The organism is Photobacterium sp. (genome assembly GCF_057456235.1).
In genome coordinates this window covers 115,344-173,014 of record NZ_JBVCPH010000003.1, presented here as the reverse complement: position 1 = coordinate 173,014, position 57,671 = coordinate 115,344, and the positions used below count along the sequence as shown (strand labels likewise).

General features: G+C 45.7%; 45 protein-coding genes (1 of these 45 only partly in view). 19 read left to right on the top strand and 26 right to left on the bottom strand.

Annotation, left to right across the window (positions count from 1 at the left end; translation table 11 throughout):
• Positions 1-156 precede the first annotated feature (156 nt).
• From AC2204_RS05190 to AC2204_RS05180, 3 genes are all read left to right on the top strand, one after another.
• Positions 157-837: a DUF3334 family protein gene (locus AC2204_RS05190; RefSeq protein ID WP_318924423.1), complete on the top strand. Its 681-nt coding sequence runs from the start codon at positions 157-159 to the stop codon at positions 835-837.
• A 122-nt stretch (positions 838-959) separates the two neighbouring features.
• Positions 960-2,066: a ParB/Srx family N-terminal domain-containing protein gene (locus AC2204_RS05185; RefSeq protein ID WP_318924422.1), complete on the top strand. Its 1,107-nt coding sequence runs from the start codon at positions 960-962 to the stop codon at positions 2,064-2,066.
• A gap of 90 nt (positions 2,067-2,156) precedes the next feature.
• Positions 2,157-2,528, top strand: coding sequence for a hypothetical protein (locus tag AC2204_RS05180; protein ID WP_318924421.1), 372 nt, complete (start codon positions 2,157-2,159; stop codon positions 2,526-2,528).
• A gap of 98 nt (positions 2,529-2,626) precedes the next feature.
• Here the strand turns inward: AC2204_RS05180 and AC2204_RS05175 are convergent, their stop codons facing one another.
• A complete protein-coding gene (locus AC2204_RS05175) occupies positions 2,627-2,815 on the bottom strand; it encodes a hypothetical protein (protein WP_318924420.1) in 189 nt (62 codons plus the stop codon).
• 389 nt (positions 2,816-3,204) lie between these two features.
• Here AC2204_RS05175 and AC2204_RS05170 point away from each other — a divergent pair, with 389 nt between their 5' ends.
• Positions 3,205-4,401 carry an alpha/beta hydrolase family protein gene (locus AC2204_RS05170; RefSeq protein WP_318924419.1) on the top strand — a complete coding sequence of 399 codons (1,197 nt, stop codon included), beginning with the start codon at positions 3,205-3,207 and terminating at the stop codon, positions 4,399-4,401.
• 278 nt (positions 4,402-4,679) lie between these two features.
• Positions 4,680-5,363, top strand: a complete 684-nt coding sequence (locus AC2204_RS05165) for a pseudouridine synthase (protein WP_318924418.1) — start codon at positions 4,680-4,682, stop codon at positions 5,361-5,363.
• A 128-nt stretch (positions 5,364-5,491) separates the two neighbouring features.
• On the opposite strand, the gene AC2204_RS05160 is transcribed toward AC2204_RS05165, so the two are convergent.
• From AC2204_RS05160 to AC2204_RS05145, 4 genes are all read right to left on the bottom strand, one after another.
• Positions 5,492-5,947 carry a YaiI/YqxD family protein gene (locus AC2204_RS05160; RefSeq protein ID WP_107282706.1) on the bottom strand — a complete coding sequence of 152 codons (456 nt, stop codon included), beginning with the start codon at positions 5,945-5,947 and terminating at the stop codon, positions 5,492-5,494.
• Between the two features lie 163 nt (positions 5,948-6,110).
• Positions 6,111-7,706: an ABC-F family ATPase gene (locus AC2204_RS05155; RefSeq protein ID WP_318924417.1), complete on the bottom strand. Its 1,596-nt coding sequence runs from the start codon at positions 7,704-7,706 to the stop codon at positions 6,111-6,113.
• A 768-nt stretch (positions 7,707-8,474) separates the two neighbouring features.
• A complete protein-coding gene (tdh, locus tag AC2204_RS05150) occupies positions 8,475-9,506 on the bottom strand; it encodes an L-threonine 3-dehydrogenase (protein WP_318924416.1) in 1,032 nt (343 codons plus the stop codon).
• Positions 9,506-10,720, bottom strand: a complete 1,215-nt coding sequence (locus AC2204_RS05145) for a glycine C-acetyltransferase (RefSeq protein ID WP_318924415.1) — start codon at positions 10,718-10,720, stop codon at positions 9,506-9,508. Before AC2204_RS05145 ends, tdh begins: the two co-directional genes overlap by 1 nt.
• 228 nt (positions 10,721-10,948) lie before the next feature.
• On the opposite strand from AC2204_RS05145, the gene AC2204_RS05140 reads away from it, so the two are divergent.
• From AC2204_RS05140 to AC2204_RS05120, 5 genes are all read left to right on the top strand, one after another.
• Positions 10,949-11,860: a LysR family transcriptional regulator gene (locus tag AC2204_RS05140; RefSeq protein ID WP_318924414.1), complete on the top strand. Its 912-nt coding sequence runs from the start codon at positions 10,949-10,951 to the stop codon at positions 11,858-11,860.
• Between the two features lie 265 nt (positions 11,861-12,125).
• Positions 12,126-14,006 carry a maltodextrin glucosidase gene (malZ, locus tag AC2204_RS05135; RefSeq protein ID WP_318924413.1) on the top strand — a complete coding sequence of 627 codons (1,881 nt, stop codon included), beginning with the start codon at positions 12,126-12,128 and terminating at the stop codon, positions 14,004-14,006.
• Between the two features lie 128 nt (positions 14,007-14,134).
• Positions 14,135-15,232, top strand: coding sequence for an anhydro-N-acetylmuramic acid kinase (locus tag AC2204_RS05130; protein ID WP_318924412.1), 1,098 nt, complete (start codon positions 14,135-14,137; stop codon positions 15,230-15,232).
• A gap of 433 nt (positions 15,233-15,665) precedes the next feature.
• Complete coding sequence (locus AC2204_RS05125; RefSeq protein WP_318924411.1) at positions 15,666-17,105, top strand: glyceraldehyde-3-phosphate dehydrogenase; 1,440 nt, start codon at positions 15,666-15,668, stop codon at positions 17,103-17,105.
• A gap of 380 nt (positions 17,106-17,485) precedes the next feature.
• The gene (locus AC2204_RS05120) at positions 17,486-18,772 is read left to right on the top strand and encodes a polysaccharide deacetylase family protein (protein WP_318924410.1); all 1,287 of its coding nucleotides are present in this window, start codon (positions 17,486-17,488) and stop codon (positions 18,770-18,772) included.
• Positions 18,773-18,894: 122 nt separating this feature from the next.
• Here AC2204_RS05120 and ppsA read toward each other — a convergent pair whose 3' ends face one another.
• The gene (gene ppsA, locus AC2204_RS05115; protein ID WP_318924409.1) at positions 18,895-21,267 is read right to left on the bottom strand and encodes a phosphoenolpyruvate synthase; all 2,373 of its coding nucleotides are present in this window, start codon (positions 21,265-21,267) and stop codon (positions 18,895-18,897) included.
• A gap of 185 nt (positions 21,268-21,452) precedes the next feature.
• Here ppsA and ppsR point away from each other — a divergent pair, with 185 nt between their 5' ends.
• Positions 21,453-22,286, top strand: coding sequence for a posphoenolpyruvate synthetase regulatory kinase/phosphorylase PpsR (gene ppsR, locus AC2204_RS05110; protein WP_318924408.1), 834 nt, complete (start codon positions 21,453-21,455; stop codon positions 22,284-22,286).
• Positions 22,287-22,504: 218 nt separating this feature from the next.
• Here the strand turns inward: ppsR and fruA are convergent, their stop codons facing one another.
• The 3 genes from fruA to fruB are packed head-to-tail and all read right to left on the bottom strand — an operon-like array spanning position 22,505 to position 26,403.
• A complete protein-coding gene (gene fruA / locus AC2204_RS05105) occupies positions 22,505-24,244 on the bottom strand; it encodes a PTS fructose transporter subunit IIBC (protein WP_318924407.1) in 1,740 nt (579 codons plus the stop codon).
• A gap of 21 nt (positions 24,245-24,265) precedes the next feature.
• Positions 24,266-25,285 (bottom strand): 1-phosphofructokinase, encoded by a 1,020-nt coding sequence (gene pfkB / locus AC2204_RS05100; RefSeq protein ID WP_318924406.1) that lies wholly within the window; start codon positions 25,283-25,285, stop codon positions 24,266-24,268.
• A complete protein-coding gene (gene fruB / locus AC2204_RS05095) occupies positions 25,285-26,403 on the bottom strand; it encodes a fused PTS fructose transporter subunit IIA/HPr protein (RefSeq protein WP_318924405.1) in 1,119 nt (372 codons plus the stop codon). Before fruB ends, pfkB begins: the two co-directional genes overlap by 1 nt.
• A 298-nt stretch (positions 26,404-26,701) precedes the next feature.
• On the opposite strand from fruB, the gene cra reads away from it, so the two are divergent.
• Positions 26,702-27,685, top strand: coding sequence for a catabolite repressor/activator (cra, locus tag AC2204_RS05090; RefSeq protein ID WP_318924404.1), 984 nt, complete (start codon positions 26,702-26,704; stop codon positions 27,683-27,685).
• 159 nt (positions 27,686-27,844) lie between these two features.
• Here cra and AC2204_RS05085 read toward each other — a convergent pair whose 3' ends face one another.
• The 6 genes from AC2204_RS05085 to AC2204_RS05060 form a co-directional block, all read right to left on the bottom strand.
• Complete coding sequence (locus AC2204_RS05085) at positions 27,845-29,389, bottom strand: GTPase family protein (RefSeq protein ID WP_318924403.1); 1,545 nt, start codon at positions 29,387-29,389, stop codon at positions 27,845-27,847.
• A complete protein-coding gene (locus AC2204_RS05080) occupies positions 29,370-30,536 on the bottom strand; it encodes a YcjF family protein (protein WP_318924402.1) in 1,167 nt (388 codons plus the stop codon). Before AC2204_RS05080 ends, AC2204_RS05085 begins: the two co-directional genes overlap by 20 nt.
• A gap of 95 nt (positions 30,537-30,631) precedes the next feature.
• Entirely contained in the window at positions 30,632-31,936 is a 1,305-nt protein-coding gene (locus tag AC2204_RS05075; protein WP_318924401.1) for an amidohydrolase, read from the bottom strand.
• Between the two features lie 123 nt (positions 31,937-32,059).
• The gene (locus AC2204_RS05070; protein ID WP_318924400.1) at positions 32,060-33,160 is read right to left on the bottom strand and encodes a lipocalin-like domain-containing protein; all 1,101 of its coding nucleotides are present in this window, start codon (positions 33,158-33,160) and stop codon (positions 32,060-32,062) included.
• Between the two features lie 26 nt (positions 33,161-33,186).
• Complete coding sequence (locus AC2204_RS05065) at positions 33,187-35,646, bottom strand: ABC transporter permease (protein ID WP_318924399.1); 2,460 nt, start codon at positions 35,644-35,646, stop codon at positions 33,187-33,189.
• Positions 35,627-36,298, bottom strand: a complete 672-nt coding sequence (locus tag AC2204_RS05060) for an ABC transporter ATP-binding protein (RefSeq protein ID WP_318924398.1) — start codon at positions 36,296-36,298, stop codon at positions 35,627-35,629. Before AC2204_RS05060 ends, AC2204_RS05065 begins: the two co-directional genes overlap by 20 nt.
• Before the next feature lie 628 nt (positions 36,299-36,926).
• Here AC2204_RS05060 and AC2204_RS05055 point away from each other — a divergent pair.
• Positions 36,927-38,387, top strand: coding sequence for an SDR family oxidoreductase (locus AC2204_RS05055; protein ID WP_318924397.1), 1,461 nt, complete (start codon positions 36,927-36,929; stop codon positions 38,385-38,387).
• 55 nt (positions 38,388-38,442) lie between these two features.
• Here AC2204_RS05055 and AC2204_RS05050 read toward each other — a convergent pair whose 3' ends face one another.
• The 4 genes from AC2204_RS05050 to rsuA all read right to left on the bottom strand — a co-directional run bounded on the left by AC2204_RS05050 (position 38,443) and on the right by rsuA (position 43,199).
• The gene (locus AC2204_RS05050; RefSeq protein ID WP_318924396.1) at positions 38,443-40,014 is read right to left on the bottom strand and encodes a BCCT family transporter; all 1,572 of its coding nucleotides are present in this window, start codon (positions 40,012-40,014) and stop codon (positions 38,443-38,445) included.
• 373 nt (positions 40,015-40,387) lie between these two features.
• Complete coding sequence (locus AC2204_RS05045; RefSeq protein ID WP_318924395.1) at positions 40,388-41,050, bottom strand: DUF2913 family protein; 663 nt, start codon at positions 41,048-41,050, stop codon at positions 40,388-40,390.
• A 16-nt stretch (positions 41,051-41,066) separates the two neighbouring features.
• A complete protein-coding gene (locus tag AC2204_RS05040) occupies positions 41,067-42,257 on the bottom strand; it encodes a Bcr/CflA family multidrug efflux MFS transporter (RefSeq protein WP_318924394.1) in 1,191 nt (396 codons plus the stop codon).
• A 246-nt stretch (positions 42,258-42,503) separates the two neighbouring features.
• Positions 42,504-43,199, bottom strand: a complete 696-nt coding sequence (gene rsuA, locus AC2204_RS05035; protein WP_318924393.1) for a 16S rRNA pseudouridine(516) synthase RsuA — start codon at positions 43,197-43,199, stop codon at positions 42,504-42,506.
• A 276-nt stretch (positions 43,200-43,475) separates the two neighbouring features.
• Between rsuA and AC2204_RS05030 the strand changes: the two genes are divergently transcribed.
• The 3 genes from AC2204_RS05030 (at position 43,476) to rplY (ending at position 46,441) form a co-directional block, all read left to right on the top strand.
• Positions 43,476-43,970, top strand: coding sequence for a GNAT family N-acetyltransferase (locus tag AC2204_RS05030; RefSeq protein WP_318924392.1), 495 nt, complete (start codon positions 43,476-43,478; stop codon positions 43,968-43,970).
• Between the two features lie 243 nt (positions 43,971-44,213).
• Positions 44,214-45,956 (top strand): DNA repair helicase RadD, encoded by a 1,743-nt coding sequence (gene radD / locus AC2204_RS05025; protein ID WP_318924391.1) that lies wholly within the window; start codon positions 44,214-44,216, stop codon positions 45,954-45,956.
• A gap of 206 nt (positions 45,957-46,162) precedes the next feature.
• A complete protein-coding gene (gene rplY, locus AC2204_RS05020) occupies positions 46,163-46,441 on the top strand; it encodes a 50S ribosomal protein L25 (protein WP_318924390.1) in 279 nt (92 codons plus the stop codon).
• An 88-nt stretch (positions 46,442-46,529) separates the two neighbouring features.
• On the opposite strand, the gene AC2204_RS05015 is transcribed toward rplY, so the two are convergent.
• The gene (locus AC2204_RS05015) at positions 46,530-46,784 is read right to left on the bottom strand and encodes a DUF1289 domain-containing protein (protein WP_318924389.1); all 255 of its coding nucleotides are present in this window, start codon (positions 46,782-46,784) and stop codon (positions 46,530-46,532) included.
• A 425-nt stretch (positions 46,785-47,209) separates the two neighbouring features.
• On the opposite strand from AC2204_RS05015, the gene AC2204_RS05010 reads away from it, so the two are divergent.
• Complete coding sequence (locus AC2204_RS05010; protein WP_318924388.1) at positions 47,210-48,520, top strand: glycoside hydrolase family 18 protein; 1,311 nt, start codon at positions 47,210-47,212, stop codon at positions 48,518-48,520.
• A 79-nt stretch (positions 48,521-48,599) separates the two neighbouring features.
• Here AC2204_RS05010 and AC2204_RS05005 read toward each other — a convergent pair whose 3' ends face one another.
• Positions 48,600-50,978 (bottom strand): DNA polymerase II, encoded by a 2,379-nt coding sequence (locus AC2204_RS05005; protein ID WP_318924387.1) that lies wholly within the window; start codon positions 50,976-50,978, stop codon positions 48,600-48,602.
• A 93-nt stretch (positions 50,979-51,071) separates the two neighbouring features.
• Complete coding sequence (locus tag AC2204_RS05000; protein ID WP_318924386.1) at positions 51,072-51,842, bottom strand: nucleotidyltransferase domain-containing protein; 771 nt, start codon at positions 51,840-51,842, stop codon at positions 51,072-51,074.
• Positions 51,843-52,164: 322 nt separating this feature from the next.
• Here AC2204_RS05000 and AC2204_RS04995 point away from each other — a divergent pair, with 322 nt between their 5' ends.
• The gene (locus AC2204_RS04995) at positions 52,165-52,491 is read left to right on the top strand and encodes an HI1450 family dsDNA-mimic protein (RefSeq protein WP_107284453.1); all 327 of its coding nucleotides are present in this window, start codon (positions 52,165-52,167) and stop codon (positions 52,489-52,491) included.
• 82 nt (positions 52,492-52,573) lie between these two features.
• Here AC2204_RS04995 and emrD read toward each other — a convergent pair whose 3' ends face one another.
• The 3 genes from emrD to AC2204_RS04980 form a co-directional block, all read right to left on the bottom strand.
• Positions 52,574-53,782, bottom strand: a complete 1,209-nt coding sequence (emrD, locus tag AC2204_RS04990) for a multidrug efflux MFS transporter EmrD (RefSeq protein ID WP_318924385.1) — start codon at positions 53,780-53,782, stop codon at positions 52,574-52,576.
• A 393-nt stretch (positions 53,783-54,175) separates the two neighbouring features.
• Positions 54,176-54,775 (bottom strand): GTP cyclohydrolase II, encoded by a 600-nt coding sequence (locus AC2204_RS04985; RefSeq protein ID WP_318924384.1) that lies wholly within the window; start codon positions 54,773-54,775, stop codon positions 54,176-54,178.
• 356 nt (positions 54,776-55,131) lie between these two features.
• Positions 55,132-55,497: a hypothetical protein gene (locus AC2204_RS04980; protein WP_318924383.1), complete on the bottom strand. Its 366-nt coding sequence runs from the start codon at positions 55,495-55,497 to the stop codon at positions 55,132-55,134.
• A 365-nt stretch (positions 55,498-55,862) separates the two neighbouring features.
• Between AC2204_RS04980 and AC2204_RS04975 the strand changes: the two genes are divergently transcribed.
• On the top strand, positions 55,863-56,768 hold the full coding sequence (locus AC2204_RS04975) for a manganese-dependent inorganic pyrophosphatase (RefSeq protein WP_318924382.1): 906 nt from the start codon (positions 55,863-55,865) through the stop codon (positions 56,766-56,768).
• Positions 56,769-56,845: 77 nt separating this feature from the next.
• On the opposite strand, the gene AC2204_RS04970 is transcribed toward AC2204_RS04975, so the two are convergent.
• Positions 56,846-57,671: the 3' portion of a patatin-like phospholipase family protein gene (locus AC2204_RS04970; protein ID WP_318924381.1), read on the bottom strand. It continues 413 nt past the right edge of the window; the window shows 826 of its 1,239 coding nt (coding positions 414-1,239); its start codon lies off the right edge, out of view; the stop codon is at positions 56,846-56,848.

The following is a 57,671-nucleotide window of genomic DNA, read 5'->3' as shown; positions in this document are numbered from 1 at the left end:
AGTAAGACGCAAACATTAAATCAGTGAGCCATATCTACTACTGAAATTTATAGCGGTGCAATTTATGGTTTTTAGTGACACACTATTTTTAACTCTATAACTTGCTGGTTTTACGCCAACAATTACGTTAGCTGTACGGCTGACACAGGACAATGAATGAAACGAACCAAAACCATCACTACAGACGATATCCTGCTAAAACTTTGCCAGTCTTTTTCAAAGGTGTTATCAAAAGCAACCGATAGCAACATTAACTATTCTGCTATGGTTCAAAAAATCAACAAAACCAGCCTGAAACCTGATATTGGCTGTTTTGTACTCTTTGATGGCGGTTTCACAGGCCTTGTTGTGAGTAACTTTTCTCAACAGGCTGCGCTGGAGCTTTACAGAGAATACATGTTGAAGATGGGGATCTCAGAAGAAGAATTAGCAATCCACCATACTTCTGATGAAGTTGCTGATGTGCTTGGTGAATTAATGAACCAGATTGTCGGCGACTTCACCAGCAAGATACGCCGTGAATTGAACATTTCGATTTCTCAAAATCAACCAAAAATGCTGGCTTTAAATAAGCAAATACTTTTATCGGTTGATACTAACTTAGATCGTCCGCAGGCACGACGCGTCAGTTTTACCACTGAAAAGAACAATATCTTCTATCTCGAACTGGCTATGGATAAAACTGAATTTATTCAACTTGAAGAATTTGAACAACATAGTGAAGTCGATCCGGATACGATTTTCGATAATGCAAAAAAAGACCAACAATACATCGCAGCGCCATCTTCATCTACTCAAGAAGTGGATTTAGACCTGATGGATGAACTGGGTATTTAATTCATCGTTAAGAGACACTTGATGTGTCTCTTTTTTTTCCTGCCATACACTCTTTAATACTCAAAATAAGATTCGTTTTGCTAGACTGTATTGAATCCCCATGCTTTCAATAGGTATGATCCATGCAGAGACCACGTGACAAACCCAAACTGAGTTCGCAACTATTCTCTGCTATTGCACCGTTTCTGACAATCATTCTTCCTTCTGTATTCATCTCACCTTCTGCAATGGCAGAGAAAATCACGTATGCCGAACTTAAACCTGGCGATGTCATCACGGTTAGTCTTGATCAGCTTCTTCCAACCCAATCTGTACTCGCCTATGACAATGAATATTCAAACCTGGGTCGTTATGCCGAAAACCTTAAATTTATGTATGACGATCTTTGCCGTCTCAATGGTGCGAAAGGTATAGAAAAATGGACTGAAGATTCACTCCCCACCGATATAGCATCATATCAATGTATTGATAAACCAGGCGAGCACATTGATGACCTGTCAACCGTCGTTGTTGGCCCTGAAAAAGGAGTGCTCTATCTAACAAACAACCACCATATTTTATCAACTTTTTGGGATATGCCTAATGGTGGTACCAGCGTGCCTGTAACACTTAAAGTCGAATATAACCTGCTAGCGTCAGGTGATGACTTCTGGCCCGAAATGCTTCACGATAAAGCGGTCTGGCTCTATGACAGTAAAGGCGAAAAAATCAAACCCAAAAGCCTGCCTGGATATCTGGGAACCAAACAGTTGAAACATGATCCGTTCCTTTCTTTAGTCTATTTTCTCAAAGGTATTAGCTATGAAACACCTAAGAAAACGAAAAAAAACAAGCTAAACAATGAGCCCTCTTTTCTTGAACTCTACTGGTCTCAAATTTTACGTCAAAAAATGAATATATCTGAATACGACCTCAATGTTCCTGAACAATATGCGATAGCATTGACGGAAGCCGCGACAATAATGGTTGATTTAGACTCTGACACTATTATCGGAAAATCAAATAAAACAGCTAAAGAAATGGGACAGTTAAGCCAAGTCAACGCCAGAGCACTCGACGCTTTGCTGACTGACAGTAAATCCAAGTGGCATTACGCGATGGCCTATCGGCTCGAAAAAAAAGAAAAGTCGACCCCGAAAAGCTTATTGGACGATAAAAAAGAGTCAGCAGAAGAAAGCGCCAAAGAAAAAGATAAAACTGCGCCAGAAGAGAAAGAGGTTAAGAAGTGACGCTCGATATTTCAGCAATCATTGAGTATTAGCGTATATCGTCAATCCTTTCATTCCGTTGTTTCAGTGTTGCAAAGTGGAATATTACCAATGAACTACGTGATTCTACTCTTTGGTATTTTGATCCTATTTTCTGGTTTACTCATTATAATTAAACCTGCTTATATTTTTGACTTCATTCGTAGCCATTCAGAATCAGTTAGTCTCCATATTTTTGCGGTTATAATCAGACTGATTTTGGGTGTGGCACTCTTAACATATGCCGCTGAATCAAAATATCCTTTTATCTTAGAGATCATCGGGTGGCTTTCAGTCAGTGCAGCTATCATATTTGCAGCAATCGGCCGCTCTCGATTCACACGCTTAATCACATGGGTACTCAGCTTTACATTGCCCTTTTCTCGGTTAGGTGGGATCGTTGCAGCCTTTTTCGGATGCTTTCTTATTTATGCAGTCATTTAAATACTGAGGCTCTGTTACCGGAGAGGTGACACTTGTCGATGTCTGTAGACACTGATTAAAGATCAACTGCAATAATGCAGCTGATCTTTATTGCCAATTTAGTTCATCAATTCACCGAGGCCTACTTGTGGCGTGCCATCATCTGTATAACTGAGTTCGCACTTTACTATCTCCCCAAGAGTCTCAACGTGCGTATAATCGTCATTTGCGAATTTGATTGCCGCAGCAGGGCTTAGCCAATCACCATAACCACACAAGTCCACCCAACTTATCTTCATAACTTTCATGATAATTAATCCTTTCCGGAAGGTTCAACTAATACGGTAACGCCAATTGGCATGTTGTCACGTCGAGATGACAACTATCTCATATTATTGAGAGATATAGATCTGTTCGTATGACTTCTCAAAATTACTAACAGGTAATATTGTGTAACGGATCAATATTACGTTCAAAATAGGCAACTGATTACCAGCCCAAAACCTGACAACGAAGACTTAGTCTAAGCTGCCTTTAATTCTGCCCATGTGCGTCTGTTAAAAATCAACTACGAGTAAATATGATCTCGTTAACAGTTACATTTACTTATAAAAAAGGGCTTGCACTGGGCAAGTAATCAACATCAGAATCAATGCATTCACGCGCATATATTTAGTTGATGTATAAGGAATATACAATGAAGTGGTTTGTTCGAATTGGTGTTGGTCTGATCGGCTTGTTGGTGCTGTTAGTAGGAGTGGTGCTGGTACTACCGGCTCCGGAAATACCGAAACCGGATGGCGCCCACAAGGTTGGTATCACTGAGTTTGAAGTCACCGAAGGTGATCAGTTTGTTCATGTCACGGCCTGGTATCCGGCTAACGCAAGTGCGGATGGTGAACGATTACCTTATATGCCAGCCTACCTAGCCGAAGCATTAGGCGCACAACAGGGGTTCCCGGGCGAGCTGATGACGGATGAGCGTCCGACAGAATCTATCATTAATGCTCAAGTGCTTGCAGGAACGCACCCAGTTGTGATTTTCAATCACGGCTATGGCTCCTTTGCTCAACAGAACTTGACCAATATGGAGCAGCTTGCAAGTCATGGCTTTATCATACTGGCATTAGGCCATCCCGGTCATAGTCTGATTGTTAAACGGATCAACGGTGATTTAGTTCCTCAGCAGAGCAGTGTTGCTATCAGCGCTGACGATTTCAATATCGAAATGGCTAATAAAATTTCGATAAATTACAACCGATTACGTCATAGCCAATCTTTGCCTGAATGGCAGCAACAAATGCAACAGTATGAACAGTCTATTATGAGCAAGGCTGTTAGCAACTTTCAGCCATGGCTGGAGAACAATCAACTGTTACTTGACGCACTGCCAGATATCGCCAATGGTGAACAACAAACACTGTTAACAGGGCACCTTGATCTCGACCAACTGGCTGCGCTGGGTCACTCGTTCGGTGGTTCCATAACTTCACACTTAGCAATGAACGACGAGCGGGTTAAAGCAGGTTTCAACCTAGATGGAAATCACTTCTCCTTTTCGGTCAATCCCAACAGCAGCGCACCAGTATGCTTTGCCTATTCCACCGAAAATCAGCTAGAAGGCATTAATAATGATTATTCATGGGCTAATCAGCAGGTGGCAAAGGCAAATTCAGGGGGAGGCTGTGAGGCGGTATTCACAGGGGCCGGTCACATGAATTTCAGTGTACTGAACCACATTCCACCACTGAAATACGCAGGTATTCTTGGCAGCATTGATTCGGAAGTTATGCATAACGCAAGCAATGCATTGCTTGTACAGTTTTTTCATCAGCATCTGAGAGAAGGCCAGCCACTGCTTGCGCCCGAAGGTGTTGAGCTACGGCTGTACTAAAAAAGCACATATAATACCAATTCCATTAATTATCTAACGATTCAGAACACCACTGGGAGTCAAGTTCAAGGATAGCGATTGATAGAAGAGTGGTTCTCTTTTGAAATCGCTGCCCCGCCACTTTAGCGTCAGCCGTAAAAACCTCAAATTACCACTAATGATTATGGCTAATTCAAAGGTCTAAATGAGTACTCAGCTCTCTGTTAGTTTTTTGTATTGATAATTACTGATGAGCAAGGATAATAACATTCCTCTTCATATTGCTAATGATGTCTGTAATGCGCCTTGATCGATTTATTTGTAAAAGTACCAAGTTAACCAGAGCTGAAGCAACGCAAGAAATCAATGCCGGGAATGTAGTTGTAAATGACAATGTGATTGAATGCGGAACTACTCAAGTTCATGAAAATAATACCATTACGCTTCATGGGGAAAAACTGATACCGCGTAGTTCGCGTTACATAATGATGCATAAACCTCTTGATACCATTTGCTCAAACGTTGATGAGGTTTATCCGTCTTTATTCAACTATATTGATATCGAGAACGCATCTGAAATGCATATAGCGGGTCGTTTAGATGCTGATACCACCGGTTTGGTATTGGTCACGGATGATGGCCGTTGGTCGTACAATATCATCACACCGAATAAAAAGTGTGAAAAAGTGTACCGTGTTGGCTTGCGTGACCCTATCGCGGATGATGTTGCTTTTAAATTTCAAAATGGTGTTCAGTTACAGGGTGAAAAGCAACTGACCTCACCGGCGAAATTAACGGTTATTCACCCCAAAGAAGTCCTTTTAACAATAACCGAAGGCAAATATCATCAAGTTAAACGTATGTTTTCAGCAGTTGGCAATCGAGTTGCCTCATTACACCGTGAAAAGATCGGCGACATAAATCTAGATATTGGACTCGGTGAATGGCGTTATTTAACGACCGATGAAATAAAGTCCTTTTAATATCAACTTATTTCGTTTTTATCAACTTAATCAATTGACCTTTATATTTTATCTCATAATCCATATATGCCGCTCGCCTACATTTTTCCAGCGCGCTCTCGAAATTCCAGCTAAATTCACCTTATCGCTTACTGCTTTTTATGGTTTTTCATAACAAACGTATCTAGCTTGTTGGCAAAATTCTGACGATCAGCCTGATTCAACGTCGCAGGGCCACCCGTTTGAATTCCGCTGCTTCGCATGGTTTCCATAAAATCACGCATCTGTAAACGCTGCTTAATCGTGTCTTTGGTGTACATTTCACCGCGAGGGTTTAATGCGTGTACCCCATTGGTGATCAGTTCATCGGCTAAGGGAATATCAGCGGTGATCACCAAGTCCCCTTTTTCAGCTTGTTGCACAATGTGATTATCTGCCACATCAAAGCCTGCCGGAACTTGTGTTGATCGGATATGTGGTGAAGGCGGCACTCGCACATGGTGGTTTGCAACTAATGTCACCATGATCCCTACTCGGTTTGCCACACGAAACAAGATCTCTTTAATCACATTCGGACACGCATCGGCATCAACCCAAATCTGCATCGTATACTCTTTCCTATTTTGTTGTTCATGAGTGAACACCATTTTATACCAATTGGCATAACAGACAAAAAAGCCGCCATTAATTAACGGCGGCTTTTTTAGCTTCTATAGTTTGCCCGTATTTGAAAACTAATCGTGCAAACCAATAGAGCGGACTAATAAATTAGCCAGTAAGACCTTGCTTACGTAGGTACTCTTCGTAAGTACCGTGGAAATCTTCAATACCATCTTTGGTGATTTCAAGGATACGGGTTGCAACCGAAGATACGAACTGACGGTCATGAGAGACAAACATTAATGTACCTTTAAAGTTCTCAAGCGCAAGGTTCAATGCTTCGATAGATTCCATATCCATGTGGTTGGTTGGCTCATCCATCAGAAGGATGTTTGCTTTTTGCATGATTAGCTTACCAAACAACATACGACCCTGCTCACCACCAGAAATCACTTTTACCGACTTCTTGATGTCATTTTGTGAGAACAGCATACGACCAAGGATACCGCGAACAACTTGCTCGTCGTCGCCTTCTTTCTTCCATTGGCCCATCCAGTCAAGAAGTGTCATATCTTGTTCGAAGTCTGCGCTATGGTCCTGAGCATAGAAGCCGATATTGTGGTTTTCAGACCACTTAATCATACCTTCCATTGGTTCCATTGCACCAGCAAGAGTATTAAGGAACGTTGATTTACCGATACCATTCTGACCGATGATTGCGATACGCTCGCCCACTTCAACCATTAGCTTAACGCCATTGATTAGAATGTTCTCGCCGTAACCTTGTTTCAGACCTTCCACTTCCAGTGCATTACGGAAAAGCGGTTTTTCCTGGTCAAAACGAATGAACGGAGTTTGGCGGCTTGAAGCTTTCACTTCGCTCAGCTGGATCTTGTCTAGCTGCTTCTGACGAGAAGTCGCTTGCTTTGCTTTCGATGCGTTAGCAGAGAAACGGCTTACGAACGTCTGAAGTTCAGCCATCTGTGCTTTCTTTTTCGCATTATCAGCATGTAGTTGATCTCGCGACTGCTCTGCTGCGATCATGTATTCATCATAGTTACCAGGGAACAGGCGAAGTTCACCGTAATCCAGATCAGCCATGTGAGTACAAACACTGTTTAAGAAGTGACGGTCGTGCGAGATAATGATCATTGTGCAGTTACGTGCCAACAAGATCTCTTCCAACCAGCTAATTGTGTGAATGTCCAGGTTGTTCGTCGGTTCGTCAAGAAGCATAACTTCTGGGTCCGCGAAAAGAACCTGTGCAAGAAGAACTCGTACTTTAAGACCCGGTGCAACTTCGCTCATTAGGCCGAAGTGCTGCTCTTCAGGAATACCAAGGCCAAGAAGCAATTCACCTGCACGCGCTTCTGCAGAGTAGCCGTCCATTTCTGCGAATTCTGTTTCTAAATCGCCAACACGCATGCCATCTTCATCTGACATTTCAGGTAAAGAATAGATGCGGTCACGTTCTTCTTTAACAGCCCACAGCTCTTTGTGACCCATGATAACGGTATCAACAACAGAGAACTCTTCGTATGCGAACTGGTCCTGGCCCAGTTTAGCCATACGCTCATTTGGATCTAATGAAACAGTACCGCCTGACTGCTCTAATTCGCCGCCAAGGATTTTCATGAATGTTGACTTACCACAGCCATTCGCACCGATTAGACCGTAACGGTTACCGCCGCCGAATTTAACTGAAATATTTTCAAACAATGGCTTATCGCCAAACTGCATTGTAATGTTAGCTGTAGAAATCAAGGTACTGTTCCATAAATTGTTTATGTGTCAAGCATTAAAAAAGCCGACATCATTCGCCAGCTTCTTCAATTTTAATTGCGAGAAAGTATATCAGCTTTCGTGAGCCACATCACTATGAATAATGACTGTTTATCGGTCTTTGTAAATCAAACAATGGCTTACTACATGCCGCACTATGAGGTGGAAAGTATTCGATGTAGGAAGAACTAGCTGTTATTTGGCTGTGGTGATAAATGACAAATTTCAGTGGTGACGTAGATATCTGCATTAGTCTTTTCGGTTCATACCTGATTAGCATGTTTGCCCGCTGTCGACATGATCTGAATTTTTGCTACTCATACTGCAGAATACCCATACACACACGATGCGCTCATGGATGCATATTGGCTTGTTTTGTATTCTTTCTGGATGAATCTCTTTTTATTCGTGATCTGGTAGGCTTGTATGCAAATCTATGAAAAGTGCCCGTCTTGTAATGAAGATGTTGTATTTAATCAAATACACAGAAATTTGATAGAGAAAGCGTTTCGAAAAGAATACCTTAAATATAAGTGTATGAATTGTTCGGCTGAAATTCTTTCTCACCGCACTCACCGAGACATAAGGCTTCATCGAGATGGAGCCATATGTCTTGATGAGTAAGAGCTCCACGGCAATACATCAAGTGAATGGATTAGCTTTTCTTTTGACAAGAACAAGTCTGTTCAGATAAAGAAAAAGCGAGCCAAAGGCTCGCCAGTTTTTAATTATTCTGTCGATGACTACGACTTATTCCCAATCAAGAATAACTTTGCCAGACATGCCAGAACGCATGATGTCAAAGCCCTGCTGGAAATCATCAATCTTGTAGTGATGCGTGATAATTGGTGTTAAATCCAGACCAGACTGAATCAAGCTTGCCATTTTATACCAGGTTTCAAACATCTCACGACCATAAATGCCTTTGATAATCAAACCTTTAAATATCACCTGATTCCAGTCTACCGCCATGTCTGATGGTGGAATGCCCAGCAGTGCAATTTTACCGCCGTGGTTCATGTTTGTTAACATGCTGTTGAATGCCGATGGTACGCCAGACATTTCTAGCCCCACATCGAAACCTTCGGTCATTCCCAGTTCAGCCATCACATCTTCAAGCTTCTCTTCCGCGACGTTAACCGCACGAGTCACACCCATTTTACGAGCGAGATCCAGACGGTACTCGTTCACATCCGTGATAACAATGTGGCGGGCACCAACGTGCTTAGCGACAGCTGCTGCCATGATACCAATTGGGCCAGCACCGGTAATGAGCACGTCTTCGCCCACTAGATCGAACGACAGCGCCGTATGAACAGCGTTACCAAACGGGTCAAAGATAGATGCCAGATCGTCAGAAATGCTGTCCGGGATCTTAAACGCATTAAATGCCGGAATAACCAGATATTCAGCAAATGCACCTTCACGGTTAACACCCACACCTGTCGTATTACGGCACAGGTGTGTACGACCACCGCGACAGTTACGGCAATGGCCGCATGTAATATGGCCTTCGCCAGATACGCGGTCACCGATAGCAAAACCGCGGACTTCCTGGCCGATGCCGACCACTTCACCGACATACTCATGACCGACAACCATCGGTACCGGTATGGTTTTTTGTGACCATTCATCCCAGTTGTAGATATGGACATCAGTACCGCAAATCGCTGTTTTCTTGATGCGGATAAGTAGATCATTATGGCCCATTTCAGGCTTGTCTACTTCAGTCATCCAGATGCCTTGTTCTGGCTTTAGTTTTGATAGCGCTTTAATTTTCATTATTTGATAATCCCCATCTCTTTGCCCACTTCGATAAACACGTCTATTGCGCGATCTAGTTGCTCAGGTGAATGAGCAGCAGACATTTGAGTACGAATACGCGCCTGACCTTTTGGTACGACAGGGAAAGAGAAACCGACAACGTAGATACCTTTCGCCAGGGCACGTTCTGCAAATTCTGCAGCGACTTTCGCATCACCCAACATAATTGGAATGATTGCATGATCTGCACCAGACAGTGTGAAGCCGGCCTCCGTCATACGGGTACGGAAGTGCGCTGAGTTTTCCCATAGACGCTTACGCAGGTCACCACTTTCAGCAAGCAGATCGATAACACGAATTGATGCAGAAACAATCGCAGGAGCCACTGAATTCGAGAACAAGTACGGACGCGAGCGCTGACGTAACCAATCAATCACTTCTTTCTTGCCAGACGTATAACCGCCCGAAGCACCGCCCATCGCTTTGCCCAATGTGCCTGTAATGATGTCGATGCGATCCATTACATTATGGTGCTCGTGTGTACCTCGGCCATTTTCGCCCATAAAGCCGACTGCGTGTGAATCATCGATCATCACCAGCGCACCGTACTTATCTGCAAGATCACAAATTGCCGGAAGGTTAGCGACAACGCCGTCCATCGAGAAGACACCGTCGGTAACAATCAGTGTATGGCGAACGCCCGCTTCTTTAGTTGCAATCAGTTGCGCTTCAAGCTCTGCCATATTGTTGTTGGCATAACGGAAACGCTTGGCTTTACAAAGGCGAACACCATCGATGATAGAAGCATGGTTTAAGGCGTCAGAGATAATAGCGTCTTCAGGGCCTAAGATTGTTTCGAACAGGCCGGTATTAGCATCAAAACAAGAGGTGTACAGGATCGTGTCTTCAGTACCCAGAAAGGTTGACAGTTTTCGTTCTAGTTCTTTGTGAGAATCCTGAGTACCACAGATGAAACGCACCGATGCCATGCCGAAGCCATGTTCATCCATACCCGCTTTTGCCGCTTTGATCAGTTCAGGGTGATTGGCTAAACCAAGGTAGTTGTTCGCGCAGAAGTTCAGAACTTCTTCACCAGTATCAACACCATCTTTGTTAAGGATAGAAACAGCCGCTTTTTGCGCTGACGTAATGATACGCTCAGACTTGTATAAACCCTCAGCTTTTACGTCTTCAATTTGCTGGTTGATTTGGTCGTAGAATGCAGCAGACATAGTGTTCCTCACATTTATTATATTTTTGGGAAATAGCTATCCAGCGAGTTGCTCTGTTAACGAATGATAGACCACGCTAACAAAGGTGCTTAACGCTCATCAATATGATGATTAGCTAATAAATCGTGCAATTAACGCTTCGTTTAACTTTAAACATTCTAATTCAAGGGCATTACAACTATTATCCCCTCACGTGGAAAATGATTATTGAATCTGAGGCACAAATCCGTGGACACTAACAGACTTATTGCATTAATGCCTGACCTTGCGGTCTTTATCATTGTTGTCGATGAAGGCAGTTATACCGCTGCCGCAAAGAAGCTTGGTGTCACGCCATCTGCGATTAGTAAACAGATTTCACGCCTCGAGCAGTCTCTTTCGGTCAAGTTAATTGAACGCACTACCCGTAAGTTAATGATCAGTGAGTCGGGCACTAAAATATACGAACAGTGCAAAGTCATGACCAATGCTGCTAAGCAGGCCGTTGAAATTGCAAATTTCGAGCATACCATTCCGTCTGGCATGCTTACCGTCGCCGCGCCGAAAGCCTTTCTGAGTATAGTCTTACAACCCTTAGTGACACCTTTCCTGAACCAATACCCCTATATTCAGCTAAAGCTAAAAGCCTCAGATGGTGAGATTGATATCCTTTCTGAAGGTATTGATGTTGTCTTTCGTTTAACAGAACGCCCTTCAGAAGCCTTGGTGAATAAGAAGATAGGTAAAGTCAATCTAGCCTTGTGTGCAAGCCCCGATTACCTTGCTCAACGAGGCGAGCCGCAAGTGCCAACCGATCTGCTTGATCACGATTGTATCTACCTGGGAGAAACCGCCACCGACCATATTTGGGACTTAGTCAAAGACGATCAATTCCATACGGTGAGTGTCACGGGACGCTATGCGGTGAACCACTCCCAGATGCGTTTGAAAGGCGTTAAAGACGGTTTAGGCATTGGTATTTTTCCTGATTTTGTGATCAAAGAGGCACTGGAAAAAGGCACGGTCAAAGAAGTACTGAAAGACTGGACGATCAAAGGCAATTATCAAGGCGATATCGCCCTTCAATTTGCCCAGACTAAGTACATGCCAGCCAGGCTGCGTGCATTTATCGATTATATCTCTGAGCATCTTTCTCAGTAACCGCGGGTAAAGCATCATCCACCCGTGGTAGTGGTTTGGGGATACATGAGCTCAAATCCGCTCAAGGTGTGATTGTGTCCGAGTCGATGCCGTCTTTAGCAGTCAGTTGGCACACTCTCACTTTCAAACAGGCTGACGTCCCTACGCCTGCCACCCTACTCCTTTCTTTTTTTGATCGAGGGTGAGTTTCTTGTCTTCAAAAGTTGCTAAGTTATAGAGGAATCAATTGATCATCCAATAGCTGAAACAGGCAGAGATAATAACAATGAAAACGCCCTTTCTTTACCACGGCCAGGATAACCACTGGCTTGCTCCTACTTCACAAAGCCTGAAATTAACGTTAGTCAGTGAAGCCGGCACCTTGATTTCTGCGATCTTTATTCGCTGCGAGCCTGATAATGAAGAGCAGTTGATCGACATGGAGCGTGGAGAAGTCAAAGGCCGCCTTCAATACTGGCATGGTGATATACCATTAAATCAAGACAGAGCCACGACTCACTACTGCTTCAAAGTAATGCAAAACAGTCGGCAATGGTGGCTCCACGGCTGTGGGTCTTCTCCTCGAATTCCTGGCAGAGAAAGCCATTTCAAATACAACCGTGAAGAACAACCACCAGCATGGGTAAAACAGCAAGTTTTCTATCAGATCTTTCCAGACCGTTTTGCCAACGGTGAACCTGAGATCAGCGTTAAATCGGATGAATACTGTTTACTGGGAGATAAGCGCCCGACCATCGCAAAAAATTGGGGCGATCCGGTATCCGATCACAATGCTGATGGCCCGACTGAGTTTTATGGCGGCGATCTACAAGGGATCCAGAACAACATTGATTACCTCCAGGATCTCGGCGTCACTGCCCTGTATTTGAATCCGATATTTACCGCGCCGAGCAACCATAAATACGATACAACCGATTATCGCAATATTGACCCGCATTTGGGCACTAACGAACAATTTTCGGAGATGGTTAACGACCTTCATAACCGTAAAATGAAAATCGTGCTGGATGCCGTTTATAACCATACCTCGGTCAATCATCCGTGGTTTGATATGTACCAGCACAACACTCAAGCGCAGGGATCTGGAGCCTATAATCATCCGGATTCAGTTTTTCGTCATCATTACCAGTTCAGCGGCGATTCGAATCAATATGTCGGCTGGAATGGCATATCGACACTGCCTAAACTCAATTTTTCAAATCCGGATGTTCAGAATTATATTTACGCCGGAAAAGATGCCGTTATCAAACATTGGCTGAGCCCACCTTACAATATCGATGGCTGGCGGTTTGATGTTATTCACATGCTAGGTGAAGGGGCCGGTGCGGCGAATAACGCCCATTATGTGAAAGCATTCCGCGAGGCCGCCAAATCGGTAAACCCTGAATGTTACGTACTGGGCGAGCACTTCTTTGAGGCGTCAAACTGGCTGCAAGGGGATCAAGAAGATGGTGCCATGAACTACTACGGTTTTGCCCACCCGGTTCGCGCTTTCTTCGCCAAGCAAGATATTGCCTATCACCCTTGCCAGATAGATGCCCCTGAACTGATGGATTGGTTAAACGAGGCACGTACTAAACTGCCCTGGTTAAACCAGCTTGCGCAACTGAATCAGCTCGACAGCCATGACACTATGCGTTTCCTGACGATGCTTGGTGACGATCATGAAACCATGCACCTTGCACTGCTAATGTTGTTTGCTTATGTTGGTACACCCTGCCTGTATTACGGCACGGAGGTTGGTTTGCAAGGCGGTCAGGATCCCGACAACCGCCGATGTTTCCCGTGGGAGCGTACGACAAAGCCTCATTCGACCTTTGCCTACCTTCAACAGTTAATCGGTCTGCGCAGATCCTCTTATGCGTTACAGCAAGGCAGCGTGCAATGGTTGTTGGCAGAGAATCAGCACTTTGCGTTTGCTCGAACATTCAACGACGAAAATATGATTTGTCTGATCAACAACAGTGACAATGCCAAAACCCTGCACTTACCGGTGTGGCAGCTCGGTATTGAATCCGGCTCACTGAAAGACTGCCTGACAGATGATGAGTGGCAGGTAAAAGACGGTTCACTGGCCATCACACTGGCAGGTAAAGAAGGTTTGTTGCTGTCGAGTTCCTGGGGTTCTTGCACTTCTGATTATTGACTTACAATCACAATGGCTGAAATTAACGTCAGCCATTGACTGATTAGCCTTTCCATCTTGATCCCTTCCGTTTACATTGGTTGGTATTTATAGGGAGTTTCTACTCCCTTGTTATGACTGAGGAAGTTATGGGTCTTGAACGTTATATAGGCATTATGTCTGGTACCAGCATGGATGGTGTCGATACAGTTTTAGTTGAAATTGACGGCACTGATATTCGTTTGCTCGGTGAGCATTCGTTTCCTATGGATGCCAGCCTGAAACAGGCCCTGCTTGATATTTGTTTGGGCCAGCCAACGAATCTTCAAACTATTGGTGAACTTGACCATCGTTTAGGTCACTTATTCGCCGATGCTGTATTAGCGTTACTGACAAAAACAGCCACCTCAGCCAAATCAGTCAAAGCCATTGGTTGTCACGGACAAACGGTATTCCACTCGCCCGAGACTCAGTACGCCTTTACCATGCAGCTAGGTGATGCCAACATCATTGCTGCCAAAACCAACATCACGACGGTTGCCGATTTTCGGCGTAAAGATATGGCGTTGGGCGGTCAAGGAGCACCACTCGTTCCCGCATTTCATCAACAACTCTTTCATGATCCCGCCCTTACCCGAGTTATTCTCAATATTGGTGGCATTGCCAATATCACCGTTTTGGCACCAGACCCCCCCGTTACAGGTTTTGATACCGGGCCCGGCAATATGTTAATGGATGCATGGATCAATAAGCATAAAGATTTGCCCTATGATGAAAATGCACAATGGGCAAAGACCGGTGCAGTGAATCAGCCCCTGCTGGAACAGCTGCTTAATGACCGGTATTTTCAGCTGGCCCCTCCAAAAAGTACAGGGAGAGAGCTCTTCAACTTGCTATGGTTAGAGCGGCATCTCGCCGACTTTATTCTTCTCCCTGAGGATGTACAGGCCACATTAGCGGAATTTACTGCCGTAACCATTGCCAACGATGTAAGAAAACAGAGCCCGGGAGAGCTGTTGGTCTGTGGCGGCGGGGCTCACAACCCACAATTGATGCAGCGATTGAATGAATTATTACCCTATTGGGATGTACTGACAACGGCAGATCGGGGCGTTGATATCGATAACATGGAAGCCATGGCTTTTGCCTGGCTCGCCTGTCGAACACTACATAACCAACCCGGAAATCTACCAGAAGTTACAGGTGCCAGTAAGCTAACCACTCTGGGAGCGATTTACCCGGCATAATCGATCAGATACCTCGATCCTCATATCCAATCACCTTGCCCAAACCGTAAACATGGATTGGGCTTCTTTTTCTGTATCCAGATCTGTTTTTTAAACTGCAACCGTATGATGATTACAGTGAAAATGACTCATCAGTTAAAAAACATTAAGAATCATTAAAAATTAAGTTTTCTGATCATCACTATTAAATAGCTGGATCCTGCTATTTATATGCCGATTATGACCCATTTATGCCCGCCAAGATCACATTTATAAGTCATTAATTTTGCTAGGAGAAAAACGACGCAAACGTTACACTTCCGCCACATAAAAACAACAAGATTCCTTAGTAAAATTTTATCCAACTTCTCCCTGTAACTGTTTAGCTTGACGCTATTTTATGCCATAGCAAAGACATGAATAGTTACCAAAACGTGAAAGGTGCTAAGTAATAATGAGTCCGGAAAAATACCTTCTTGATTGGCAAACGAGCCAAACGAATGCAGAATCCATCTCACCACTTCTTGGTCAGCTATACCGGCAAAAAGGCGTTGAAGTCCTTTTGTTTGGTCGCCAGTTAGTTAATGCTTCTACCATCGACATTATCAAAGCACACCGTGTTGCTCGTCGCTATACCGGGGAAACTTTATCTCCAACCCAAACCCTTCCTCTCATTAAAGCGCTAGCCGCACTTGACCTGTCTCCTTGTCGAGTTGATATTGGCCAGTTAGCCTATGCATATTGGAAAGATCAAGACGAAGAGTACGGCGTAAATGACTTTTTGCAGACCGCACTGACAGAGTCATTGAGTAGCACGCAATCTGTTGAACCCCGTGATGTGGTACTTTATGGCTTTGGTCGTATTGGCCGCTTACTGGCTCGCCTCCTGATTGAAAAGAGCGGCCAGGGTTATCCGCTTCGTCTGCGTGCCGTGGTGGTACGTGGTGGCAAACATGGCGACTTAGAAAAACGTGCGAGCCTTTTGCGCCGGGATTCTGTTCATGGCCCATTCAATGGCAGTATTACTGTTGATGAAGATCGCAAAGCCATCATCGCTAATGGTAACTTCATTCAAATCATCTATGCGAACAGCCCTGCCGATGTTGATTACACTGCCTATGGTATCAATAATGCGTTAATCGTAGATAACACCGGCATTTGGCGGGATAGTGAAGGGCTAAGCCAACACCTTGCCAGCAAAGGGGCTGAAAAAGTACTGCTTACCGCGCCGGGCAAAGGCGATATCAAAAACGTTGTCTTTGGTGTCAATGAATCGGTTATCCAGGAAGATGACAAGATCATCTCAGCCGCAAGTTGTACCACCAATGCCATCACACCGGTTCTAAAAGCGGTCAATGATAAATACGGCATTACATCCGGCCATGTTGAAACGGTTCACTCGTTTACCAATGATCAGAACCTGATTGATAATTTCCACACAGGTGATCGACGCGGGCGTTCCGCATCGCTTAACATGGTATTGACTTCAACCGGTGCTGCCAAAGCCGTCGCCAAAGCGCTGCCTGAGCTTTCAGGAAAGTTAACCGGCAACTCCATTCGCGTACCAACGCCAAACGTATCAATGGCCGTTGCTAACCTGAATTTAGAATCGGATGTTTCCGCTGACGAGCTAAACCACTACTTACGTAACATGGCACTGGCATCGCCACTGTCTGGTCAGATTGACTTCACTGAATCGACCGAAATCGTATCCAGTGACATAGTCGGCTCCCGCCATGCAGGTGTTGTTGATGGCGTAGCGACCATAGCGCAGGACAACCGTTGCGTACTGTATATCTGGTATGACAATGAATTCGGCTACAGCTGCCAGGTGGTTCATTGTATGGAACAGATGATGGGGGTTCGTTATAAGACCTACCCCATGCTTAAGTAACTTTTAAGCGATAACAAACTCTTGTTCTTTGCCGCCTTTGATCACAAGGCGGCTTTTTTATCTCTCATAATCATGTCACTTTCATCATGTCACTCTCATAATTAACAACAAAGACCACAGTGCGGCCTTGACCTTATTTTCCACTGTAAAAAATGTCACCTCTCACAAGCTATCAGTGATATCAGACGCAGATATATCATGCTGACAAATATATTATTCCCCGTGTTATTGAGTTCGCACTGTACGCCCCGCATACTCGCCTCGATTCATACTCAATCAAGCATGAATTAAATCAATAACATACCAGAATCACTTGCTGGTATTCGGGGCTGAGTCCTCAACGGAATCTAAGCGACTCTCAAATCAAGAAAGGATCAAAAATGAAATTAAAAAAAACCGTTCTGTCTACGTTGTGCACCGCGACAATTTTAGCAAGCTCAATGGCTGCTCAGGCTGCGCCTAAAGGTACGATTTACCTAACATTTGATGACGGTACAATCGATGCAACGATCCCAATCGTTAAGATCATGAATGAGGCAGGTGTAAAAGGGACGTTCTACGTGAATGCCTGGCACCTAGATGGGATTGCCGATGAAAACGAAAGCAAAGCACTTGAAGCACTGCAGCTGCTGTTAGATACAGGGCATACTGTTGCCAACCACAGTTATAATCACATGGTGCACAACTGTGTCGAAGAATTTGGCCCTAATAGCGCTGCCGAGTGTAACGCTACCGGTGACCACCAGATAAACTCTTACCAGGATCCAGTCTACGATGCATCAATGTTTGACAAGAACGTCACTGTAATTGAGTCATACATTCCAAATGTAAACAGCTATCCAAACTATAAAGGTGAAAGCCTCGCTCGCCTGCCTTACACCAATACCTGGCGAGTAGCCAAAGATTTCAAGAGTAATGGCTTATGCGCAACATCAGATGACTTCAAGCCTTGGGAACCAGGATACGTCTGCGATCCTGAAAACCCATCTAACAGTGTTAAAGCTTCCCTCGAAGTTGCCGAAATTTTGGCCAATAAAAACTACCAATTCCATGGCTGGGATGTCGACTGGGCACCGGAGAACTGGGGTATTGCCATGCCGGCAAACAGCTTGACAGAAGCCGATGCCTTCTTGGGTTATGTTGAAGCAACGTTCAATACATGTGCGCCAACAACAATCGAGCCGGTCAACTCAAAGTCGCAGACTTTCCCATGCGGTACTTCTTTGCATGCTGACAAGTCGATTGTCCTGACTCATGCATTCCTTTTTGAAGATGGTAAGCGTGGCATGGGGGCAACTCAAAACTTACCTAAGCTGGCTAAGTTTATTAAAATCGCAAAAGAAGCAGGATACGTCTTTGATACATTAGACAACTATGCACCGGTATGGGCTGTAGATACTGCATATGCAGCCGGTGATTATGTTACTCACCAAGATACTATCTATAAAGCCGTAAATGCACATACAGCACAAGCTGACTGGGCTCCTTCTTCTACATCTACCCTATGGGTTAATAGCATGCCAACAACGGTATGGACGGTAAATGTAAGCTATAACGACGGTGATGTTGTTAGTTATATGGGTAAGCGTTATGTTGTTAATGCTGCTCATACTTCTCAAGCAGCCTGGACACCAAGCACAGAGCCGACACTATTTACTCAGCTTTAATCGCTTATAGATAGTTCTTTGTTGCAAACAAAAGCGTGAAGGTTAACCTTCACGCTTTTCAGTTTGTTACTAAGCACAATGTTCGCAGTCAGAAAGCGAAAATTGCATAGCTGCCTTCTATTTTAGGCTGTTTTGTTTTTCCCTAAATGTACCCAGGTTTCAACTACGGTATCCGGGTTCAGCGAGACCGAGTCAATACCTTGTTCCATCAACCAATCAGCCAGATCTTCATGATCCGATGGTCCTTGTCCACATATACCAATATACTTACCCGCCTTTTTCGCCGCTTGAATCGCCATCGACAGCAGGGCTTTAACTGCAGCATTACGCTCATCAAACAGGTGGGCAATATCACCAGAGTCCCGATCTAAACCCAGGGTCAATTGAGTCATGTCGTTAGAGCCAATCGAGAAGCCGTCAAAGTACTTCAGGAAGTCATCTGCCAGAATTGCGTTCGATGGCAGTTCACACATCATGATCACTTTCAGGCCATTCTCACCGCGACGTAAATCAAACTTCGCAAGCAAATCGATGACTGATGCCGCTTCACTCACAGTTCGCACAAATGGGATCATGATTTCAACATTCTTTAATCCCATTTTCTCGCGTACACGTTTAATCGCTTCACACTCAAGCGCAAAACAATCCTGGAACTGCGGCGAGATGTAACGAGAAGCACCACGGAAGCCAAGCATCGGGTTTTCTTCTGTAGGTTCAAAGCAACTGCCACCGACCAGGTTACTGTACTCATTCGACTTAAAGTCAGACATACGCACAATCACACGCTTCGGCCAGAAGGCAGCAGCAAGGGTTGAAATCCCTTCGGTGAGTTTCGCTATGTAGAACTCTACCGGGCTGTCATAACCCACAATGCGACGGTCGATTTCAGCTTTAAGCTCTGCCGACTGCTGGTCATAATTTAACAGTGCTTTCGGGTGAATTCCGATCATCTTATTGATGATGAACTCCAGACGCGCCAGCCCTACCCCTTCATTTGGAATACAGGCAAAATCAAATGCACGGTCAGGGTTACCGACATTCATCATCACTTTAAGGGGCAAATCAGGCAGATTGTTAACTGAAGTGCGGCGCACTTCAAAGTCAAGCTCTCCTTCATACACAAAACCCGTTTCGCCCTGGGCACAAGAAACCGTAACCTGTTGACCTGTCGACAGTCTGGCTGTCGCCGAAGCACAACCCACAACAGCCGGAATGCCTAATTCACGCGCAATGATTGCAGCATGGCAAGTACGACCACCGCGGTTTGTCACAATCGCCGACGCTTTTTTCATGACCGGTTCCCAATCAGGGTCAGTCATATCAGCCACCAGCACATCACCTTTTTGTACCTGATCCATTTCACTCAAATCAGAGACAACACGGACTTTGCCCGTACCGATCCGCTGACCGATCGCACGGCCTTCGATTAAAGGCGTGCTTTGAACGTTAAGGTGAAAACGCTCCATCACCTGCTGATCATCTCGAGAGCGAACCGTTTCAGGGCGTGCCTGCACAATTAACAGCTCACCGGTCACACCGTCTTTAGCCCATTCGATATCCATCGGGCGACCATAGTGTTTTTCGATGATCAATGCCTGCTCGGCAAGGGCTGAGATTTCTTTGTCTGTTAACGAAAACTGGTTACGTTCTTCATCTGACGTATCAACAATCTCAACTTGGGTCCCCAAGGCAGTGCCTTCGGAATAAACCATTTTGATCAGCTTTGAGCCGATAGTACGACGAACCACCGCAGGATTTCCGGCTTGTAATGTTGGCTTATGAACATAGAACTCATCAGGGTTAACTGCACCCTGAACCACCATTTCACCTAATCCCCATGAAGAAGTAATAAAGACAACCTGGTCAAAGCCTGACTCAGTATCAAGCGTAAACATAACCCCAGACGAGGCTTTGTCGGAGCGTACCATGCGCTGAATACCAGCAGACAAGGCCACGCCTTCATGATCAAACCCCTGATGCACACGATAAGAAATAGCACGATCATTGAACAGTGACGCAAATACATGCTTTACCGCTTCAATAACCGACTCAATACCACGAACATTGAGGAAGGTTTCTTGCTGCCCGGCAAACGATGCATCCGGCAGATCTTCTGCTGTGGCCGATGAACGAACAGCGACTGACAGTTGGTCATCACCGCTACCCAGTTCAGCATAAAAATGTCTGATGTCCTGCTCAAGCTCTGCCGGTAAAGGCGCGTCCAGAACCCAATTACGGATGGTTTCACCCGCCGCTTTCAACGCATTGACATCATCTACATCAAGCGTGTCGAGAAGACCATAAATACGTTTGTTTAAGCCGTCAGCTTCTAGAAATTGGTTAAATGCGTACGATGTTGTCGCATATCCATTAGGCACTTTCACACCGGCGTTGGCTAAATTGGCAACCATCTCACCCAGTGAAGCATTCTTTCCACCCACTTTATCAACATCATTCATTGATAAAGCATCGTACCAAACAACGTTCTGTTGCACGGTCAATCTCCTTGTTTTTGGATTTAGCATTAAATGTGGGCAAGATCTCAACGACAACGATTGCGTTAGCAGTTAAAAAAATACTGCGTCACAATAGCCGGGCTGTTCCCCATACCCTATAAGGTTATTGTTATAAGTATTAATGTAGCCAACCTTACAGAATAATTTTAAGGATTCAACTTTATATGCAGCGCAAATCTAATTTTCGTGATGTATTTTACATTTCTGATGCCACAGCGATTACTTCTGAGACACTCGGACACGCTATTTTGGGGCAGTTTCCTATCGAAATTCATCAGACAACCCTCCCCTTCATTGAAACAAACGAACGGGCATTTCAGGTTAAAAACCTTATCAATCAATCATATGAATCCACCGGCGTAGAACCTCTTGTCTTTTATTCGATTGTATTACCTGAAGTGAAAGCAATCATTGAACAAAGTCAGGCACATTTTTACGATGTTCTTAACGTACTGGTTGAGTCATTAAAAAACGATTTACAACTTGAACCGCAACCACAGTTACAACGTTCACATAGTATTAACAGAGATGCGGCAAGCTACCAGGATCGTATCGCCGCAATTGAATATACCTTAGCCCATGATGACGGGATTTCACTGAATAATCTTGATCAGGCCGATGTGATTTTACTGGGGGTATCCCGCTGCGGTAAAACCCCAACCAGCCTGTATTTGGCCATGCAATTTGGCATTCGTGCCGTCAACTATCCTTTCATAGCGGAGGACATGGCAAGCTTGAAGCTGCCTGCAGTTATTGAGCCATACCGCTATAAAACCTATGGCCTGACCATAGATGCAGAACGGCTGGTTGCCATTCGCCATGAGCGCTATGCCAATAGTGATTACGCCAGCAGACAGCAATGTGAAAGTGAATTAAATAAAGTTGAAGCCATGTTTCGGCGTGAAGCCATTCCTTACCTCAACACATCGTCGCTGTCAGTCGAAGAAATCTCGACTCGCTTGCTGGATATCAGCGGTTTAAAACGGAAAATGTGCTAGTGGTAAACATCTTTTTCTTTTAAAAACAAGTATCACGTACTGACCAGAACCGCTCTGATCATGACTGGCAGGATCAGAATAAAAGAGACTCATCGCGGGTACACCTATTGATGCAGCCCGCGATGGCAAAAGCCCCGGCATTATCGGTGCCGGGGCTTTTCATTTCGACTCGGCCTGAGATGCAGGCATCTCAAACAACGGGTCACAAACTTTATGCGTTACGCTGTCACAAACTGCTCTTGCTCTGACCTTTTAAGGAAAGCATAAGTCACACCGGTTAGCAGTGTGCCTGCCGCAATCGCAACCAGATACATCAGTACAGGGGTAATAGCATTTGGGATCAGCAGGACAAACAGACCGCCATGAGGTGCCATCAGCTTTGCGCCAAACAGCATAGACAGAGCACCGGTTAACGCACCACCCGCCATACAGCTAGGGATCACGCGCATCGGATCGCGAGCTGCAAACGGAATCGCACCTTCTGAGATAAAGCAAAGACCAAGCACGAAGGACGCTTTACCCGCTTCTGATTCACTTGCATTGAATTTATTTTTAGCCAGGAATGTTGCCAGCCCCATACCGAGTGCAGGTACCATGCCCGCCGCCATGATTGCGGCCATTGGCGCGTAAGTTTGTGACGCCAGCAAACCGACACCGAACGTATACGCCGCTTTGTTTACCGGGCCACCCAGATCGAAACACATCATACAACCCAGGGTAATGCCCAGCAGTACCGCGTTTGCAGAGCCCATATTGTTCAAAAACTCAGTCAAACTGGTCATAGCAGCCGCAACCGGACCGCCCACGATGTAAATCATGATAAGACCGGTGATCAGGCTCGCTGCCAGCGGAATGATCAGAATAGGTTTAAGCGCTTCCATCGACTGTGGTAACTGCACTTTATCGGCGATCAGCTTGGCGCTGTATCCCGCAAGGAAACCGGCAACAATACCACCAAGAAAACCGGCACCGATTGAACTTGCTAACATACCGCCAATCAAACCAGGTGCCAGGCCCGGACGGTCAGCAATCGAAAAGGCGATGAAACCGGCCAGAACAGGCACCATCAACGCAAACGCCGAACCGCCACCAATGGTCATCAGTGCCGCGGCCAGCGTACCTTCTTCTTTAAATGCTTCGATACCAAAGACAAAAGACAACGCAATCGCCAAGCCCCCCGCAACAACCAACGGCAGCATGTGTGATACGCCGGTCATCAAGTGCTTATAAGCCCCAATTTTCTCTTGCTTGTCTTCGCCAGAAGAAGCACTGCCTGCTTCATGCTTATAAACCGCAGCACTTGAAAACGCTTTATCCAGTTCTTGTGCGGTTTTCTTCAGTGCCAGACCGGTACTGGTTTTGTATAGTCTCTTACCATCAAATCGGGCAAGGTCGACGTCAATATCAGCCGCAATAACAACCAGATCAGCCGCTGCAATTTCTTCTGCCGTTAGCTGGTTTTTTGCACCCACAGAGCCGCGAGTTTCAACTTTAATCTCATGTCCCTGACGTTTACCCTCACCTTCCAGTGCTTCCGCCGCCATAAAGGTATGCGCGACACCAGTCGGACAGGCAGTAATTGCAACAATTTTCTTCTTCCCTGTTGCAACCACCGTTTCACCGACACCCTGCTGAGCTGCAGAAACGGATAGCACAATTGCTTTTTCTACTGCTTGTTGCAAATAAACTTTTGGCTCCGCAAAACAGTCAGTAACCTCTGACTGATAAACTTTTTTACCTACAAAGCGTGATTTATCAATTGCAGTACTTGCGGCAATAACAATGCAGTCTGCGGCTTTGATCTGAGCAGAAGTCAGAGACTTCACCGCTGTAACCGTTGACTGACATTCAATATCGACGTTCCATTTCAGTTCTGCTGCCGCTTTTTCTAATAGGCCTGCAGCAATGACGCTGTTTGCAATGCCACTGGGGCAAGCTGTTACGATTGCAATATTCATCTTGATACCCTCTGATCCTTGTTAGCACTTCACGTGATTGTTTGAACCGATCTTTTCAGTAAGATCTGATTTTGACAGTTGCACTCTTTCTTTCATCGCCAGCACCGTTTCAATATCTTCAACACCGACTCCAACTTGAGCCACCGCCAAAGCCGACAATGCCGTTGCGAAACGAAGAGTTTCTTCTCTGTTCCAGTGGTTGAGATGTCCCCAGCACATACCTGCCACTAATGTGTCACCGGCACCCACGGTGCTGACAACCTGCATTTTGGGTGGTTGCGAACGTAACCATCCTTTATCGCTCAGCCACATCACGCCTTCTGCACCTAAAGACACCACCACATTGGCAATTCCTTTTTGTAAAAGTTGTTCTGCAACTGCTGTACATTCCGCTTCTGACGTTAATTTACGCCCGGCCCAATCTGACAGCTCTTCATCATTAGGCTTTACCAACCATGGGTTTGCTTCCAGCCCGGCCGCTAATGCCGCTTTACTGCTATCAAACAACACTTGCTTACCCAATTGATGCAGACGAGATACCCAACTCGCACACATCTCAGGGGTAATACCGACAGGTAAGCTACCCGCGAGAACAAACACATCATGGCTTTCTACCAGTTCAAATAATGTTTGTTCGAAACGGATGATGTCGTCTTCAGATACCGCAACCCCCGGGAAGTTGATATCGCTAACCTGACCGGTTTGCTCTACCAATTTAACGTTGATGCGGCTTGCACCGTTAACACGAACAAACTTATCCGTTGCGCCCAGTTCTTCGAAAAGCTGGCAGAACGGTTCTTGGTTATCGGCACCTAATAAACCGGTAACGGTAACCTCTGCACCTAACTCGGCCAGTACTTTCGCTACATTTACGCCTTTACCTGCCGGATGCAAACTTCCTTTGTTCACGACGTTAACGGTTCCGGCCGTGAGCGTATGCAGGCTGCCGGTTAAATCCAACGCTGGATTTAGCGTAACGGTGACAACCTTCGGCTTATGTGTTGCTGCCTGGCAAAAAACAGGGGGATTTGAATCAGCCATTACTTACCCTCACCCAAGCCATCAGCGATTGCCTCGCCAATTGACGCCAATGCTAACTCAGCATCGTCACCTTGCGCGGTAAATTGCAGCTGATGGCCATGTTTGACACCCAGAGCAATCACCTTCATCAGGCTCTTTGCATTAGCCGGCTTGCCGTCACCACATAGGTTGAGCACCTGAATATTTGAATTGAATTTCTTCGCCACGCTCACCAGCATCGCACCAGGACGGGCATGCAGACCGTGTGAATTGCGGATTTTGAAGACTTCTGTCGCCCCCTCAATCGTCTCTTCAGTCAAAAGTGAAACCACCTTTTCTGCGGTTGTGGCAAACAATTTTTCTGATTCGTTTTTATAAAGTAACTGAGTTAAATATTCCAAGTTCTTCAGATGAGCCGCATTACACGCCGCAACCATCAATAGACCTTTAACTGGCTGTCCGTCTTCTGCAAAAGAATGCGACGGCGTAACAAAAGACATTGCCGTTTTCACCACATCTTTGTTACTTTTTGCCAGCCATAATCCTTGGCCGAGGTGAGTTGCACCTGAAGCAATCGCATCGGCGACACAACCGTTATCAGCAAACTTGCGGTTTTTGATCAGGCCGGCAGCAACGGCGGTTAACTGAATCAAATCTGTTGCCGGGAATGCCAGTTGAACCAGCCCGGTATCAAATTCCACTTCAAGCTGCTCATCTCCGTTTAAAATCGCAATGATGCCGTCAGCACTGTCGCTCAGCTTTAGTTTCTCTTCAACGCCATCAGCACAAAGCACTTTCGTTAATTGCTTCAGAATACCAAGGTGCTCATCAGATTTAGCCGCAATACCGATAGCCAGATAAACGGTTTGTCCATTGCCCCAATCCACACCATGCGGGAAATGATGGACCTTCACCCCCGTTTGCTTGACCAAACCACGTGTATCCGTTGTGCCGTGCGGGATCGCGATTCCATTACCGAGGAAAGTCGAGTTCTGAGCTTCACGAGCCAGCATTCCATTAACATACCCCGCTTCAACCAGCCCCTGGTTTGCTAAACTGACGGCTAACGCCTTTATCGCCGCTTGTTTATCAGGGGCGGCTTGTTTTAACTGAATATCGCTCTGTGATAGTGACAACATGAATTCACTCCATATGACAGTTTTCTGTCTTCTACTTCGGTCTTCTTTATGATGAACTCAAGATTCATCTCGACCCGTCGTTAAGTTATAAGTTTATGTAACAATCAAAGCTGAACCGATTCAGCTTTTTGGCAATTTAAAAGTCTCAGCAGAACCGACGAACTTTTTAAAGCTCTGCTGAAACCTTTCACCTGACATGCTGAATGGTTTCAGCTATTATTGCAATTGTTCCGTGCAGGATCATTTGCGAATATATGATCAAGCGCACAAATATTCCGGTGAAGAATAAGAAATTACGATGACGTTAGATGAAATTGCAAAACTGGCTGGTGTATCACGTACTACTGCAAGCTATGTCATTAATGACAAAGCCAGCAAGTACCGGATCAGCGAAAAAACCCAACAGAAAGTCATGGCTGTTGTTAATCAATTTAACTTCCGTCCTGATCATGCCGCCAAATCATTGCGTGCGGGAAACAGTCGCTCATTTGGATTGATCATCCCGGATCTGGAAAATAGCAGTTACGCAAGGCTGGCTAAATTGCTGGAGCGCGATGCAAGAAAGGCGGGCTATCAGCTCATCATCTCCTGCTCTGATGATGATATTGAGACCGAAATGACCGTTGCCGAGACCTTGCTCAGCCGTCGTATCGATGTCCTGCTGGTCGCAAGTGCCCTGCCCGCCGATCATGACTTCTATAAAAAAATCCAGGCAGGTGGTCTCCCCGTAATAGCGCTTGACCGAGCCTTAGATGATGAAGTCTTCGCCAGCGTGATCAGTGAAGATCTCGACGGTGCTTATGAACTGACTCAGACCCTGTTGAAAAAAGAGATAAGAAGTATTGGCCTGATCGGTGCGGTACCGGAGCTTGGGGTATCAAAAGAGCGTGAGCAAGGTTTCTATGCGGCGATCAATACCCACCGCCCCGATATTGAAACGCTGATTGCTTACGGCGATCACTTCAGTCAGGAACAAGGTCAGCATCAGGTACAGCAATGGATAGATAGCAACAACTTGCCGGATGCCATTCTTGCCACCTCTTATACCTTGTTTGAAGGTGTATTAGATTGTCTGCTAGCCAATCCGGCGCTGATGGCGAAAATCCATCTGGCCACCTTTGGTGACAATCGCTTATTGGATTTTCTGCCGATTAAAATTCAATCCCTTCCTCAGCAATTTGAGATAATTGCCGACAGCGCGCTGGAATTAGCACTTAATGCAACGGCCGGACGATACCGCACAGGCGTTGAAGTGGTCCCCCGGAAGATTAAGCGACGTTAATCGTTGATTTTAAATTAATTATAACCAAGCACCAGAGCGATAACATCATCAGAATGCTATCGCAATGGTGGCTTGTTCTGCACCACAGCCACGTTACTCGTCGGGCTAGCATCTTGAGAGGTTGGGTATATCACCCACAGCTGTTAAATTGATTATCGTTCAGTCTCTGGCTGATAACTCAAACATCTTCTTTCCTAGCCGGTAGAGACGCTTCGCCTGCTTACCTAGCGCTAATTTATTCTGTTCCAGACGGCGTCTGTTCAACTGTGTATTCACGCCACTCTCATAAGCTGACTGTATAAACGTCTTTATTTGGTCAAGGTTATAAGCCGTTCTCCCTTCCCCGATAGACAGTGGCAATATTTGATCAGGGTTCAGCAATGCCTGATTATATTCCACCGCTTCTTTAATGATCGTTGCCTTGGGTGTATCACATGACGATAAATTATAAGGTGGTGCCCATTCCTGAATCGGTTGTAACCGGTCTACCTGACTGACGAGTGCCATGATCTGTGGCTTTTTTCTCGAACGATTCGCCGTATCGGCATAGAAATCATCCACTCTGATTTTCAATTGGCTATCTAAGGCTCGAGCAGGCTGGTTGGCTTTAAGCACCCAGAGAACCAAATCACTGTTAATAATTTGCTCAAAAATTAGCGACTCCGTTTTTGGGTTACCATCAATGCCCGGTAAATCGACCAAATGGACAAGCTCGATCCCCTCTATCTCGCATTTATGCACAGTTACCCGATCAGTGGATGGAAGGGTGCTGACTTCAGCCACTATACTGCCAGCAATGGCGTTGATCACCGATGACTTGCCTGCACTCACCTGTCCGATAACCGCGACACGCAATGGCTCGATACCTGGTGCCAATCTTGTTTCATCCAAGTCTGCAGCATGACTATGTTGCAACTCGGTATCTTTAGCTTTAAAGCGCCCGCTATATAGATCAATCGCAACTGACGCCACCTCCTGCAATAAGGTTTTCTTCAGTTTCGCTTGTACTTCTGCGCTGACTTCATCAAACAATCGGCCGATGATTTGCCCTCTCGCTTCGGCGATCCAACCTGCTGGGGTTACCGCGCGAAAAACGCGGTAAATGTCATAGGCTTTCTTGGCCGTTTGAATCTTACCTTTCTGTTCATAACCCTGCTTTAGGGTGGTTATGCGGATCTTTTCAGAAAACGGAATATGATCATGCAGCAAGTGACGATATCGACGACTGACTTCTTCTACCATTAGCAGAAATTCTGGCGCTGAAAATGCCAGCTCCTTTGCTTTGCTCTCCGGGTGATACTGCCTTGCCGCTGCACTGACAACTGTAAACGCATGGGATCGTAGCGATGGCCAATCTGCAGCCTCAGCTAGCTGCTGGTCAATAATTATATTCAGGGATTGCCAGACTTGGCGATCAAAGTCAGCCCATTGCAGGGATGGCTCAACCATGATTTCCGCAAACTCTTCAGCGGTTGAACGTTCGATTTTATGCTTTCGTCGAAGCCAGAGGTACGGTAAAAATATTGCGATGCATAACATGGCAATAATCATCAAAAACAGCAACCAATAGCCTTTCTCAAACAGCGATATCACACCAAAGACAGCAAGAACGCCAAACGGCAGAATGATCGCCGTGATCATCAACGGAACAAAGCCATCAGATACCCGGCTCATCAACTGATAGCTATTTTTTATCGGTTTCATTTGCCTCCTGTTTACCGCCGCAGGCGGCTTCGACGTTGGCAACAGCCTTGATAGCCTGCTCAAAGATCGCCTTCATTTCCTCTTTCGTAACAGTTTCGCCTTTACTCTTGTGATACAGATATTTACATGCTGCCCGGCCAATCGCATACGTGGATGAGAAACTGATTGCCGCCGCCGTTGCACCGCCGACCGTCTGACCATAGGCAGGAATAAACTTCACCAGTTGGCGAATCCCCAACTTAGACAGATACTGCACCATAAAGCCGGTACCTAATGTACCAATGAACTCCATAAAGCACTGTTTATCCCATATCACCGCGTATTGGTTAGCCAGGCTATGCAGCATTTTTCCCTGAATAGCAGGCACAGAAACCAGACCTACCGCCGGGATCGCATCACTGGCCCCTGCCGCACCTGCATACCACATCACTTCTGACCGGAGTTTTTCAAAATTACTTTCTTCGCGTGATGCATGTGCATGCTTATTGGTCAAAAAACTGAGGATCGGCAGCATCTCTGCCAACTTATTTTCCAGTTCTTGAAGGCCACTTACGCCAATGCGGGGATCATCGGCACTACCGTTGCCTGCGTCAAAGGGAACAAAATCAGCCGCAACTGTCGGAACCGTACTCCCCCATACTGCTTCGACCTGATTCTGGTTATGGGCTATTGCCCTTTCACGCTCAGCGATATCGGCAATGGCAAGTACCGCAGTATGAACAATAAGAAGCTGCTTTATCACCCCAGATTTTTTGATTTTTTTAAGAGCATGAATCACCCCGCTCTGTTCAGGCTCTTCCGCTTTCATCACTACGATCAAGGCATGGCTTCGCTGCTGGCAGAGCTGAATATCTTCAGCGGGATCATAGTCGGTTTCTGACACGCCCCGGGTATCAAGAAAGCGCAATAAGGGGTTATTTACCGGATAGTCATAGCTCACCGCAGTCTTGGTGCAGGGGCGGAAACCATTGCCAATTTCTACCTGAGAATTCCCCGTCAGCGCCTGAACTAACGACGATTTCCCTGCCCCGGTCTTACCCAGCAACCATAAGGTCGGCAACTGTGTCTGCCATTGGATAAAGGCCGGTTCAAGATCCGGGTTAACAGACGGATTGATGTAATCGAAGATTTTCTTAAAACCATTCATGCTCAGTCATCACTTAATCGGCATCCGTTAATCGTGTGTATCGCTAAGTAACCTCAATTCAGCCGCTTTGATCTCCGGGCATGATTTCTCGCCCATCAATTTCCTCTGAATCGGTTTTGCAGCCGTTCAATCACGGCAGTAAACAACTTCACCCCCGGTAACATTCTGCTTTCATCAATATCGAAGTCGCCATTATGATGCCCGGCAGTCAGATCTGAACCCACCAGGCAATAAATGGCTTTCCCGCCCTTGGATTGGACACGGTCTACCAGATAACCCGCATCTTCACTGGCACCGAAGTCTTTTTCACGAATGACATCATTGAAACCACAGCTGTAGCCAACAGATGCCAGCAGTTCTACCAGCTCAATATCATTGTGTAAGCCTATTGCTTCGCCCTGGGCATGAACTTCAACGTTAACACCGTGCATCATAGATGAGGCCTGAGCAATCCGCTCAACCTGCTGGTACATATAGTCATTCAGATCGCGATTTTCACCACGAGTTTCACCTTTTAATATAGCTTTATCCGGAATAACGTTTCGCCCGTCGCCTGCCGTTAACTGGCCAACATTCACCCGGGTCATACCATCGCGATGACGGGGAATAGCCAGCATTTGCGTAACGGCCGTGCATGCTGCAGCCAATGCGTTGCACCCGGCATTAGGTTCAATACCGGCATGCGCTGGTTTGCCTTTAAAATGGAGATCAAATTTGGAACTACAGAGGAAATGCTGGGGGTCACACACTAATGTCCCGCTCGGTACATTCATACCGATATGGGCTGCAAAAAAATAATCAACATCATCCAGCCAGCCACTTTCGGCAATTGCCTTTCCGGCACGACAGCCTTCTTCCGCGGGTTGAAACAGTAATTTAATCTTACCTGATAGTTTTTCTTTATTTTCGGCCAGCACTTCAGCCAGACCCAAACCTATTGACGCATGCGCATCATGGCCACATGCGTGTGCGATTCCCGGCAGCAACGAGGCAAAACCGAGAAATCGCGGACGGTGTGAATCGTCCTGACTTTCCATCACCTCTACGGCATCAATATCAAAACGAAAAGCATAAACCGGTCCATCTCGCCCGGTATCAAGTTCCGCTCCAATACCGGTAACGCCATTCATTTTAGAGAGTATATTGGCATCCGCCCCCCAGCTCAGAGCGCGTTGCTGAGCGCCAGCGATACTGGTTTCATCTCGCCCCATAATGGCATCACGGGCAATAATACTGTCAGAAAAACATAACTCAAAACCAAGGTTTTCCAGAAGCCCGGCAATTCGACCGGTTGTAAAAAATTCACACCAGGCCGATTCTGGATAACGGTGAAATTCACGCCTATAGTTCATCAGGCGTTGCGATAACGCCTGCTCATCAAAAGTTAACTTGTTTACCACTTAATAATCCTATTACTTTTATGGCTAACGGGCAGGTTTACTCACATTAATCGTGCTCAACAATTGACTCCCATCCCTGTTTGCGTGCTATAACAAAAGGCCTGGTCGCTATATTTATTGATATTAGTAACCCGTTAATTCCATAAATCCTTGTCCTGAATGACTGCCCTTGACCTTAATTGGCCCTTCCCAGTACGGGAACGTAAAAGGTAACCACTGTTCCTTGCGGACAACTTCCGCTCTAAGCTCTATCTGTTGTGATGGTACATCAATACGCCAATCTAAGGGTAAACTCTTACCTGCAACGGAGGTGTATCCTAGTGGCGTTAATTGAATATCTTCCGGCCCTAACTGAACGACTTTGCCATCAGGCCAGCTAAGGGTGCCAAAATAAAATGGTTGACGATTTTTTTCCCTGATCTGGTAAAGCATCAAGGCACTCCCATCATCCAAATGAATAGAAAACCAATCCCAGCCCTGTTGGTTTTGCGCCAGCATAGTGCTGCTCCATTCACGATCGTACCAGCCATCTCCTTTTACCTTATACAGTTTGCCATCCAGCTCAAGGGTACCATCCACTTTGAGAAAAGGAGCACTGTAATAATATGAGGCGATATTTTCAGAACGGTGTTTCCGGCTGTACCCATCCTTTCCCTGCAGCACAATTGAACCTTGGTTGTTGATCTGCAGCCGGGCAGCCATATCACCATCTTGAAATTCCAGTAAGCCGGGGAATGGGCTCTGGCCTAAAGACCGCCATGACCAGTTATCTAACCAGGCACGGTACGGTTTGGTCATCACACCTGCCTGCCCGATCCCGCCACGGGCAAATCGCTCTGCAAACCAGTTTTTTTCCGCTGATGTCACCACAACATGAGCCATGAACATTTGTGGGGTTTTCCAACCACCGTCGCTTTCTGTTCCTGTCGCCAGACGAAATAAGGTCCATTGAACCCCGAATGTTTCGCCGTTTTCATCTTCAAGGTTGGCGGTCAGGTACCACCATTCCATTCTGAAACCAGGATGGCTGGAAAAATCACGAGGAAAACGGAGTTGATGGCCCTCGACAACAGGTTGATAGATATCCGAACTCACCTGCGTCAGTTGTTCTGCTGTCGTTGAACGCTCTTCTGCCTGCTCACAACCCAGTAAAAGCAAAATAAGCAGTGAGGTGACCCACCAGTGTTGTTTTTCTTTTACCTTTAAAATCAAAATACTGGGCATTAATTTTTGCAAATATAGCATCAACATCAGAAAGCCTCTCGTAGCGACAAGATAGCTGAACGTTTAACAAGACGCCACACTGGCCATGCCCCCGCGGCCAGAAGGACAAGTAAAGCGCTACCCAGCGACAGTAAATATTGTGTTGGGAAAAAATGAATGGGCATAGTCCAACCAAAGGAGTATTTCAAAACGACATCAATTAATAGCTGTGCTAATACGAGACCGAGCGGTAATGCCATCAGCGCTGTCATCAGGCCGATAACTAATAATTGCCCACCACCTAACGCTGCTAATTCACGTCCGGTCATACCCATGCAACGAAGCAAGGCGAACTGCCGCTGACGTGACACTTCACCAGCAACGGTAGCAAAGAACAGGCCGCAAACAGCAATAAATAACGTTAGCTTACCTAATGTCGCGGTCACAATAAACGTGCGGTCGAATACACGCATGGCTTGATTCATCAACTCGGCATTATTACGCACCCTTTCAGGCGGCAAACGGAAACGCTCGCCCACCTTCGCCATTAATTGAGTACTGTCGGCATTCTCTTCCAGATGAATGGCTAATCCAACCTGTCCGGCTTTCGGCCACAGAGCCTGCCAGTGCTTATTGGAAATCAGCACCTGCCCATATGGGTTACCGTAGTCATAATAAACCCCCGCGATGATCCAATCACCTATCATTGGCGCGGGCAGTTCGATCTTATCCCCGGGCCGCCATCCCTGCTTCAATGCTATTGATTCACTGACCATCACCGCTTGAGCATTATGCAGCTTGTACCAATAGTCCGGTTCAGCCACTTTGACCAACAAGGCGTCTTTCTCGCCGGCGCTGCCTCCGACACTCTTGACTTCTAATGTACCTGCATCAGTCGGCGTTTCTATGCGCCACTGCCACCAAACTTGCTCAACCTCTGGTTGTTGCTCCAGCCATTTCGCGATACGCGGAGCAACATTGTGCGACGGACGAACATAAATATCTGCCGCCAGACGTTGCCCCAGCCAACTTTCCGTTGTACTGCGGAAACTGCCCACCATGGTTTCCATACCAATATTCGAAGCAAGAGCCAGCATAAAGGCCATTGCGGCAACACCACGGTAGCTCAGGCTGGCTGCTGCATCGGAAAAAAACCAGCGCAGAGGTGCCGAACGGCAGAATAAGCCCAGCCTCTGGAATAACTGCCACAGTAAAAATGGCATCATCAATCCTGAAGCAATCAGGATACAGGCAATTAAGACAAACCCCGCTAACTGTCCATGAGGCAGTTGGTAAACAGCAATAGCAGCACCAATAAAAATGCATGAGAATAAGGCTTGCCACGCAAATTCACGTCCGCTGAACCGCACTAAGGCCATATGGGTTGCTAAACGTGCTGGCGGTGTTTTAATTAAGCGAATCATTGGCCAACCGCAGGCGAGCAAACTGCCAAATACCGCGATGGCAACACTGGCGGCGCCCCACTGCCAGTGCCAGGTCACAGACAAACTGACGTTGGCGCTATAGAGATCGCTTAACGTAGCCGCCACCGAAGGAAGCAGTTGCTGAGCCAATAAAAGACCTAACAAATTACCGCCAATCAGGCCCAATATAATCCAGACGATCAGCTCAATGAGCAGTGCCCCGGCCAGCTGAAAGCCAGACACGCCCGCTTGGCGTAACAACCCCACCAGAGGCTGTCGCTGAGATAATGACAATGACATTGCCTGATAGAAGATGAACAAACCGATGACAAAAGAGAGCATTCCCATCGCAAACAAATTGAGATGAAATGCATCCGTTAATGGCTCAAGTTTGGCTCCCTGGTGTCGTTCTAAGGTTAGTCCCGGCGGAAGTATATTGGAGAGTTTGGTCAGGTTTTTCTGTGCCATTTCTCCGCAAAGAACCGTCGTAATACCAGCGCTTGGATGCAGATCGCGCAGTAAGGCCATATCTGCGATCATTCTTGGACCGCCGGTACGTTCATCGTCAACGACGCGCAACGGCCCTATTTGTCTGCCAGTATCCAGCGTCAGCTTTTGCCCTTCCTCAACCCCCATATAGCTGGCTAACTGACTACCGATCATCACTGGATACGGTGGCTTCATCATCTCCAGCATCTGACCTCGGTATTGCCCCAGTTCTTTACCTCTGAGACTAGAGAACATGGCAACCGGATCGATACCGACAATTTCAACGTCTCGGCCTTGATCGGTGACAATACGGTGTTGGTCAAACGGTACACAGGTATTAAAGCCAGAGCGTCGCAGTTGGACATAAAACCCCTGCGGCACTTTCAGCCCCATTTGGACGTGACGAATTCGGTGAGGAAAAGGATTAGAAAAGAGCTGCTCACCTTGACGGTAACTTTCACGAGCCTGTTGGTTGATCGCCATCACACCCACTAACAGCGCAATACCTAAGGTCAGCCCTAACCAGACCAGTAAAATCTGAAATGGGTGACGGCGGTAATGCCCCCAAAGTGCTTTAGCTACAGGGCTTGACATCCAATTGTCCCCCCTGAAGACGAATACAACCACGCATGTGCGAAGCCACTTGTTTACTGTGTGTGACCAATAATAAAGTGCAATCAAGCTGATGAGTCAGATTAATCAGCAAGCGGATCACCGCGCCCGCATTGCGCTCATCCAGGCTACCGGTCGGTTCGTCAGCCAGCAGAATCTCGGGTTCCATATACAACGCTCTTGCAATCGCTGCACGTTGTTGCTGTCCACCCGACATTTCTTCAGGATAGCGCCCTAATAACGGCATCAGATCGAGAGCAGAGATGATCTGTCGCCACAGCTCGGGCTTTTCGTCCAGCCCCTTTAACTGACGGCAAAAACGAATATTATCGGCAATAGTCAACGTCGGTAAGAGATTAAATTGCTGGAATACCATACCAATGTTATTGCGACGGAATGCGGTACGTTCACGCTCTGAAATAGTGTGTATTGGCGTATTACCAATCCATATTTCGCCTGAATCGGCTGAATCTAACCCTGCAATTAAATTCAATAGGGTACTCTTACCGGAACCGCTCTCCCCCATCAACGCAAGTTGGTCACCTTGCTCCAGTTCAAGCTCAGCACCCTGTAAAACGGAATGGTATTCACCGCCATCCTGATAACCTTTACAAAGCTTAGCAAGTCGTAACATCTACGCCCCCGATAATGAAAAAGGTCTTAAAATAAAAAAGTTATATTACTGAATAAATGGCACAGTTTGCCATTCCAGCCGACAGTGAAATTTACAGCAAAGCCAGACGACGAGAAAGGACTTTCAGATCCTTAGCCATAAATAAAATGTAATGAATGACAAATTGACTACAAAAAGGCCAAATTGACTACAAGCAACTAACAATTTTTAATATTGAATCAACGACTTAAATCATTCACAGCTTAGAATATTTGTAGGACATTTCCGAATGGAGCCTCCAGACTTAATATATGCAACAACAAAAAAATCAATCCGCAACACCTCGGTTTCAGTTACCATTCACCAAGCTTGACCAGCCATAAAATATCGGCCAGATCACTGTTCAAAACAGCATAATTTGTCAAGCGATTGGCAATATATCATCAGAATGTAATGTCAAAAAACGCCGCGCAATGGCCGGAATGCAGGCTGTATAAATAGCCTTTGCATCGTGGCAGAACACACAACAGAAGTACGAGAAAGACAGGGCAATCTTTATCCGCTACAGTTAAGTACAATAACAACTTCTTTATAACAAAGGATAATTTCAGGGCATGACTTGGATTATTCTGCAGGGAGCATGCAACAGATGATCAAAACAGTTCTGGTAGTCGGCGCATCTGGTTATGTCGGTAGCCACCTGGTACCGGAATTAGCCAACAGTGGCTATCAGGTAAAGGCAACGGGACGAAGTCTGAAGTTGCTCCAGAAAAGAGGATGGAGCTCGCTGCCCAACATTGAACTTATCGAACTGGATTTAAACCAGAACACTGACCTTCGACCACTTCTTGCTGATGTTGATGCCGTTTTTTTCCTTGTTCACGGAATGAACCACGGTCATGATTTTATTGATTTCGAACTCGACGCTGCTCGTCATTTCAGTCAGGCTTTAAAACTGAGCCGGGTTCAGCGCGTTATCTACCTCGGCGCACTGCAATCGGTTAAAGGTTACTCCAAACACCTCGCCGCCCGAAAAGCCACCGGTGAAATATTGCGCGAGAGTGGTATTCCTATCACTGAACTCCGGGCCGGTATTATTATTGGTCCGGGCTCCGCAGCCTTCGAAGTTATGCGGGACTATATTTATAATTTACCGGTCATGCTGACTCCTAAATGGGTTAAGTCACGCAACTCCCCTATCGCCTTACGTAATGTTCTGCATTATTTACTGGAGCTGCTTCGCTTCACGCCTTCTCGTCACCAGATAATGGATGTTGCAGGGCCTGAGCAACTCTCCTACGAGTCGCAGATGCGTCAACTTGGCCGGTTAATCGGCAAAAATGTACATGTTATCCCGTTGCCTTTTTTACCCATCTCTGTCGCGGCCTATTGGCTAAAGTTCATTACATCAGTTCCGACCAATGTCGCTCGGGCTTTGGTCGGAGGATTACTGTTTGATCTTCCCGCTGACGGCAGTGCCATTCAGTCATTGATCCCTCAGTATCTGCTAACGTACGAGGAGGCGGTGAAAGAGACGCTTCGGCAAGAAACCGAAGTCGTTCGCAGCAGTGTATGGGGGTTCGATCCCGATGCCCTTGCTCGCTGGCAGCCGGGTTATGGTTATTACCCCAAGCAAGCCGGATACACGTTGAAAACCGATGCCAGCGCCGAGCAACTGTGGCGCCAGGTACAATTGATAGGCGGAAAAGAAGGCTATTTTTATGCCAATACATTATGGCGGATCCGGGAATGGCTCGACCATTTGATCGGGGGAAACGCCCTGACCCGCTTTCGTCGTGATCCACATACGCTTGAATTAGGCGATCGGGTCGATTCATGGAAAGTCATTAACATTGAACCCAATCGTTTTCTTTCCCTGTTATTTGGCATGAAAGCCCCGGGATTAGGACGATTAGAATTTACCATCGAAGACAAAGGTGAGTATCGCGAAGTCGATATTCGTGCCTGGTGGCACCCTGCAGGCTTTTCGGGGCTACTATACTGGTTTACGATGATGCCGGCCCACTTGTTCATATTCCGAGGCATGACACATGCGTTGGTAAAACGTTGCAAAGCGAAAGCACAGGAAGGTAAATCGGTCACTTTATAAATAAAAAAAGAGGTGCGAATGCACCTCTTTTCTACTGTCAGCATCAAAGCTATATTTATTGCTTTTGCGCCTGACTCATTTTCATCGCAGCTATCGGACCTGTTATTAGCGTTACAGCAACAATAAATGAAACCGGAACGGCAGTGATCACAATAAAGGATTGGAGTGCATTAAGCCCGCCATCTCCGGCAAGCAGCAGTACGGCAGCCACGCAGCCCATAATGATAGCCCAGAATAAACGGTGCACGCGGCTTGGCTTATCATCACCGGAAACAACCATGGCTATCGCATAAGCCATCGAATCACCGGTGGTCACAACGAATGTCGTTGTTAAGACAAGGAAGGCTGGCAGTATGATACCGCTATAAGGTAACTGAGACAGCGATGCCAATAATACCGCCGGCAAGCCAGCGTCATTTAGCGGACCCGAAATAATACCCGGTGTCTGTAGCTCCAGGAAAATACCTGTACCGCCCAGAACAGAGAACCAGAAGTTAGTTACAATCGGCGCACCAATCGCCACAGCCAACACCAGCTCTCGAATACTGCGGCCTTCAGAAATACGGGCAATAAAAATGGCCATCATTGGCGCAAAGCCAATAAACCATCCCCAGAAGAACCAGGTCCACCAGATATTCCAGTCTGCAGAGTCATTCGTCAGACTCATGGTAGGAAGGTTTGTCAGGTAACTGGCAAAGCCATTACCAAACTGCTCAAAGATGAACTGGGTAGGACCAAAAATCAGCATTACAAGCAGCAAGCCGAAAGCGCCAATAACATTCGCGCGGCTCAGCCATTGCAGCCCCTTATCCATGCCTGAAGCGGCAGAAAGTGAATAAGCCGCTACAACCGCTGCCAGAATGACCAGCTGTGAAGAGACGTTGTTTTCAATACCCGCGATCACTTCCAGGCTATAACCGAGTTGTGATGCCAAAAAGCCAATCGGGCCAATCGTACCAGCTGCCACAGCAATAATTGAGCAAGCATCAATAACCGCTCCCACCCAGTGATTTTCCAGGCGATCGCCCAGTAACGGGTACAGCAAGGCTCTCGGACGAAGCTTGACGCCGCCTTGATGGTGCGCGTACATCAGCACGATGGTTGCTAATGTGCCCAGAATCGACCAGGCAAGGAATCCCCAGTGTAAAAAACTCTGGCTTAGTGCCGGAACAACGGCTGAAGCGGTTGAGCCAACCACACCGTTATAGCTTGGAGAGGGAGTAATAAAATGATAAATAGGCTCTGCTGCTGACCAGAAGACACCGCCGCCAGCAAGTAACGTACACATTATCATTGCCAGCCAACGGAACGTACCGATAGACGGTTTGGCTAGGGTTCCCATCCGGGTTTTACCGTAACGACTGGCTGCAATGAGCAACGCTAAAGCAAAATTAACAACCATAAGCCATTGCCACCAGTAGCCAAACTGTGAGGCTGCTGATGAAAACAAAGACTGGATTAGGGTGGTAAATCGAGAGAGATCAAACAGTGCTGCCAGAAGAAACAGGCTGATAAAACCTATTGTTAGCGTTGGCACAAGTTTATCGCCAACATGGCGTTTTTTCGTATCTTTCGTTGTAGATGTTACGACTAATTTATTGCCAAGATGGCATGCGTTGCTTTGCATAAAATTCTCACTATCAGTGTGAGGGCGACACATTAGCAACAATTACTAGCCACATCCAGCATAAACACCATTAATTACAGTAATAAAACTACACCTTCTGTTGTTATATTACGAAAGATAAAGTGATATCAATTACTTAGGGCACTAAACTTTTTTTGGTTATTATTCTCTGAAATGACTGAACGGTCGATAATTACCCATCGCTAAAGAGAGGTCATCAATTACATCAACCGAGATTAGATACCCCTTTAATAAAAGCGGCTAAAATGACTGATAACGCGCCAAATACGATTTTCAGATAAAAAAATGGCCTGAATCAGGCCATTTTCCATTTGTACTCTATCTGTTTGCACCCTAATTATTATTACTTCAGCTACATTTCGCGTGTTGGTAACTCTGGTAAGTCAGCACCGTTATTGTTCGGATACAGGATATACTCACCGTGATACTTCACTTTCGATTTGTAATCAGTCACCTTGAACAACAGTAACCCCAGGCTGAATGCCGTATCAATGATCTCCTGAGCGCTACCGCGAACATAGAGCGATAGCGGCTTAGCCAGTTCAGTCGATCCGTCCGGGATAGAAAATACGTCGCGGAATTGCTTCACGCACACCACTAGAGACGCCTGCCCCTCTGTATGGTGGGTAACCTTGCGGGTTACTTCAAACTCAGTGGTGACCATCCAGCCTTTCTGCTCTAGCGACTGATAAAGCGACTGAACCTGATCACGCGTAATGATCATAGCCTTACCATCATCGCCGCGGACACCCTCATAGGCCTCTGCAATATGTTCAAAATTTTGCTTTAGCTGGGCATTCTTACCCATACTGCGAGCTTGCTGCTGCCAAGTCATCAGTGTTTGTACGACACAACGGTCGAAAGCCTGCTGCTTAATTGCTCTTGTCACCCATGCACTGAGAAAATGCGTTTCGCTCACGGGGTTTTTCTGTATTTTTCCGGATAGCTGAGATTCTTCGAGTTCTTTTAAACCCGCCGTTACCAGCTTGTAAATTTCTTGAGAGTAAATCGCCATTGTTTTCCTTACACCTTTACGCTTCTCTGGACATGAACCAGTAGAAACCGGCTGAGAGCAATGCACAAGCCGCCATAGTTAACGCCATAGGCCAGACGGTGGCATCAGGCATCATCGCAACAGCCCCTCCCACCACAGTTCCCGTACCAAAACGTATTGTACCCGCTAACGATGAAGCGGTTCCGGCCATATGCGGGTACTTCGCCAATAAACACGCCATGGTATTACTGCCTATGATTGAGATCGTACCAACAAAAAGCATGACAGGGATAACTACCCCCCACAAGCCCAGGTGAAATATCTGACCAAGGATCAATCCAATACCTGCGATTAATTGGACGACCAATCCAAAACGCAGCATCCAGTGAGATCCCATCTTCTTCACTAACCGGCCATTAATACTGGTCATCAGGATCAGACAGATCACGTTTAAACCAAACAAATAACCAAAGTTCTGAGTACTTACCTGATAAAGATCGATATAAACAAATGAGCCTACAGTAAGAAACGTAAACATACCGGCAAAAGAAAAACCGCTACAGAAGACAAAACCAACGGCAGTTGGCGTCGTCATCAATCTGGCGTAATTACGTAATGTCGAACCCAGATGGAAAGGCAGCCGTTTCTCGGCTGGCAGTGTTTCCGGTATTTTCAACAGCACCGCCAGAATCACCAGTACGGCACATATTGCCAGCAACCAGAAAATAGACCGCCAGCCAAACCAAACGGATATATATCCCCCAATCATCGGGGCAGCCAATGGCGCGATTGTCATAACGAGAGTCACAAATGACATGGTACGAGCGAACTCTTCACGCTCAAACATATCCCGAACCAACGCCTGAATAATCACCGCGGCTGATGCTCCGGCAAACCCCTGTGCGGCACGAAACCAGGTTAACTCAACAATATCGCGACTCATCGCGCTCATCACTGCGGCAATGGTAAAAAACACAATGCCTATGATCAGTATCGGACGACGTCCATAACTGTCAGCGAGCGGACCATGCAGTAACTGCCCGATAGCAAAGCCTGCGGTATAAGCCGTCAATGTTGTTTGTACCAAGCCGGGAGTCACCGCCAAATCTTTAGCAATCGCGGGCATTGCTGGCAGATACATATCAATCGCCAGCGGTGTAAGTGCAGCAATCGCACCAAGAATTATAATCAGCTGCAGACTCAGTTTTTGGCTGTCTTGTCGGGTCATATATTCACTACGTGTACTGTTATTTTTGCAAAGAACAGTATGGGAAAAATTAAGAAATGTATTGTACGATGAATTGATCGATTTTATTCTTTCCCGTCAGGAATAGATCAGTTTCTCTTTCATTAAACCACAGCCACAACTATTTGGAGGAGGATACTCCTGAGGTATGAAAGGGGGGATGCAATGAAATGAAACCAAACCACTCCAAAATGCAAAGTTCAGCATCTTAAAGTAGTCTTGGACTCGTTACTTCAGAAAAGACGCTATCTCTTCGTCTGTCAGGGGACGGTACTCCCCCGGTTCCAGTTCGTCATCCAGTACCACCTTACCCACTTGCTGGCGGTGAAGTCCGACAACTTTGTTACCAACGGCGGCAAACATACGTTTTACCTGGTGATATTTACCTTCAGAAATCGTCAGTAAGGCTTCTCGCTCACCGAGCAACTCTAATTTAGCTGGACGCGTTATTTCTTTTTCGCTACGTAACTGAACACCGTCAGCAAAAGTCTGAATAGTTTCTTCCGGAACAGGATCTGCCAATTCAACGTGATACGTTTTTTCACACACATGGCGAGGCGAAGTAACACGGTGTGACCACTGGCCATCATCCGTTAATAAAACCAAGCCTGTCGTATCACCGTCTAAACGGCCAGCGACGTGCATTTTTTCCGGGCTGACTTCATCAATTAACACGAAAACCGTCGGGTTATGATCATCCACATGCGAACAGACAAAACCTTGCGGCTTGTTTAGCATAAAATATCGCGGCCCTTGTAAGGCTAAGATGCGACCATTAAATTCAACTTCGCAATCGTCGGTGATTTGAAACGAACCGTTTTTTATAATCTCGCCATTCACTTCAATTAACTTGTCTTTCAGTAGCTTACCGGCTTCTCTGCGAGTAATACCCAAAGTGGTACCTAAGAATTTATCAAGCCTCATCACGGGCTCCACATGTTACAAAAGGGTCCGTATTATAAAAAGCTCCGTCATAACTTGCATTAAAAACTTACCGTTATACTGATCTCTGATTATCCAATGAGTAAAAATCAACACTCATCGCAAAATTTCTGACCTTTTTCATCGAACTATTACTAAGCTCAAAAAAGTGGAACATTTTTATTCTAAACCAGTCTTAAAGGATGGACACTCTACAGACTCGTTACGTATTATCAGTAGCCAAACAAGAGTGAATCGACTAACAAACAAGGTTAATCTATGAAAATCTCACTTGTTGCGCCAAGTCAGTCTTCTATTGACATGCTATTAAAACTCGTCGAAGAACTATTTGCTTACGAAGCACTCCCGCAAAAAATTGATCAGACAAGACAAGCTATACACCAGCTGCTAAATGACCCGGAATTAGGACAAGCATGGTTTATTGAAGTGGAACATGACGGCGAGAAAGCGATCGCAGGTCACATCATCGTCAGTTACAGCTTTAGCCTTGAGCACGGCGGCCGTGTCGGCTTTATCGATCAGTTTTTCCTCAAGCCTGAATGGCGCCAGCAAGGTATCGGTACCGAACTGATCCCTCAAATTGAACACCATCTAGCCAAGAACGGTGTCCACGCCCTGTCACTAGAAATAAACATCGGTAACTCTGGTGCACGTCGTTTTTATGAAAAACATGATTTTGTACCACGTCGCCAATTCTGCATGATGACAAAAATTATCACACCGGAAGAAGTTCCACTTACCATAGCATCATAACTTTGCCGTCATAAACAAGGCGTCGTCAACATCCCTGTTTAGCCGGGCTCACAAAAGTGGGCCCAAAGAGACTCCTGAGCCACTCAGGTGGCCTTGATCACTTTCATAGCCTCTCCATTGCCATTGGTTCCTTTATGCCCAAGTGACCTCAAGATACTGAATTCTCGCTCAACGCTGCATCTTGAGGTCGTTTGGGTATCTAGGTACACTGCCAGTCCAGTTTCCATTACTATTTGCTCGAACATGTATACCCTTCGCCCCTATCAGCAAGACAGTGTCAAAGCCACTATTCATTACTTTCGGAAAAATAGCAGCCCTGCAGTATTAGCATTGCCAACAGGCGCTGGTAAAAGCCTGGTTGTCGCTGAATTGGCCCGTATCGCCAGGGGGCGGGTCTTGGTATTAACCCATGTAAAAGAACTGGTTGAGCAAAACCACAGCAAGTATGAAAGTTATGGCCTGAAAGCGTCGATATTTTCTGCCGGTTTAGGCCGTAAAGAAACCGATCGTCAAGTGGTGTTTGCCTCCGTACAATCGATGGCTAACAGCCTGGAACAATTTGCGAATGAATTTTCGTTGTTGGTCATCGATGAATGCCACCGCGTACCGGACGATGAAAACAGTGCTTATCGCCGGGTTATCTCTCACCTGCAGAAAATCAATCCGGGTATTAAGATCCTTGGCCTGACCGCGACCCCCTATCGCTTAGGCATGGGCTGGATCTATAAATACCATACCCGGGGACAAGTAAAAACCGAGCAGGAACGCTTCTTCAGGGATTGTATCTTTGAACTCCCTATTCGCTATCTATTAGATGAAAATTTTCTGACGGAACCTAAAGTCATGGATATGGCTGTTATCGGCTATGATTTTTCCAGCCTGACGCCATCGGCATCCGGACATTACCGCGAGTCTGATTTAGATAACGTTATAGAAAAATCGAGCCGGGCCACACCAATGATCATCGAGCAGGTTATCGATTACGCCAAAGATCGACGCGGGGTTATGATTTTTGCATCAACGGTAAATCATGCCCAAGAGATCATGAGTTATTTGCACAACGAAAATGCTGCGTTAGTGGTGGGTGACACGCCTCTTGATGAACGGGATCGCATTATCAATGCCTTTAAGCGTCAGGAAATTAAATACTTAGTCAATGTATCGGTACTCACAACGGGGTTCGATGCTCCCCATGTCGATCTTATCGCCATTCTGCGCCCGACAGAATCTATCAGTTTGTACCAGCAGATTGTCGGTCGTGGGCTCCGCCTGTTTGAGGGTAAAAAAGATTGTCTGGTTCTGGAGTACGCTGGAAACTGTTATGACTTGTATCAGCCAGAAGTCGGTGATCCTAAGCCCAACAGCGACAGCGAAGTCATTATGGTTCCCTGCCCTGCTTGCGGCTTCAACAATAGCTTCTGGGGGAAATTAGACCCTGCAGGCTTTCTGGTTGAACACTACGGCAGACGTTGCCAGGGCTATTTTGAAGATGATGATGGCGAACGAGAAGAATGTGGTTATCGCTTCCGCGCCAAGTATTGCGAGGAGTGTGGTGCCGATAATGATATCGCAGCCCGCCGTTGCCACCAATGTCATGCTGTGATGGTCGATCCGGATAAAAAATTACGGGATGCACTAAAACTCAAAGATGCGATGATCATGAAATGCGTTGATTTGCGCCTTGAAGCAGGTAAAAACAAATTTGATAAGCCTCAGCTTAAAGTCATTTATATCAGCGACGAAGGCTCTGAAATCAGCGAGGTCTGGCCGCTGTCGACAAAGACCCAGAAAGCAGCATTTTTAAAGAAATTCATTAACCCGCACCTGGTCGACCGTCATCGCCCTTTCACCGATACTGCACCCACTAAAGTGGCCAATAATGAACACCGATTACGTCCGCCAGAGATCGTGATCACAAGAAAAAGCGGGCGTTTTTGGGTCATTCGCGACAAGCTGTTCGATCTTAACCAGTACAAAAAAGAGTAACCCAACCGGCATAAAACAGGCCGGTGACTTCCCAGACAGAATGCCGAAAAATCATTCGTTTACACCTCAATTTCCTAATTAAATCAAGAAGGCAATAATTAGCCTTGCTAAGACTTGGCCTGAATGTTAGTATCCGCGCTCGTTTTTACGACATTGAGTAAGGTCGCATTACTCAGTGAACTTAATGAAATTAAAGAGTATTTAATATGAAATTTGAAGCAGTTGTACGTACTGACCTAGGTAAAGGTGCGAGCCGCCGTCTACGTCACGCAGAAAAATTCCCAGCTATCGTTTACGGTGGCGAAGCAGCTCCTGTTGCAATCGAGATCGTACACAGCGATATCATCAACCAGATGGATAAGCCTGAGTTCTACGAAGGCATCATTCTTGTAATTGATGGTCAAGAAGTTAAGGTTAAGCCACAAGACATCCAACGTCACGTGTACAAGCCAAAAGTTGAGCACATGGACTTTAAACGCATCTAATTGCGACGCCATACTCAATCAAAAAGCGCCTAACGGCGCTTTTTTTGTTTTTGTACTTTTTTCAGGCTGGGTATCATATGAACAACAGTTAGAAAAGGCTCTGCTGAGAATCGTCTTCTGATATTGATTCTGCCGACGCCTTTTCAGCCTTTGCTTGCCTGACCATTCGAATATAGCGCTGGTGACATAAGCGGATTGTGTTGCGCTGCTGGTCAGCCGTCATATTTTGCCAGTTAAACCGTTCATCCCGGCTTCTCATGCACCCTCTGCAATAACCGCGCTCATTAACCTGACAGATACCAACGCAAGGGCTGGGAATAGAAAAAAATTCAAGTTGTTCCATATCTCCCCCCTAACTATAAATAATAGCCTATTGCTCAAACTCTCCCTTTATTATTCAATCAAGCTCATTTGATTCTATCACCACACCGTACAAGGCCAAATCTGTATATACGAGCAAGCCAGCGGTAATCGATACACGATCTATGGCCAAACCATTTCAAGCTGCAGTGTTCAGCAAGAGTTCACATTATTTCTATCCATTTACCTATGTGACATTTAATTACTTGATATCCGCTTAATAAATGACTTTCTCTTCAATCAGTCCGGCCGTTTCAAGATTTGCCCCGCAACTTAACGATGAGCATTTTGATAAAAGGAAAGAACCACCAATCATATTAAGTCACAGATCATTCAACGATTATTATTTATCGAAACCGATATGACTCCCTTACTCACCAGTTTTACGTTCGCCTACAAGGACCGTTTATGAAACACACTTTAACAGCAGCGCTAATCGCCAGCTTGCTGGCACCGGCTGCGCTTGCGGATCAGCAAGTGATTGCAGGATATTTTGCAGACTGGCAATATGCGAATGAGCAAAAGCCCTACACCGTGAAAGATATTCCGGCAGACAAGCTAACCCATGTGATCTATGCATTTCTGAGTATGTGCGGATCACATACGGGGGCATCAGAAAAGGTGCAGCAACAAGTTGCCTCTGCATGTCAAGACAAAGCCCCATTCACTGCTATTGTCGTGGATCAAAAAGCGGCACTCGATATTGATTTTGGCACAGTCAGTGTTAATGTCCCTTACCAGGGCCACTTTGCCCAATTAGCCGAGCTTAAAAAGAAACACCCGGATCTGAAGATCTTACCGAGCTTCGGTGGATGGACAATGTCTGAACCTTTTCATGACATGGTGAAAAATCAAGCAAATATTCGCCACTTTGCAAAAACTGCTGTTGAGCTGATTGCAAAATATGATTTTTTCGACGGCATCGATCTTGACTGGGAATACCCTGGCGGTGGTGGCCATACAACATCACCCTGGAATGAAAAAACAAAATTGTCGGATGATCAAAAAGCGGCAGAACGCGACGCCTATACTTTCTTGGTTAAAACACTGCGTGCCGATCTGGATCAACTGGCAATAACGACCAAGCGTGACTACGAGCTCTCTACCGCTGTAGGTGTTGGCCCTAAAGCGGCACAAATTGACTGGTCAGGCGCTGCACCCTATCTGACACATATGTTTGCGATGACCTACGACTTCCTTGGCGGCTGGGGCCAGCAGACAGGCCACCTGACTAACCTGCATGCTACAGATCGGAGCTGGTGGGGAATGGGGGCAGATGCTTTTATCAGTCAGATGATTGAGGTTGGTATTCCACAAAATAAACTCGTGCTTGGCGCCGCGTATTACGGTCGTGGCTGGGAAGGCACCCAAGACTTTGATGGTAAGCTGCCAACCAACTCACTCGTGTCAGAAAAAGGGGCAAGCATCGGTACTGACAAAGATGAGCCGGGCTATTTTATGTACTGGGATCTGAAGCAGAACTATACCCCGGAGCAAGGTTACAAGTATGGCTATGATAAAGAGGCTGAAGCCCCGTTCTTGTGGCATCCGGAGAAAAAAGTATTCATCAGCTTTGAAGACAAACATTCTGTAAAAGCCAAAACTGAGTGGGTCAAACAAAAAGGCCTGGCCGGTATGTTTACCTGGGAACTTTCCGGTGATCCAACCGGCGAATTAACAGAAACCATGTATCAAACATTGAAAGGCGATAAGTCTTAATCATTTCAGATCAGAAATGATGCGGTTTCGGGATCAACCCTGTTGATCCCGAAAATTTTCTTGTTACGCCAACTCAATGTCAAAATAACCCCAGCTGAGGGGCTGTGATTTCATCAAAACCGCGTCCGATGAAAGGTAAAATCCCATCGGCGACGGGCTTCAACTGTTTGTCGACATAATGGTTGTAATCAATCAGGCTGGTTAAGGCCTCTTTCGGCTCGGGGCCGTTTACAGTGATCAGATATTCTATCCAGCCGCCATTTTGATACTGCAACGCCCTGCCCATTTTTTCATTAATGTCATCAGCCATTCGGGCAGCACGAACATGAGGTGGCACATTTTTCTGATAGTCAGACAAGTTACGTCGTAACCTTTTTCGGTACACAAGATTTTCATCCAATTCACCAGCATTGGTTTTTTCTACATAATCACGAATATATTCTTCAACATCCTGATTGTGAAAAACTTTATCGTACAAGACTTTCTGAAAATCCTGAGCCAATACCGTCCAATCAGTACGGACAGTTTCAAGGCCTTTGAAAATAATCGTTTCTTCATCACCTTGACAGACTAATCCCGCATAACGTTTCTTACTCCCCGTATCCTGCCCTCTGATCGTTGGCATCAGGAATTTTCGATAATGCGTTTCGTATTCAAGCTCAAGGTAGCAATCAAGGCTATATTCTTCACGAAGATGGTCTTGCCATGCTGCATTGATATCGACAACCAATTGATCGCCAACCAAATCGGCTTCGCCTTGGGTATGACTTCGACCTAAATGCACGAAGACTGAATCCGTATCACCATAAATAACGGTGTAGCCTTTTGCTTCAATCATCTCTTTGGTGCGGGAGAGTACCTCATGCCCGCGCATGGTAATCGATGATGCTAAGCGGTGATCAAAGAACCGGCAGCCAGATGAACCTAACACCCCATAAAATGAATTCATGATGATCTTGATGGCTTGTGAAAATGCCTTATCTCCATCACGTTTTGCTTGATCGCGCGCTGACCATAAATCCTCGATCATTTGGGGTAAGAAATGCTTCTCACGATGGAAGCGCCCGCCGCGAAAACCGGCAATAGCCTGATCACTCTCTTTCCCTTCCTCCAATAACACCCCTTCCACCAACCCCATAGGATCAATGCGAAATGAGCGAATAATCGAGGGATACAGTGATTTAAAGTCCAGAACCAGTACCGCATCATAAAGGCCCGGTTTCGAGTCCATTACGTAACCGCCAGGACTCGCAATCCAATTCTCACTCTCAAGGTTAGGGGCAACATATCCCGCCCGATGTAATCGTGGTAAATAAAGATTGGTAAATGCCGCGACAGATCCGCCAACCCGATCTAATTCCACCCCCGTTAAGCGGCTGCGCTCCACGGCGAAATCGAGTAAATGGGTATGCTCAAAGATCCGGGTAACGAGTTTGCAATCCTGCAGATTATACCGAGCCAGCGATAGTTTATCGTGCCGGAACATATGGTTAATTTCAGCCATGCGATCATGCACGTTATGAATTTGCTTACCTTCTCCCAGCAACTCTTGGGACACCGATTCAAGTGACCAGGAGCGAAAGTTATAGGTGGCGGTTTTCAGGGTATCAATACCATCAAGAACAACCCGACCGGGTATGCTAATAAAGCCCTGGTTAGGATTTTGTGTCGACTGACGCCAGTGCGGTATTTGTTTACCACGACCGATCCTCAGGCTCAGTTTGTTCCACTCAGCGCGCTTTAACAATAACCGGAAATCAAAGTCGATAACATTCCAGCCGATGATGATGTCGGGATCAAACTGAGAAAACCAGGATTCTAGTGCCAGCAGCAGTGCTTTCTCTGAATCTACCCACTGGATCCATGGCTCATCATGAGCTTCAGGCTTTGGCGACCCCACCATGATGACGCGGCTATCCACCTCGCAATGTAAGCCAACCGAATACAAGACCCCTTTTTCTGAGCATTCAATATCTAACGACACCACGCTTAATTCAGGCAGATAATCAGCAGCCTTGGCTTTAACGTCCGAATATTCGACATAGCCTAATTTTTGTTTAGGCGAACCCGCGAACACCACTCCGCCGCGAATAAATCGCTCCATAAGAAAACGATCGGCCAGGCGTATATCGGTTTCAAAACCCGCCAGTCCCTCGGCAGCAAGTATGGCGGAAATTTGTAAGCTATCGCGTACCGTATGGGTATAACAAGCATTAACAGGTTTATGTTGAAAGTTCTGCAGCGACACCTTTCGCCACTGTACCTGGAGATTAGCGGCACCAAAGGCTTGAGATGCCTGTTGCTGCTCTTCCACAGGAATAAAACAGACTGGTTTGTCACCATGAATAAGTAAACGACAGGGACCGAGATCAGTTTTAACCCATAGCACGATCTCCGTCTGACCGTGATAATCGCGACTTTGTCGCGTTAAAACAAAACCTGTTAAGTGAGTTTGCAAATAAGCCTCAAAAGCATCAATGAAGGAAAAACATAGCGGATCAATAGAATAAGTCGCTATTGGACGAAACAGTAAAATAGGTGGACAGTTAGGTTAACCAATTTTCCGATCTATCTTCTCAAACTCTTTCACTATCCAGTTACCAAACTGTTCAAGAAGAAAGAGCGCTGCACGCTTTGGTACTTGAGTGCCATTAATAAGAGTAAATAACCGCTCCACTTCAAGACTTTTATCAGGGTAGTAATTCAAAAAAGCGGCGGCGCATTGTTCTGACGTATGAGCCCAACACTTTTCTCGATGCATCACGAGTGAAAAGCAGCTTCGAAGCATTTTCTTCGCAATATACTGGCAATAATCAAGGTAATTACTGACCACTTTCGTCTTCATGATCTTCTGGCGGTAAACGGTCAGTTCATCTTTGATATCACCATTTAAAGCCTTCGCCACATCCCAGCTTGGTTCAAAGCGACCAAAACGGGTCGACAGATCTTCGCCGTACAAACAGAGACAACAGTGCTTTAGCCAAAAGCCCCACTTAAAAATGGCCTCAAAAGAGAGTACGTGGGATAAATATCCAACTTTAATCTCAACCGAAGGTACATCGGGATAGTAGGTAGATAGACGCCACTTTATCGTATTGAGCAGCGACTGCTCAGACGTGGTAAGTGGTCGCTGAAGAATTAACGTCAGATTCAGATCTGACTGCCCCCATACTGCTTCTCGGCGTGCAATACTACCAAACAGATAAAGACTATGGAACGCCCCGCCTAATCCAGTTCGCAGCTGCTTAACGGCATCTAGCAATACGGGTACATATTTCTGTTGAAAAGGCGTTTGGCCATCTAATACGGGTAACCCTTTCACCACTAGCCTCTTTCTCTCTATTTATTGTGTTTTTGTCACAACCACTGGCTTTTATTTGCAACAAAACAACTAATACCTAATATTATCGCGTATTCTACCAAATCTAAGGCTCTGTTGACCAAACAGATTAACCCCGCTTACTGAACGGTAATCTGACCTGCCACCACCACATTTTCACGCAGCGAGATACCCGCGACTAAGTCTCTTAGCAACATCAAAAAAGCGACGGTGTTTCCAGAAATGTCTCGTCACCCCCTTACCTCGACACCATAAAGCATGTTCTAATATGCCTTCACTCACAAACCAGAGATATGTGTAGTACATGGATACATCAAACCTAATTTCTTTTGACGACGTTATTGAAGCGGCTTACGACATCTTCCTTGAAATGGCCCCAGAAAGTCTTGAGCCTGCAGACGTTATTCTTTTTACTGCTCAATTTGAAGACCGTGGCGCAGCTGAAGTCGTTGAAACACATGATGATTGGGCTGGACATGTTGGTTTTGACGTCGATAAAGAACGCTATGCCGAAGTTCGTATTGGTCTGGTCAATGAAGCAAACGACGAGCTTGACGATGTATTCGCAAGAATGTTGATTAGCCGCGATCCTGAACATAAGTTCTGCCATATTTTATGGAAACGCGATTAAAATCGTATTTCTAGAAACTAGAAAATTAGCGTATAAAAAAGGCGATGTGGAAATACATCGCCTTTTTTATGCAAATAACATCCTATGCTAATACAGGTGTATTGGGCTGTTGACTACGACGAACCCAAAACAGGCTAATAGCTACCAGAACAGACATCACGGTTAGTACCGCACCGAGGCTGAATTGGTCCTCTGCACGCATAAATGCTGCGGCTAAAGTCGCAATGCCGGCCCCCAGGTTCTGCAATCCACCAAGTACGGCTCCTGCTGTACCTGCATGTTGAGGAAAAGGCTCAATAGCGGCGGTTGTTGCTGCGGGGAACAATACACCAGCACCAATAAAGTAAATAAACGCGCCGCCAATCAATGAGCTTACTGTAACTAACCCCGCCATACCCGGGATCAAAATAGTTAACGCTCCCAAACTAATCGCAAACATACCAAAATTCATCACACGAGCATTACCAATTCGCTTAACCATGAAGGCCGACAACCATGCGCCAATTAAGTAGCCTGGTAAAGGTAAAACAAATAACCAGCTGACTGTTTGCGGATCCAATTTAAGCACGCTGCCCAGCAATACCCCCGCAGCGGCTTCAAAGACAGCAATCCCCGCAAACGTTGCAATCAAGCAAAGCACATACCCCTGAAAACGGCGGTTACCCAGCACATAGCGATAGCTGACCCACACACGCTCATAACGACGATTTTCTACGGGTAGTGTCTCGGTAAACATCGCCATCATGGCAACAGTAACAACCGCCCCAAATACCAGTAAAAATACATAGCTGGCAGTCCAGTCAAACGTTGATGAGAGATAACCACCTAAAACCGGCGCAATGAGTGGAGAGAAAATTACGCCCATACTAACCAGGCTGTTTGCCTTGTGCAACGCCGCACCGTCATAGCAGTCACGGGTTACAGTTCGACACATCGCGCCGCTACAGCCAGTACCAGCACCTTGAATAAAACTTGCCAGTAAGAACAACTCGAATGTAGGGGCAAACAATGCGCCCACAGTACCGACTAGAAAGATCACCATTCCGACAATGATCACTGGGCGACGCCCAACGCGATCCGAGAGCGGTCCATAAACAAATTGAGACAGACCATACGGGATTAAATAGGCCGCCATAACTGCCTGTAGATATGACGACTTAATAGCAAACTCAAGTGCCATCACAGGAATGGCTGGTACATACATAGTTTGCGTCATCTGACCGACAGCAGCCAGAATGATAATTAAAAATAACAACTTTGACATTTTAGCAGAAGAAGATTGCTGAACCACAACCCATACCCTCGCAACAGAACAATATAAAGGAAATTTACGAGCATTTGATTAAATCCGCCCGAAATCAGGATATAATTCTAAATATTTAAACAAAATTAAAAAACAAGGCTTCTTTATAGAGATTATACAGTTTATAACTTCACTCAAAGAGCGATGATAATAATTGTGAAAAGATATTCAAGCAAGAAATTAGCGTGCCACCAAGCACGAAACTTTATTATGATTTAGATTAGAAAAAATAATGGATAATTGGGAGTGATGATTTAACAAAGAACCATAAATAGAAAAGCCCCGAATACTCGGGGCTTTTCTATTATTCGATATTTTTTACGTTTCAGCGCAATCAAGTACTGCGTTACGAGCATAACGTTGTTGAAGAATGGCAAATTCTCAATCGAAATTGAACCGGTGTTTGCCATGACTCGCTTTTGTTTTCAGGTAACTTTCATTGCCGTCTTTAACATGTGTTTTGGTGCCGACTACTTCAACGATTTTGATACCACACCTTTCAAGATCGTCAATTTTCTTCGGATTATTGGTAATCAGGCGGATCTCATTAATGCCGAGTGCTTTTAGCATTAGTGCCGCTTCGTTGAAATCACGCAAATCATCACCGAAACCAAGATGGTTGTTTGCCTCGTAGGTATTCATCCCCTGGCTTTGCAGCTCATAAGCATCGATTTTATTGTACAAACCAATACCACGGCCTTCCTGACGCAAATACAGGATGATGCCTCCGATCTCGCCCATTTTTTCAATGGTTTCATCTAACTGCTCACCACAGTCGCAACGAGATGAGTGAAATACATCACCGGTTAAACACTCAGAGTGCATGCGTACCAATGGTGCTGCTGCCTGCTTGTCAGCATCATGAAAAATGACGGCAACATGTTCTTTGCCAGATTCAAGGCCATTAAAAGAAAGTAAGTCTGCTGAAATATTACTCTTCAAGCCGACTTTAAAAGGCACTCTCGCCCTTACATTAACCATTTTGTTCCTAGTACTTCTTAATGGCCCTCTGGGATCGGGGTTATTTGGGTTAGTAGAACTTGCCCATTTAAACGTTAAAGTACACTTCTGTACCTTAACTCGCATCCCAGAAGGCTGATAATCTTCACCAAACACCCAAATATCGTAATCGCATAATTCGAATCACTTTATACGACAGGCAGGCATTCCTCTATATTGCTTAGATGATATCTAAAATAATTGCGCTACAACAGCACTACAGAACAAGATCTGTTATCTGTTCCTGTGTTTCATAATATCAATGATGATTGTTATATTATAACAAAACAATGCTGAACTCATTATGCAACAGTTTTGAAAGAATCAGAACCATCAGGCTATTTTCGCTTCAGGCCATATTTCTTCTCCCATTCAGGGTGAAGAAATACACAAGCAGATAAAAGAGTAAAACAGATAACGATAACCATGATGATAAACATTCTGATCCAATCGTCTCCCATCATTAAGCGAGTTGACAGCATTTGATAGGTCGATAGCATCCAAATCAATGAAGCTCCCAGCAAAATGACTTGCAATGTACGAGCAGCCCAGCTTTTATGTGCACAAAGCAATAACGGTGTAGCCGCCAATCCAAGACTGACCAGAATGTCACCTGCACGCAAAAAATGTGCTGCTAGTAGCCATAAACTGATCAGTACAGGTAACATTAATCTTATGTTTAAAAGAGCTGGTCGTGCTTGCATTTCACTATTCCTTACAGATAACTTGCAATATACATACACCTTTATGACCAAAAAAGGAAGTCAGGAACGACCTGCTGTAATAACGCATTAATTGTGTGGATTAAGATATCCCGCTTGATCACACTTCTGCCAATAAAGCATCTTCTTCGTACAGTAAGAATAATAAAACCGCTCAAAAAAGCTCTCAATTTAGCCAACCGCACCTTTTATTGCCCTGCTTTAATTGTTATTTGTGAAAAAACATCTAGAATTGCCCGAGTTTGATCACTTGTTCTGACAATGATTTTAACAATCAGCAGATCAGGTTAGTCCCATTCCGTCTTACAGCAAGGTTTTGCTGTACCTGACACAGTAAAGGAAACATCATGATTCAAGTTGTAGGTCACAAAAATCCTGATAGTGATAGCATCTGCTCAGCCCTTGTCGGCGCTGAACTTCTTAAGGCTCGTGGCCTGGAAGCTAAAGCCGTTCGTCAAGGCGAACTAAACCGAGAAACGCAACATATCCTGGAGCAAGCTGGCGTAGAACAACCAGAAATGTGTACTGGCGTCGCTGGTCAAAACATTTGGTTAGTAGACTATTCTGACCTTGCTCAAGGCCCGGATGATATTGCTGATGCTGAGATCTTGGGTATTGTTGATCACCACCGCTTGGGCGATGTAACGACAACCAATCCACTAGAAGCTTGGATCTGGCCGGTTGGTTGTACTTGTACCATCATGTTCAACCTGTTCAAGATGGAAGATGCCGAGATCACTCGCCCACTCGCGGTTCTGATGATGTCAGCGATTTTAAGTGATACCGTTGGCTTTGCTTCCCCTACTTGTACTCAGAAAGACAAAGACGCTGTAGCAGAGCTAACAACTATTGCGGGTATTGAAGATCTTGATACCTTCATCAAAGATCTGCTAATTGCAAAAACTGATATCGAAGGCCTTTCTGCCTCTCAGCTGGTTGAAAAAGATCTTAAAGCTTACCCATTCAACAACCGTGATGTTGTTGTGGGTCAAATCGAACTTGCTACTCTTGAGCAAGTAGACGGCATGATTGATGAGCTTAATGCAGATCTTCAGCGTCGTTGTGATGAAGATGGTCTGGCAATGGCAGCCTTAATGCTGACTGACATTACTAGCAGCACAACGCGCCTGCTATTCAAAGGTGAATGGAACGCAACCTTAGAGCAATATGCTGACAATGGCCTGCTGATGATGGAAAACACACTCAGCCGCAAGAAACAAGGCTGGCCTTGGCTACAGAAAGTTCTGGCGTAATAAAATCTGTGATTTCTGCCCGAACTTGAAAAGGAACGCGATTGCGTTCCTTTTTGTTTTTGGATCGGTTGTTTTATTTAAAGCTTGCTGTGTTCATTAAGTTTTGTTGTTTCATTCAGAGCATCCGAAAAATGTTCAACGAACTGTCGGCCGATTAGTTTCCCTTCGCGGTAGTCAACTTCCAGATCATCTTTTTCACTCAGCAACGCTCTGCTACGCAATCTTTTATCGGGCGCAATTTGAATCACCTTTAATCCTTCAGGAGGCTGAACCAGAAATTCATTTACTTCACGGCATGTCTGATAGTAACGAGCAAGCATTTCAATGACTTCGCTACTTTTTCCCTTGCCCGTAATAGATAAAAACCGTTCGATATTGTCGGAAGTAAACCATTTTCTACCGTCAGCATCCATCTTCTTCGGTTCGATTAACTCAGATATAACCTTTTGCTGCTCTTGTAAGCGCTGCTGTTCTTTTTCTATCACCTTATCGTTCCGCCCCTCCTTCCACAACTCAAAGCGCTGGGTGAGATCGTTGTGAATCGACTTAAACTTCTCAAGCGACTGGTTCAGATTAAGCTTCTCAATATATTGCGGCAGGCTAGATTCAATTTTCTCGCGCCAGTCATCAAACACCCTAACCCCGTCATCACTGTTTTCAAGAGGCTCAGTTCTTACCACAACAACGAGATCAGCCCCGCGTTTCCAGGCTTCTTGAACAGGAACGGCAGCACTTACACCGCCGTCAACCCACTCCAAGTCTTGTAAGTTTACTGGCTGGTTATACAACATGGGAATTGCACATGTTGCTCGAAGTACATCGCGCCAGTTTTCTTGATACATTGGCAAATAAATATCTGCCAAGGTGTCTTTGCGAGTGGCACACGCAAATGCCTGCCGATAT

What these genes read in the sequence shown, in the direction of transcription:
- AC2204_RS05190 (WP_318924423.1), top strand. Translation starts at nt 157, where the DNA reads ATGAAACGAACCAAAACCATCACTACAGACGATATCCTGCTAAAACTT.
- AC2204_RS05185 (WP_318924422.1), top strand. Translation starts at nt 960, where the DNA reads ATGCAGAGACCACGTGACAAACCCAAACTGAGTTCGCAACTATTCTCT.
- AC2204_RS05180 (WP_318924421.1), top strand. Translation starts at nt 2,157, where the DNA reads ATGAACTACGTGATTCTACTCTTTGGTATTTTGATCCTATTTTCTGGT.
- AC2204_RS05175 (WP_318924420.1), bottom strand. Translation starts at nt 2,815, where the DNA reads ATGAAAGTTATGAAGATAAGTTGGGTGGACTTGTGTGGTTATGGTGAT.
- AC2204_RS05170 (WP_318924419.1), top strand. Translation starts at nt 3,205, where the DNA reads ATGAAGTGGTTTGTTCGAATTGGTGTTGGTCTGATCGGCTTGTTGGTG.
- AC2204_RS05165 (WP_318924418.1), top strand. Translation starts at nt 4,680, where the DNA reads ATGCGCCTTGATCGATTTATTTGTAAAAGTACCAAGTTAACCAGAGCT.
- AC2204_RS05160 (WP_107282706.1), bottom strand. Translation starts at nt 5,947, where the DNA reads ATGCAGATTTGGGTTGATGCCGATGCGTGTCCGAATGTGATTAAAGAG.
- tdh (WP_318924416.1), bottom strand. Translation starts at nt 9,506, where the DNA reads ATGAAAATTAAAGCGCTATCAAAACTAAAGCCAGAACAAGGCATCTGG.
- AC2204_RS05145 (WP_318924415.1), bottom strand. Translation starts at nt 10,720, where the DNA reads ATGTCTGCTGCATTCTACGACCAAATCAACCAGCAAATTGAAGACGTA.
- malZ (WP_318924413.1), top strand. Translation starts at nt 12,126, where the DNA reads ATGAAAACGCCCTTTCTTTACCACGGCCAGGATAACCACTGGCTTGCT.
- AC2204_RS05130 (WP_318924412.1), top strand. Translation starts at nt 14,135, where the DNA reads ATGGGTCTTGAACGTTATATAGGCATTATGTCTGGTACCAGCATGGAT.
- AC2204_RS05125 (WP_318924411.1), top strand. Translation starts at nt 15,666, where the DNA reads ATGAGTCCGGAAAAATACCTTCTTGATTGGCAAACGAGCCAAACGAAT.
- AC2204_RS05120 (WP_318924410.1), top strand. Translation starts at nt 17,486, where the DNA reads ATGAAATTAAAAAAAACCGTTCTGTCTACGTTGTGCACCGCGACAATT.
- ppsR (WP_318924408.1), top strand. Translation starts at nt 21,453, where the DNA reads ATGCAGCGCAAATCTAATTTTCGTGATGTATTTTACATTTCTGATGCC.
- fruA (WP_318924407.1), bottom strand. Translation starts at nt 24,244, where the DNA reads ATGAATATTGCAATCGTAACAGCTTGCCCCAGTGGCATTGCAAACAGC.
- pfkB (WP_318924406.1), bottom strand. Translation starts at nt 25,285, where the DNA reads ATGGCTGATTCAAATCCCCCTGTTTTTTGCCAGGCAGCAACACATAAG.
- fruB (WP_318924405.1), bottom strand. Translation starts at nt 26,403, where the DNA reads ATGTTGTCACTATCACAGAGCGATATTCAGTTAAAACAAGCCGCCCCT.
- cra (WP_318924404.1), top strand. Translation starts at nt 26,702, where the DNA reads ATGACGTTAGATGAAATTGCAAAACTGGCTGGTGTATCACGTACTACT.
- AC2204_RS05085 (WP_318924403.1), bottom strand. Translation starts at nt 29,389, where the DNA reads ATGAAACCGATAAAAAATAGCTATCAGTTGATGAGCCGGGTATCTGAT.
- AC2204_RS05080 (WP_318924402.1), bottom strand. Translation starts at nt 30,536, where the DNA reads ATGAATGGTTTTAAGAAAATCTTCGATTACATCAATCCGTCTGTTAAC.
- AC2204_RS05070 (WP_318924400.1), bottom strand. Translation starts at nt 33,160, where the DNA reads ATGCCCAGTATTTTGATTTTAAAGGTAAAAGAAAAACAACACTGGTGG.
- AC2204_RS05065 (WP_318924399.1), bottom strand. Translation starts at nt 35,646, where the DNA reads ATGTCAAGCCCTGTAGCTAAAGCACTTTGGGGGCATTACCGCCGTCAC.
- AC2204_RS05060 (WP_318924398.1), bottom strand. Translation starts at nt 36,298, where the DNA reads ATGTTACGACTTGCTAAGCTTTGTAAAGGTTATCAGGATGGCGGTGAA.
- AC2204_RS05055 (WP_318924397.1), top strand. Translation starts at nt 36,927, where the DNA reads ATGATCAAAACAGTTCTGGTAGTCGGCGCATCTGGTTATGTCGGTAGC.
- AC2204_RS05050 (WP_318924396.1), bottom strand. Translation starts at nt 40,014, where the DNA reads ATGCAAAGCAACGCATGCCATCTTGGCAATAAATTAGTCGTAACATCT.
- AC2204_RS05045 (WP_318924395.1), bottom strand. Translation starts at nt 41,050, where the DNA reads ATGGCGATTTACTCTCAAGAAATTTACAAGCTGGTAACGGCGGGTTTA.
- AC2204_RS05040 (WP_318924394.1), bottom strand. Translation starts at nt 42,257, where the DNA reads ATGACCCGACAAGACAGCCAAAAACTGAGTCTGCAGCTGATTATAATT.
- rsuA (WP_318924393.1), bottom strand. Translation starts at nt 43,199, where the DNA reads ATGAGGCTTGATAAATTCTTAGGTACCACTTTGGGTATTACTCGCAGA.
- AC2204_RS05030 (WP_318924392.1), top strand. Translation starts at nt 43,476, where the DNA reads ATGAAAATCTCACTTGTTGCGCCAAGTCAGTCTTCTATTGACATGCTA.
- radD (WP_318924391.1), top strand. Translation starts at nt 44,214, where the DNA reads ATGTATACCCTTCGCCCCTATCAGCAAGACAGTGTCAAAGCCACTATT.
- rplY (WP_318924390.1), top strand. Translation starts at nt 46,163, where the DNA reads ATGAAATTTGAAGCAGTTGTACGTACTGACCTAGGTAAAGGTGCGAGC.
- AC2204_RS05015 (WP_318924389.1), bottom strand. Translation starts at nt 46,784, where the DNA reads ATGGAACAACTTGAATTTTTTTCTATTCCCAGCCCTTGCGTTGGTATC.
- AC2204_RS05010 (WP_318924388.1), top strand. Translation starts at nt 47,210, where the DNA reads ATGAAACACACTTTAACAGCAGCGCTAATCGCCAGCTTGCTGGCACCG.
- AC2204_RS04995 (WP_107284453.1), top strand. Translation starts at nt 52,165, where the DNA reads ATGGATACATCAAACCTAATTTCTTTTGACGACGTTATTGAAGCGGCT.
- AC2204_RS04985 (WP_318924384.1), bottom strand. Translation starts at nt 54,775, where the DNA reads ATGGTTAATGTAAGGGCGAGAGTGCCTTTTAAAGTCGGCTTGAAGAGT.
- AC2204_RS04980 (WP_318924383.1), bottom strand. Translation starts at nt 55,497, where the DNA reads ATGCAAGCACGACCAGCTCTTTTAAACATAAGATTAATGTTACCTGTA.
- AC2204_RS04975 (WP_318924382.1), top strand. Translation starts at nt 55,863, where the DNA reads ATGATTCAAGTTGTAGGTCACAAAAATCCTGATAGTGATAGCATCTGC.